43 protein-coding genes, 7 tRNA genes and 1 pseudogene (1 of these 51 cut by a window edge) are annotated in these 57,671 nt (G+C 57.3%); 29 read left to right on the forward strand and 22 right to left on the reverse strand.

The features are described 5' to 3' along the window. Positions 1-482: 482 nt before the first annotated feature. Positions 483-1,217, reverse strand: a complete 735-nt coding sequence (gene lexA / locus HBA49_RS04960; protein ID WP_005520878.1) for a transcriptional repressor LexA — start codon at positions 1,215-1,217, stop codon at positions 483-485. Between the two features lie 538 nt (positions 1,218-1,755). Here lexA and nrdR point away from each other — a divergent pair. Beyond that, the gene (gene nrdR / locus HBA49_RS04965) at positions 1,756-2,211 is read left to right on the forward strand and encodes a transcriptional regulator NrdR (protein ID WP_005520879.1); all 456 of its coding nucleotides are present in this window, start codon (positions 1,756-1,758) and stop codon (positions 2,209-2,211) included. Positions 2,212-2,238: 27 nt separating this feature from the next. Here nrdR and hrpA read toward each other — a convergent pair whose 3' ends face one another. Next, complete coding sequence (gene hrpA, locus HBA49_RS04970) at positions 2,239-6,267, reverse strand: ATP-dependent RNA helicase HrpA (RefSeq protein ID WP_005525657.1); 4,029 nt, start codon at positions 6,265-6,267, stop codon at positions 2,239-2,241. Between the two features lie 910 nt (positions 6,268-7,177). On the opposite strand from hrpA, the gene HBA49_RS04975 reads away from it, so the two are divergent. Beyond that, positions 7,178-9,340 carry a CvpA family protein gene (locus tag HBA49_RS04975; RefSeq protein ID WP_005526291.1) on the forward strand — a complete coding sequence of 721 codons (2,163 nt, stop codon included), beginning with the start codon at positions 7,178-7,180 and terminating at the stop codon, positions 9,338-9,340. Between the two features lie 161 nt (positions 9,341-9,501). Here the strand turns inward: HBA49_RS04975 and HBA49_RS04980 are convergent, their stop codons facing one another. From HBA49_RS04980 to HBA49_RS04990, 3 genes are all read right to left on the reverse strand, one after another. Then, positions 9,502-10,446: a hydrogen peroxide-inducible genes activator gene (locus tag HBA49_RS04980; protein WP_005520884.1), complete on the reverse strand. Its 945-nt coding sequence runs from the start codon at positions 10,444-10,446 to the stop codon at positions 9,502-9,504. A 324-nt stretch (positions 10,447-10,770) separates the two neighbouring features. Further along, a complete protein-coding gene (locus tag HBA49_RS04985; protein WP_040431853.1) occupies positions 10,771-13,320 on the reverse strand; it encodes a DEAD/DEAH box helicase in 2,550 nt (849 codons plus the stop codon). 78 nt (positions 13,321-13,398) lie between these two features. Continuing rightward, positions 13,399-14,361 (reverse strand): PAC2 family protein, encoded by a 963-nt coding sequence (locus HBA49_RS04990; protein WP_005525600.1) that lies wholly within the window; start codon positions 14,359-14,361, stop codon positions 13,399-13,401. Between the two features lie 324 nt (positions 14,362-14,685). Here HBA49_RS04990 and HBA49_RS04995 point away from each other — a divergent pair, with 324 nt between their 5' ends. Then, entirely contained in the window at positions 14,686-15,801 is a 1,116-nt protein-coding gene (locus tag HBA49_RS04995; protein ID WP_005526333.1) for a DUF4192 domain-containing protein, read from the forward strand. Here HBA49_RS04995 and galE read toward each other — a convergent pair. The 5 genes and pseudogenes from galE to HBA49_RS05020 all read right to left on the reverse strand — a co-directional run bounded on the left by galE (position 15,798) and on the right by HBA49_RS05020 (position 21,276). Continuing rightward, entirely contained in the window at positions 15,798-16,787 is a 990-nt protein-coding gene (gene galE / locus HBA49_RS05000) for a UDP-glucose 4-epimerase GalE (RefSeq protein WP_040432029.1), read from the reverse strand. The genes HBA49_RS04995 and galE overlap by 4 nt on opposite strands. A 120-nt stretch (positions 16,788-16,907) precedes the next feature. Continuing rightward, a complete protein-coding gene (locus HBA49_RS05005; protein ID WP_005520893.1) occupies positions 16,908-17,591 on the reverse strand; it encodes a metal-dependent transcriptional regulator in 684 nt (227 codons plus the stop codon). Between the two features lie 386 nt (positions 17,592-17,977). Beyond that, entirely contained in the window at positions 17,978-19,153 is a 1,176-nt protein-coding gene (locus tag HBA49_RS05010) for a sigma-70 family RNA polymerase sigma factor (protein WP_005520896.1), read from the reverse strand. A 98-nt stretch (positions 19,154-19,251) separates the two neighbouring features. Continuing rightward, a pseudogene (dtd, locus tag HBA49_RS05015) lies at positions 19,252-19,673 on the reverse strand (D-aminoacyl-tRNA deacylase). A 10-nt stretch (positions 19,674-19,683) separates the two neighbouring features. Further along, positions 19,684-21,276, reverse strand: a complete 1,593-nt coding sequence (locus HBA49_RS05020) for a DUF7782 domain-containing protein (protein ID WP_005526554.1) — start codon at positions 21,274-21,276, stop codon at positions 19,684-19,686. A 162-nt stretch (positions 21,277-21,438) separates the two neighbouring features. On the opposite strand from HBA49_RS05020, the gene HBA49_RS05025 reads away from it, so the two are divergent. Beyond that, on the forward strand, positions 21,439-22,722 hold the full coding sequence (locus HBA49_RS05025) for an ATP-binding protein (protein ID WP_005526592.1): 1,284 nt from the start codon (positions 21,439-21,441) through the stop codon (positions 22,720-22,722). Positions 22,723-22,742: 20 nt separating this feature from the next. Here the strand turns inward: HBA49_RS05025 and HBA49_RS05030 are convergent, their stop codons facing one another. After that, a complete protein-coding gene (locus tag HBA49_RS05030; RefSeq protein ID WP_005526400.1) occupies positions 22,743-23,420 on the reverse strand; it encodes a DUF3099 domain-containing protein in 678 nt (225 codons plus the stop codon). A gap of 64 nt (positions 23,421-23,484) precedes the next feature. Between HBA49_RS05030 and HBA49_RS05035 the strand changes: the two genes are divergently transcribed. From HBA49_RS05035 to HBA49_RS05070, 8 genes are all read left to right on the forward strand, one after another. Continuing rightward, positions 23,485-23,724, forward strand: coding sequence for a DUF3039 domain-containing protein (locus HBA49_RS05035; RefSeq protein WP_005520901.1), 240 nt, complete (start codon positions 23,485-23,487; stop codon positions 23,722-23,724). Continuing rightward, the gene (locus HBA49_RS05040; protein ID WP_005520902.1) at positions 23,721-25,430 is read left to right on the forward strand and encodes a DEAD/DEAH box helicase; all 1,710 of its coding nucleotides are present in this window, start codon (positions 23,721-23,723) and stop codon (positions 25,428-25,430) included. Before HBA49_RS05035 ends, HBA49_RS05040 begins: the two co-directional genes overlap by 4 nt. A 444-nt stretch (positions 25,431-25,874) precedes the next feature. Further along, positions 25,875-26,330: a hypothetical protein gene (locus HBA49_RS05045; RefSeq protein WP_005526003.1), complete on the forward strand. Its 456-nt coding sequence runs from the start codon at positions 25,875-25,877 to the stop codon at positions 26,328-26,330. Positions 26,331-26,432: 102 nt separating this feature from the next. After that, positions 26,433-26,906, forward strand: coding sequence for a DUF4190 domain-containing protein (locus HBA49_RS05050; RefSeq protein WP_225866098.1), 474 nt, complete (start codon positions 26,433-26,435; stop codon positions 26,904-26,906). A gap of 139 nt (positions 26,907-27,045) precedes the next feature. Further along, positions 27,046-27,420 carry a DUF4190 domain-containing protein gene (locus HBA49_RS05055; protein WP_005525707.1) on the forward strand — a complete coding sequence of 125 codons (375 nt, stop codon included), beginning with the start codon at positions 27,046-27,048 and terminating at the stop codon, positions 27,418-27,420. A 153-nt stretch (positions 27,421-27,573) separates the two neighbouring features. Beyond that, positions 27,574-28,779, forward strand: coding sequence for a DUF418 domain-containing protein (locus HBA49_RS05060; protein ID WP_005525552.1), 1,206 nt, complete (start codon positions 27,574-27,576; stop codon positions 28,777-28,779). Positions 28,780-28,859: 80 nt separating this feature from the next. Next, complete coding sequence (locus HBA49_RS05065) at positions 28,860-30,071, forward strand: DUF418 domain-containing protein (protein ID WP_005526348.1); 1,212 nt, start codon at positions 28,860-28,862, stop codon at positions 30,069-30,071. Between the two features lie 201 nt (positions 30,072-30,272). Beyond that, a complete protein-coding gene (locus HBA49_RS05070; RefSeq protein WP_005526343.1) occupies positions 30,273-30,947 on the forward strand; it encodes a DUF4190 domain-containing protein in 675 nt (224 codons plus the stop codon). A 94-nt stretch (positions 30,948-31,041) separates the two neighbouring features. Here HBA49_RS05070 and HBA49_RS05075 read toward each other — a convergent pair whose 3' ends face one another. Next, positions 31,042-32,895, reverse strand: a complete 1,854-nt coding sequence (locus HBA49_RS05075) for an RNA polymerase sigma factor (RefSeq protein WP_040431850.1) — start codon at positions 32,893-32,895, stop codon at positions 31,042-31,044. Positions 32,896-33,206: 311 nt separating this feature from the next. Continuing rightward, a complete protein-coding gene (ppgK, locus tag HBA49_RS05080; protein ID WP_005520913.1) occupies positions 33,207-33,959 on the reverse strand; it encodes a polyphosphate--glucose phosphotransferase in 753 nt (250 codons plus the stop codon). 127 nt (positions 33,960-34,086) lie between these two features. Here ppgK and HBA49_RS05085 point away from each other — a divergent pair, with 127 nt between their 5' ends. Next, on the forward strand, positions 34,087-35,085 hold the full coding sequence (locus HBA49_RS05085) for an inositol monophosphatase family protein (RefSeq protein ID WP_225866099.1): 999 nt from the start codon (positions 34,087-34,089) through the stop codon (positions 35,083-35,085). A gap of 451 nt (positions 35,086-35,536) precedes the next feature. Beyond that, the gene (locus HBA49_RS05090) at positions 35,537-35,830 is read left to right on the forward strand and encodes a DUF4193 domain-containing protein (protein WP_005520916.1); all 294 of its coding nucleotides are present in this window, start codon (positions 35,537-35,539) and stop codon (positions 35,828-35,830) included. Between the two features lie 110 nt (positions 35,831-35,940). Here the strand turns inward: HBA49_RS05090 and HBA49_RS05095 are convergent, their stop codons facing one another. Then, on the reverse strand, positions 35,941-36,489 hold the full coding sequence (locus HBA49_RS05095; RefSeq protein WP_005525850.1) for a DUF3093 domain-containing protein: 549 nt from the start codon (positions 36,487-36,489) through the stop codon (positions 35,941-35,943). Between the two features lie 160 nt (positions 36,490-36,649). On the opposite strand from HBA49_RS05095, the gene dut reads away from it, so the two are divergent. The 5 genes from dut (at position 36,650) to dxs (ending at position 42,189) form a co-directional block, all read left to right on the forward strand. Further along, on the forward strand, positions 36,650-37,123 hold the full coding sequence (gene dut, locus HBA49_RS05100) for a dUTP diphosphatase (protein ID WP_040431849.1): 474 nt from the start codon (positions 36,650-36,652) through the stop codon (positions 37,121-37,123). A 69-nt stretch (positions 37,124-37,192) separates the two neighbouring features. Continuing rightward, a complete protein-coding gene (locus tag HBA49_RS05105; protein WP_005520919.1) occupies positions 37,193-38,116 on the forward strand; it encodes a DUF3710 domain-containing protein in 924 nt (307 codons plus the stop codon). A 92-nt stretch (positions 38,117-38,208) separates the two neighbouring features. After that, complete coding sequence (locus HBA49_RS05110) at positions 38,209-38,892, forward strand: DUF3159 domain-containing protein (protein WP_370443791.1); 684 nt, start codon at positions 38,209-38,211, stop codon at positions 38,890-38,892. Next, the gene (locus HBA49_RS05115) at positions 38,882-40,114 is read left to right on the forward strand and encodes a class I SAM-dependent RNA methyltransferase (RefSeq protein ID WP_005526477.1); all 1,233 of its coding nucleotides are present in this window, start codon (positions 38,882-38,884) and stop codon (positions 40,112-40,114) included. The genes HBA49_RS05110 and HBA49_RS05115 overlap by 11 nt, the downstream gene beginning before the upstream one ends. A gap of 143 nt (positions 40,115-40,257) precedes the next feature. Continuing rightward, a complete protein-coding gene (gene dxs / locus HBA49_RS05120; RefSeq protein WP_005526096.1) occupies positions 40,258-42,189 on the forward strand; it encodes a 1-deoxy-D-xylulose-5-phosphate synthase in 1,932 nt (643 codons plus the stop codon). A 41-nt stretch (positions 42,190-42,230) separates the two neighbouring features. Here dxs and HBA49_RS05125 read toward each other — a convergent pair whose 3' ends face one another. Further along, a complete protein-coding gene (locus HBA49_RS05125; RefSeq protein WP_050773696.1) occupies positions 42,231-42,578 on the reverse strand; it encodes a hypothetical protein in 348 nt (115 codons plus the stop codon). Between the two features lie 53 nt (positions 42,579-42,631). On the opposite strand from HBA49_RS05125, the gene HBA49_RS05130 reads away from it, so the two are divergent. Further along, the gene (locus HBA49_RS05130) at positions 42,632-43,048 is read left to right on the forward strand and encodes a MarR family winged helix-turn-helix transcriptional regulator (protein ID WP_005526582.1); all 417 of its coding nucleotides are present in this window, start codon (positions 42,632-42,634) and stop codon (positions 43,046-43,048) included. On the opposite strand, the gene HBA49_RS05135 is transcribed toward HBA49_RS05130, so the two are convergent. The 4 genes from HBA49_RS05135 to HBA49_RS05150 form a co-directional block, all read right to left on the reverse strand. Further along, on the reverse strand, positions 43,025-43,435 hold the full coding sequence (locus HBA49_RS05135; RefSeq protein ID WP_040431848.1) for an MmcQ/YjbR family DNA-binding protein: 411 nt from the start codon (positions 43,433-43,435) through the stop codon (positions 43,025-43,027). The genes HBA49_RS05130 and HBA49_RS05135 overlap by 24 nt on opposite strands. Before the next feature lie 23 nt (positions 43,436-43,458). Beyond that, positions 43,459-50,898, reverse strand: a complete 7,440-nt coding sequence (locus tag HBA49_RS05140; RefSeq protein WP_005525717.1) for an exonuclease domain-containing protein — start codon at positions 50,896-50,898, stop codon at positions 43,459-43,461. A 169-nt stretch (positions 50,899-51,067) separates the two neighbouring features. Then, the gene (locus HBA49_RS05145; RefSeq protein WP_225866100.1) at positions 51,068-52,285 is read right to left on the reverse strand and encodes an HRDC domain-containing protein; all 1,218 of its coding nucleotides are present in this window, start codon (positions 52,283-52,285) and stop codon (positions 51,068-51,070) included. Next, a complete protein-coding gene (locus HBA49_RS05150) occupies positions 52,278-52,979 on the reverse strand; it encodes a DUF3000 domain-containing protein (RefSeq protein ID WP_005526216.1) in 702 nt (233 codons plus the stop codon). The genes HBA49_RS05145 and HBA49_RS05150 overlap by 8 nt, the downstream gene beginning before the upstream one ends. 155 nt (positions 52,980-53,134) lie before the next feature. Between HBA49_RS05150 and hemQ the strand changes: the two genes are divergently transcribed. After that, on the forward strand, positions 53,135-53,839 hold the full coding sequence (gene hemQ / locus HBA49_RS05155; protein WP_005520932.1) for a hydrogen peroxide-dependent heme synthase: 705 nt from the start codon (positions 53,135-53,137) through the stop codon (positions 53,837-53,839). Here the strand turns inward: hemQ and msrB are convergent. Both msrB and HBA49_RS05165 read right to left on the reverse strand, forming a co-directional pair. After that, positions 53,836-54,252, reverse strand: coding sequence for a peptide-methionine (R)-S-oxide reductase MsrB (gene msrB / locus HBA49_RS05160; RefSeq protein WP_005526346.1), 417 nt, complete (start codon positions 54,250-54,252; stop codon positions 53,836-53,838). The two genes, hemQ and msrB, sit on opposite strands and share 4 nt — an antisense overlap. A 29-nt stretch (positions 54,253-54,281) precedes the next feature. Beyond that, positions 54,282-55,556 (reverse strand): glycosyltransferase family 87 protein, encoded by a 1,275-nt coding sequence (locus tag HBA49_RS05165; protein ID WP_005526101.1) that lies wholly within the window; start codon positions 55,554-55,556, stop codon positions 54,282-54,284. Positions 55,557-55,686: 130 nt separating this feature from the next. Between HBA49_RS05165 and HBA49_RS05170 the strand changes: the two genes are divergently transcribed. Then, positions 55,687-56,256, forward strand: coding sequence for a hypothetical protein (locus HBA49_RS05170; RefSeq protein ID WP_050773695.1), 570 nt, complete (start codon positions 55,687-55,689; stop codon positions 56,254-56,256). An 18-nt stretch (positions 56,257-56,274) separates the two neighbouring features. Here HBA49_RS05170 and HBA49_RS05175 read toward each other — a convergent pair. Beyond that, positions 56,275-56,349: transfer RNA gene (locus HBA49_RS05175), tRNA-Val, on the reverse strand. A 255-nt stretch (positions 56,350-56,604) separates the two neighbouring features. Here HBA49_RS05175 and HBA49_RS05180 point away from each other — a divergent pair. The 7 genes from HBA49_RS05180 to HBA49_RS05210 form a co-directional block, all read left to right on the forward strand. Continuing rightward, a tRNA-Gly gene (locus HBA49_RS05180) sits at positions 56,605-56,677 on the forward strand. A gap of 4 nt (positions 56,678-56,681) precedes the next feature. Further along, positions 56,682-56,753: transfer RNA gene (locus HBA49_RS05185), tRNA-Val, on the forward strand. Positions 56,754-56,757: 4 nt separating this feature from the next. Continuing rightward, positions 56,758-56,830, forward strand: a tRNA-Gly gene (locus tag HBA49_RS05190). Positions 56,831-56,878: 48 nt separating this feature from the next. Then, positions 56,879-56,949: transfer RNA gene (locus tag HBA49_RS05195), tRNA-Cys, on the forward strand. 16 nt (positions 56,950-56,965) lie between these two features. Next, positions 56,966-57,037 (forward strand) — tRNA-Val (locus HBA49_RS05200). Between the two features lie 4 nt (positions 57,038-57,041). Beyond that, positions 57,042-57,114 (forward strand) — tRNA-Gly (locus tag HBA49_RS05205). Positions 57,115-57,420: 306 nt separating this feature from the next. After that, positions 57,421-57,671: the beginning of a copper resistance CopC family protein gene (locus tag HBA49_RS05210; RefSeq protein WP_005525935.1), read on the forward strand. It continues 331 nt past the right edge of the window; only the first 251 of its 582 coding nucleotides appear in the window; the start codon lies at positions 57,421-57,423; its stop codon lies beyond the right edge, outside the window.

Here is a 57,671-nt window from a genome sequence, read left to right on the forward strand (position 1 = left end):
AACAAAGACGCTATACCTGTCGAGTGTCCGTTTTAGTTAGGTGTAGCAATGGACGTATGCAGTCTATTCTTGCATGCTGAACCCCAACAAATCACAGATTTCAAAAAGCAAATTGTGGATATTTAGCCATTATTGGGGGCGTTTTTGACCAAACTCTCAATTTTCAGCTGCAAAAACCAACATTTTTGCGACATTACCAGCTTGCGCTGTGATTTCCACAACACCCCTTAAATGGGGGTGATTTTTTCAGGTTTGGCGATATAAATGTACAGGATTTGTTGTCATTCTCCACGCATACCGGGTGAATCTCACTTGAGTACTGGGTAGTACCAGATGGCGGTGAATGGCCCCTATGGCTATCTGCGTATCTGACGGAAATGCCGTGACGAAATTAGGCCCCTTATCGCCTCAACCAGGTGATAAGGGGCCATTATTATTAGGGGCAGGAGGTATGCGGTTATGTCTACGTTATATTCGGCGAGTCAGAGCTTCCGCATTACGGAAACCACCTTGCCGATAATCTCTGTTTCGGGGGAAACCGCGATCGGATCGAAACTATCATTATGTGGTAATAACCACATGCCGCTTTGGTCTTGATGGAATTCCTTCACAGTTGCCTCACCGTCAATCATGGCCGCCACAAAATCGCCTTTGTCAACAACCTTTTGTGATCGCAGCACCACCCAGTCACCGTCGAAAATACCAGCGTCCCGCATGGATTCGCCCACAACCTGTAGCATGAATAGCTCTCCATCACCCACAATTTCTTGGGGGAGTGGGTAATACAGAGAAATATTTTGTTCCGCCAAAATGGGATTACCTGCGGCAATTGACCCCACCAACGGCACATAACTAGTGTTAGCGGCTTCTACAGTTGACTGGCCGGTGACGGTGGCCGTAGGTGCCTTCCGACCTTTGCCTGCTGTAGCGGTCTTTTTTAACTCTTCGCCAGGGATCGCGCGGACGTCGACCGCCCGTGGCTTATTGGGGTCGCGGCGTAAAAATCCCTTACGCTCTAGCTCTTTTAATTGATAGGCTACTGATGAGGTAGATTGCAATCCTGCGGCGTCACCAATTTCCCGAATACTAGGCGGATAGCCCCGGAGGACTACTGCATCACGAATAACTTGCAGGATGCGACGTTGCCGGTCGCTGAGTTGTTCGGCTTCAGGTTTTGAATTCGAAACAACGCTGACCTTTTTAGGTTTACGCGCCATGTAGAGTGCTCCTTATATCAGGGGTAGAAAATTCGGTGTTCCCCTCGAAACCATGTTGCAATTTGATAAACATTTTTAGAATGTTGAGACCATTCCGTGGTGGCCGAAGCCTGTTCGAAGGTATAACAGTTTGTCCTTTACAGCATAGCGGAAAGTGTTCTAATAAAACATGCCTGTTCGAAACTTTTTGATAACATCTTAGGGTGTTTTCTTGGTTCTATATTATTCAAAAATGGCAAAAAAATTCGAACAGATTAACGACCTCGTAACATTAGGTGTTGGCAACCGCATTGGCAATAGCTCCCCAAAAAATTCATTTAGTTAGTATGAATTATCGGTTCTTCTTCGTTACGCCGAGCCCTGCGTCGTCAAGCGTGCTGTAAGCGTGACGTTATCTTGTTTAAATCAAACCGATATCAACACGGATCATGCCTGGGATAAATCGGAAGAGAACAGTGGTTTTGTCCGTTATTATCAGTGATGATTCGGTCAAAACGCCGTCTGATAACCTGCCCAAATAAGCCCTACGGAGAGCGATATGCACTGTCCCTTCTGCCAAAATAAACAATCTAAAGTCATCGACTCTCGTGTTATCGACGGTGGTACCGCCATTCGGCGGCGTCGGGAATGCAGCGCTTGCAATGGCCGATTCACCACTATAGAAAAGGCCCAATTGCTGGTTATAAAACGCAATGGGCTGACCGAACCCTTTAGCCGCGAGAAGGTTATAACCGGTGTGCGGCGTGCTTGCCAGGGGCGGAATGTTTCCGAAGACGCGCTCAAGCGACTCGCACAAGAAGTAGAAGAAGTGGTGCGGAGCCACGGAAGTTCGCAGATTCACGCGAACTTTATCGGCCGAGCCATACTTGACCCACTCCGCGAACTCGACGAAGTTGCGTACCTACGTTTTGCCTCCGTCTATAAATCCTTCGAGTCCGCCGCCGATTTCGAAGCCGAGATACGGCAGATGCGGCGGCGTGACCGAGGACTATGAGGCTAGCCGGTTTGGGCTTGTCGACGCCTACCGCAGGGCCGCAATCGCCTTGGAAATCTTCGACTCCGACACCTTCTGTGCGGTCCCTAATGTTTGCGCAAACAGACTGACCCGTAATTCCTGTAACAACCAATAAATATCCTTCACCGCAGCGGACTTGGCCCGAGCGGCCGGCATCTTTGCAAGCCGGGCAGCCAATGCGGCCTCCAATCCATGGATCACAGCCTGCCGGCGCGCGTCCCGATCCGGCTGCACCCCCATGTCATCCAGGCGCATGCGCATTGCCTTGACGTACCGGCCTAAATGCTTCAGCCGGCCAATCCCATGCACCGCCAAGGCGTTTTTCGGCACCAAAAACTCCAGCTGCGCCTGCATGTCCGTGATCGCCTCACCCGTCCAATTCGCCAACTCCTGCCGCAGCGCCACAAACTCCATCAAGGCCGGCGCTAACTCCACAATCATTTGCCGTACCAACCCCGGCACTTCTGGGCGGATTTTGGCCAGCAACTCGGCAAACTCGCCGGGATCCCGCACCGGACCCCCATGCCGCACCAAAAGGTCCCGGGTGGCTGCTACCCGAGCATCCGCCACCAGGCCACTAACACCCCCGTGTGGATAATTCTCCACCCCCACCCGCTGCCGTAGCGGCAGGCCATTCACCATTTTCTGTGCTGGGACCGGAATCTTCCGCAGCAGGAGCGTGAGCGTTGCCGTCATCATTGACGCATCCGCCTCCGCGCGCGTCCCAAACACCTTTACCGCCACCCCTTCCGGGGTTGCCATCAGGGCCGGGTATGCCGCTACCCGCTGCCCATCTACCTTCGTGAAAATCTCCGACGGGATCGCCCCCAGGGTGTCCGCCGTCCACTCAGACACGGAATCCTGCTCCACCCGGCGTCCCGCCTGCGACACCGATGATTGGATTTGTGTCGCCCGCCGGTGCTTGAGGGCCGAAAGATCTTTATCGGAATCAATGATCTTCCCCCGCCGATCCACCGCGGCAAACAGCATGCGTAAATGGGCAGGCAGGGAATCGAACCGGAACTCCTCCGGGCTGATCACATGGCCGCTCACCTCGGTCAACGCAGCTGCCAACTGCGCCCGCAATGATTCGGTTCGGCGCGAATCCAACAGCGGCACTACCCGCCGGGCATAATCCGGCGCGGGCACCACATGCCGCCGCACCTGCTTGGGCAAGGACCGAATCAGTTCGGTCACCAAATCCTCCCGCATGCCCGGGACCAACCACTCAAAACCGGTCGGCTGCAACCCCGCCAATAATGGCACCGGCACGTGCACAGTTACCCCATCGTCGGGCTCGCCTGGGACGAAGCGATATGTCAAATCAAAATGCAACGTTTCACCACCGGCGGTATACACCCAGGTGGTGGGAAAATCCGTTTCGGTCACGGAATCTGCGGCATGATGTACTAGGGCTGCCGGATCGAAATCCAGCAGGTTCGGTTGGGTGCGCTGCGTCTTCTTCCACCACTGGTCAAACCGGGTGCCGGTGGTGATGTGCTCCGGCAGTCGGGAATCATAGAAGTCAAACAGGGTGTCCTCGTCGACCACAATGTCACGCCGCCGGGCGCGCTCCTCTAACTCGGTGGCAGCTTGAAGTTTTTCCGCATTGCGGTGGAAAAACTTGTGGTGGGTGCGCCAATCCCCGGCGATCAACGCCTCCCGGATAAACATGTCCCGGGCCGCCACCGGGTCAATCGTGTGGTAGGGGACCAGCCGGTCGGCCACGACCGGCACCCCATAGAGTGTGGAGCGTTGGTATGCCATGGCGGCGGCCCGTTTGCTGGACCAATGCGGTTCGGAATACGTGCTTTTCAGCAGGTTTGCCGCAAGCCGTTCCACCCAGCGGGGGTCGATGCTGGCCACGTCGCGGGCCCACAGCCTTGAGGTCTCCACCAACTCCGCGGCCATGACGTACTGCGGGTTGGTCTTCGCCAGCGCGGAGCCGGGGAAGACCATGAATTTAGTGTTGCGGGCACCCTGGTATTCCCGGGTGTCAACATTCCGAATACCAATATGCGACAGCAACCCGGACAACAGAGACTGGTGGACCGCATCGGCCTGTTCAGCGCCTATCACCTCGTCTGCATCTGCCTGGCTGGTGGGGGATTGCACACTACCCCGTTGTCCCTGGTGGTTACCGCGGTTGCCAGGCTGGGAACTGTGCAGCTGTTTCGCCTCGGGCACGTACCGGTCGAGGGCGGCATCGTCGGTGGTCCAACCGAGCTGCCCACACACGGATTTTAATTGCCGCACCAAATCGAACCATTCCCGGATGCGCAGGTAATGGAGGAATTCCTTCCGCATTCGGTTACGGAAGGCATTGCCGCTGAGTTCTTCCCGGCTCCGAGCAATGTAGTCCCACAGTTTTAGATAACCAAGAAAATCCGAGGTTTTGTTTTTAAAACGGGCATGTAATTGATCTGCCTGCGCCTGGTATTCGAGCGGACGTTCGCGCACATCCTGGATCGACAGCGCGGCAACAATGACCTGGACTTCCCGAAGACAGCCCAGCCGTCGGGCCTCAATGATCATTCGTGCCATGCGCGGGTCTACCGGCAGCCGCGCAATATCCCGACCAATGGGAGTAAGTTTAGGCAGATTCGTGTTATTATCCGAGTCCTCTAGGGCGCCTAATTCTTTCAGTAATATTATGCCATCCCGGATGGCGCGGGTGTCGGGGGCCTGAACGAAGGGAAAGTCTTCAATATTGCCCAGTTTGAGCGCCGCCATTTGCAGGATAACACTGGCTAAATTGGTGCGCAGAATCTCTGGGTCCGTAAACTTGGGGCGGCTTAAATAATCCTCCTCGGAATAGAGTCGGATGGCGATACCATCGGCAACCCGACCGCATCGACCCGACCGTTGATTCGCGCTGGCCTGCGAAATATCTTCAATAGGGAGGCGCTGAACTTTGGTTTTTGTGGAATAGCGGGAGATTCTTGCGGTGCCGGTATCGACCACGAAATGAATGCCCGGCACGGTCAGCGACGTTTCGGCAATGTTGGTGGATAACACAATGCGCCGGTGGGCGTGGGGGCTAAAAACGCGATGCTGTTCCTGGTTGGATAGCCGACCGAAAAGCGGAACCACATCAACATTGCGCCACCGTTTCCCGGCGATGGCTTCCATGGCGTCACGAATGTCCGCCTCCCCCGGGAAAAAGCATAAAATGTCACCATCGCCATATTCCATGAGTTCTTCGATGGCGGAAAGTAACCCGTCCAGTGGGTCGATGTCGATGAGTTTACCCCCGGACTCCACCTGGAGCGGGCGGTAGAGCACTTCGACGGGGTAGGTGCGGCCCGATACCTCAATGATCGGCGCCGGGTTGCCGTCTTGATCTGCGAAATGTGCCGCAAACCGCTCCGGGTCGATTGTTGCAGAGGTGATAATAACCTTGAGGTCTGGCCGTTTAGGCAGTAATTGTTTGAGATAGCCGAGCAAAAAATCAATATTGAGGCTTCGCTCATGGGCCTCGTCAATGATAATGGTGTCGTAAGCATTAAGGTAGCGGTCATGCTGCATTTCTGCGAGCAAAATGCCATCGGTCATAAGTTTTACCGCGGTTTGCGGGCCCACCTGATCGTCAAACCGGATGGCATAGCCGACGCTTTCGCCGATGCGCTGCCCTAATTCGTCGGCAATGCGCTCCGCCACGGTCCGAGCGGCTAACCGGCGCGGCTGGGTGTGCCCAATGAGTCCCCGTCGACCCCGACCAATATCCAAACAAATTTTCGGAATCTGCGTGGTTTTGCCTGACCCGGTTTCACCAGCAATGATTACTACCTGATGGTCCCTAATAGCATCCGCGATATCGTCTTTACGTGCGGATACCGGTAACTGCTCCGGGTAGGTGATAGTTGGAATGCTACGAGCCCGCTTGTCGACGCTTTCTCGGGCGGTCATCATGTCCGCCGCAATGGCTGATAATGCTTTAGGAGAGCGGGCCTTCGCTAATCGACGCCGGAACCTGCGCTCATCAGCAATACTCAGTTGGGAAAGTTCGTCTTCTAATTGTTGTTTACTAGGCATATATATGTGTTTTCTACGGTCATGAATATAAGTTCTGTTGCTGCGGACAATGATTCTAGCAATATCACGCGGGTTTTCTCGGATCGGTGGGCAATGGTCCCCGCCCGTTATTCCCGCTCGGTATCCTCATCAAAGGTTTACCTCTTTGCAGCTGCCGCCATTATTATGGCAAGGATTACCCCCGCAGAGCTTTACTAGGCAAGCGGCAACCAGATGGCGAGCATTGATGACAGGGCGGCCACAGGTAGAGGGGGTAGCTGGCGGGGCTAATTTTCTACTGAGATTGCCAGCTGGCCGTAAGCGTGCCACACCACGGTTACCATTATCAATAGTGGTGAATGGTGTGATCAATGGATGTAGTTACTGCGTGCCAGGCGTGACATTGTACCCAATAATTGCGGTAGGAAACATGCATCTCAACCATAGTTTGCTTGGTATGTGTGTTCTAAGAATGGGGTAAAAAGGGGTACCTGAAGTGGCGTTTAAGTAAACTGAATAGAATTGTGGTGTGAAAGATCTATCGTTCAATGTTGGCGATACTTCTAGCAGCAATAAACCAGTTTTCCACGGCCGATGTGAGGTGAGTATTTGCCCCACATCACCCGCCTGCATGGTCGTAAATCCTCTATGAAGGTTAGTGGGTGTGGGTGGGATGCCTACCTTTTGCTGTCGCAACGGCATAAAATGATAACTTGGCTGATTGTCTAAAAATACAAAAAGAAATTCCTTGCTGATTACACGTTGTGTTGGGACCGTCAGCAATAAGGGCTTTCCAAAGGTATTTCAGCCCGATATGGGTGCATTCGGCCCATCTGCGCCGTTGTGAGATCACAATCAAAGTGGGGGAGGAAACTCACTCCTCACGGATTTTCCTCATACGGATGAGAGAAGTAACGAAAGGATTTACGTTGTGACAGACAACCACAACAATGATGACGGCAAGGAGCCGCGGGATAAGTCAGATCGGGAGGGGTCGGGCAAGCCCACAGATCCGCGGCAGAAGAATCCTTATTCACCACAGTCCGGCAATTATAGTGATGGGCTCACCGGTTCGGGCTCTGGAAGCAGTTCTTACGGCGGCTATGGGCAACCATCACAATCGAGCAACCCCTATTCCGGCTCTGGCAGTAACCCCTACGGCCAAAGCTCTTCCAGCTATGGGCAATCGCAGCAGGGGAGTAGCAGCCCTTATGGGAGCAATTCGAGCGGCTATGGGCAGCCTACCGGTGGTTACGGCCAGCAGGGTGGTTATGGGCAACCATCTCGAAGCAATAGCCCCTATGGGAGCCCGCATTCTTCCACCTCTGGCTCCGAGACCGGACAGTCCGGTTCCGCGTATAGCAGCTATGGTCAGTCGTCTAACTCGTCAGATCAATCCCAGGATAGTGGTAGCTATAACCGTCCTACCGGGATATATGGCCAATCGCAGCAGGGGAGTAGTAGCCCCTACGGGCAGAATTCCTCGTCAAGCTACGGGCAGCAATCACGGCAAAACGATTCCGGTAGCTATAGCCAACCGCAAGAAACCGTAAGTTACGAGCGCCCACAACAAAACGACACTGGTAATTACGAACGTCCGCAGCAAAACACTGGTAGCTATGAGCGGCCGCAGCAAAGCGATTCGGGCAGCTACAACCGTCCAACCGGTGGCTACGAGCAGCCTCGCCAACCTCAGTCGGGGAGTCCCTACGGTGGGCCGACGGGCTATGGGCAATCCCCGCAATCCGGCGGTGGATACAGTCAACAATCCGGTGGCTATGGCAGTGGTGGTCAGCAACCACCCGCCAATAATGCCGCCCCCTACGGCAGCCCCTCGGCGGCCGGCACCCCCTACGGTCAGCAATCAGGCGGCTATGGGCAGCCTGCCGGTGGTTACGGCCAGCCCGCTGGTGGTTACGGCCAATCTCCGCAACAAATGCCGGGAGGCGCCCCCTACGGTCAGCCTCAGGGGGGCGGTTACGGTGGTCAGGCTCCTACCAGTTCTGGTGGTTATGGCCAGCCGCAGGGCGGTTATGGGCAGCCCCAGGGTCCGCAGGGTCCCCAGGGCGGTGGCTATGTGCAACAAGCATCACCGAACTCCGGCGGTTATGGGCAGCCTAATTTTGGTGGTGGGTTTCAGCCCCAAGCTCCTGGCGCGAACCAGTATGGTCAGCAACCACCCCAGGGTGGTTTCGACCCGGCGGCAGGCCAGTATGCACCGCAACAGCAGAGCGGTCCGCAGTTACCTGCACCCGTGGCGGGCGTCGAGGTAGTGGGTCAGAACGCACTGTACGAAACCAACATGCTGAAACGGGAATCTGGGCTCAGCATTGGTATGACGTTTACCTATGGTTACAAGGCCATCATGAAAAACCCGGTACTCTGGTTGGCCATTGGAGCCGTGGTTGGTGTGATCATGGCTGTTGTGAATTATTTGAATCAGCGTCAGCTGCAGGCACAGATTCAGGAACAAATGCAAAACATTATGGCGGGCTCTAGCACCAGCGCCAATGTAACGGTTATGACGCCTACCATGATGATCGTGTATCTAGTCTTGGTGCTTGTGGTTATTTTGATTTCTCCTATCCTGTGTGCTGCGATTCTCACGCAGCTGGACGGGGAGAAAGTGACGATGGAAACCGTGAAAGCCCGGATGAATTATGTACAGACGCTCATCTCGGCAGCGCTAGTTGCTTTAGTGTTGATTGTTTTCTCTGGGATTTCCGGGTTGGCATCAAAGTATTTATCGTCTTTGATGGTGGCAAGTATCGTGGGTTTGTTGGTGTCATTGGCAGTGTTCTTTACATTACCATTGTTTGGTCTCGCCCCGGGGTTTGCATCTGAGTCTCGGGCGTCCGGGTTGAACTCGATTGTCGCTAATTTTACCGCAATGAAAAAGGCATATTTCCCGTTCCTCGGCTTGCTGCTGCTCTGGGGGGTTATCTTCGTTGTAGCGTCTCTTATCGTCTCCTTTGGCGGAATCATCGGTGTGATTACTAGCGCCATCCTTGTGATGTTTATTGCTCCAGTGCTCGTCAATTCCATGGGACATGCATACCGCCAGATGTCTGGTGCCCCCTACCCACAAATGTAGGAGGCAAATTCCCTTTGGTTCAGGAAGAGGATCTTCTTCCTGAACCAGTTTTTATTTCTATCGAGACAGCGCAACGGGTGGGGATCCTTCCATTCTTGAGGAAATCCCCACCCGGTTACGCTTGCGAATCAGCAGTCTTTATTTAACCCACTACTAACCCATTAGCGGGGCAGTTGGGAAATAACCTGATTAAAGGACCTGGTCACCAAATCGCCCAACAGGGAGAAATCGTCATATCGGGTTGACGAGCCACGGAACACGATACCCACCTTCCGGTAGGCGGACGCGGCATCGTGGAACCGGGCCGTCTCTACGGCAGGACGCACGCATTCGGTCTGTACCGCCGATTCTGGGATCAAGGTGGCCCCCATGTCGGCAGACACCAATTGCAGGACCGTGGTGAGGCTAGCAGCCCGGGTTTCGGCGTGATTCGGGGGCATGGGGTTGAACTCTGCCTTGCGGCACAAGTCAACGATTTGGTCCCGCAAGCAGTGGCCGTCGTCAAGCAGCAGCAGGGAGACTTCCTTTAAGTCCTTCAGCTTCAAATCTTTCCGGCCCGCAAACGGGTGATGCGCCGGCACCACCATGCGGAACCGCTCCTCGTACAGGGGGATCTCCTGCAAGCCAGCAGTGTTGGTGGGAACGGCCAGGATGGCGCAGTCGATACCGCCGTCGCGCAGCATTTGGACCAAGTGCTTGGTTTGGTCCTCGATGATGTGCAGCTCCAAATCCGGATATTTGTCCCGCACCAGTTCAATCAGTGTCGGCAGAATGTAGGGGGCGATGGTGGGGATGATGCCGATAGACAAGGGGCCAGACAAGGTGCCGGTGGCGCCATGCGCGTGGGAGAGGAAGTTTTCTGCAGCGTCGAGAGTTGCTTTCGCCAGGGGGAGAAGCTTTTCGCCAGCTGGGGTGACGATGACGCGCCGGGTGGAACGTTCAATAAGTTGAACGTTAAGACCCGTCTCCAGCGCAACAAGAGCCTGCGACAGTGAAGGCTGTGAAATGTTGAGCTTGGTGGCAGCGGTGCCGAAGTGCTTGTTTTCGGCAATTGTTACGAAGGTACGCAGTTGTGCAAGTGTTGGTCGATACTCTTTATTACTCATTTTCTTCGCCTATTTGCAAAGTTTGGTTTGATTTATGTCAATCTTAAATGCAATGGATAGCGGTATGCAATAAATTTACCCCCGCGGGTAGGTGATTCTTATGATGTGAAACCACCAAGCTGGCGTAAAGGCTGCAATGAGTGCAGTATAGTCAAACTTAAAGTAAAAACTTAAAATAAATTAAAATTATCTAAGAAATGGCCGGTTAAACGCCAGTTCGAAGGCCCAACAGGGGTGAAATTGGGGGTGAGAAACCGGAAAATCCGGGCACCCACGGTATCACATTCCCACATCATTAATTATCCAAATATCTATCACTTAACGCTAAAAATCAATTCGCAAGTCTGCGAACCTCACCTCCCCCGCGGCATCCGAAGCATCCAAATCAATTACCCCCGCGAAGCTGAACGCATTATCCCCCTCAGGGTCTTTGATGATCTGCCGCACCTCCCATGACCGGCCCGTCTTTTTCAGCAGGAAGAACTCCGGGCCCCGGGCCGCCGGCGACACATCAACATCGGCGTAGTCCTCGAAATACGCGTCCATCGCCGCCCCAAAATCCGGCGCATCATCCAAATACTCGGTCATCTGCGTCAATGTGTCCTCCTGCTCGTAGGCAAACAACTGCACCAGCCGGAACATGATATTTCGCACCATAATGCCAAAAGCCCGCTGATTGGCCGTCAGCGCCGTCGGATCCTCCACGCCAAACGCCAGCTCCCGGGCCAGCGTATCGCGGGAGATAGGGGCATCTGGGTCCGCTAATTGGGCCCATTCGTCCACCAGGGACGAGTCCACCTGCCGCACCAATTCACCCAGCCACACAATGATGTCCTCCAGGTCATCGGTGAGATACTCCTGCGGCACCGAATGCTGCAGTGTCCGCCACGCATCCGTGAGATAGTGCAACACCACCCCCTCCGCCCGCGCTAACCCATAGGTGGCGATCAAATCCGAAAATGTCATGCCGTGTTCGATCATGTCCCGCACCACCGATTTGGGGCTAATGTCGAATTCTCGTGCCCACGGGTGCCCCTTGCAGTAAATGCCGTACGCTTCTTCCAGTTCGTCGGCCAACGGCATCGGCCATGTGATTTCCTCCACAATCGCCATGCGTTCGTTATAATCCACACCCTCGGCCTTTAACGCGGCGATTTCCTCCCCCCGCGCCTGCTTCTGCTGCGCAATCAACAGGGGCGTCGGATCCTCCAACACCGACTCGAACACGCTGATCACATCCAACGTGTACGTGTCCGAATCCTTGTCCAAAAGCTCCAACGCCGCCAGCGCAAACGGCCCCAACGGCTGGTTTAACGCGAAATCCGGCTGCAACTCCGCCGTGAGCTGATACTCCCGGCCGGTCGGGTCCGGCTCGTCTAGCTTCACCACAATCCCCGCCGTCACCAGCCCCCGCAGTAGCTCTATCGCCCGCAAAATATCTTTATTCTGCTTTTCTCGGGAATCATGATTATCCCGCAACAAATGCCTCATGTGGGCAAACCCATCACCCGGCCGGCACACCACGTTTAACAACATGGAACTCGACACCCGAAACTGGCTCACCAACCCCTCCGGCTGCGCGGCCACAAGCCGCTGATAGGTCTTCTCCGACCACACTACTTCACCGTCCCGAACCGTTTTCTTCCGAAGCTTCTTCAGCTTCGCCGGATCCGTCCCTGCTCGCTGACGCAACCGCCAGTTTTCGATCTCATGTTCGGTTGCCTCGATGACAACATAACCCACCGTATCAAACCCGGCGCGGCCCGCCCGCCCGGCAATCTGGTGGAATTCCCGCGCCGCTAAAATCCGGCGCCGGCTGCCATCAAACTTCGCCAATCCGGTAAACAACACGGTACGGATCGGCACATTAATGCCCACCCCCAATGTGTCCGTGCCGCAAATAACCTTCAATAAACCAGTCTGTGACAACCGTTCCACAAGCCGCCGATACTTCGGCAACATGCCACCGTGATGCACCGCAATCCCACGCCGTAACAGCTTCGACAATGTGTGCCCGAAGGTAGTAGTGAACCGAAAATCACCGATCTCTTCGGCGATTTTCTCCTTCGTCTCCTTGTCGATGATTTTCAGGCTGGTGAGTGATTGTGCCCGCTCAACGGCCTCCCGCTGGGTGAAATGCACAACATAAACCGGTGCCTTGTCCTCCTTTAGGAGTCGCTCAATGGTTTCATGTATTGGGGTGTAAACAAATTCGAAATCAAGTGGCACTGGCCTATCGGCGTCCGCACCGACTAGCGAAGTAACCCGGCCGGTGCGCCTGGTCAAATCCTCCTGAAGCATGCTGGTGTTCCCCAACGTGGCGGACATCAATAGGAATTGCGTGTTCGGCATTTCCAGGAGCGGAACCTGCCACGCCCACCCCCGACTCGGGTCCGAATAGTAGTGGAATTCGTCCATGACAACTTGGTCGATTTCGGCACGCTCCCCACCGCGTAACGCCATGTTCGCCACAATTTCGGCAGTCGCACAAATGATCGGGGCCTGGGAGTTGACGGTGGCGTCTCCCGTCATCATGCCCACGGATTCCGGGCCGAAAATATCGCAGAGCGCAAAAAACTTTTCGCTCACCAATGCTTTAATCGGGGCGGTGTAGAAACTCCGTTGGCCGCGGGCCATGGCAATGAAATGGGCGGCGATGGCAACCATGGATTTCCCCGAACCAGTGGGTGTGGCCAAAATAACATTATCGCCGGCGAGGATGCCTAATGCGGCCTCTTCCTGCGCCGGATACAGGGTGATCCCCTTGTCTTTCGCCCAGGCGAGGAACGAATCAAAAATGGATTCGTCGATGAGGGATTCGGGCACTTCTTCCAAGTCGGGCAGCATTTGGGCAAGTGTTAGATTCACACCCATTAACCCTAATCGAATTTACCAAGCAACGACGCCACCCCGCAGCCGATGGTTGGCCCTGGGGTGGCGTCGAAAAGCTGCCTAGTTATCGTCCTCATCGTCGGCGGAATCATCCGGGGTGTCCAAGGCGGCGAGGAACCGCTCAAACTCTTCCCCTAGCTCGTCACCGCTTGGCATGGGTTCGGCACTATGGCCTGGCAGTGCCATGTGCGGGTGATCCTCATGGTATTGCTCCAGGTTCTCATCGTATTGCTGCTCCAATAAGTCCACCACCTGCTGAATCTCGGCGGTGCCCTGAATCTGCTCCGCGATCTGTGCCGCCATCCGCCGGGAATCCTCCTCCAATGCCCCCAGCGGAATGGCGAGTCCGGCAGCCTGCGACACCGCCTCCAGCAGCTTCAACGTTGCCTGCGGGTAGGGGGAAGCAGCCAAATAATGCGGCACATGTGCCGTATAGCCCGCCACATTACGGCCCTGCTTATTGAGCAAATACTCCAACTGCAACGATGCCGAACCCGGAATACTGAACCTGGTGTCCATCTTAAAATAGGGCTCCAATAGTTCTAACGAGTTGCCGTGTGCGCTAATAACCATCGGCCGGGTATGGGGCACCGTCATGGGTGCGGAATACAAACAAATGGTTTGCGTCACTCCAAGCCGTTCAATAAGATCAGCAACCGCCTGGCTAAACGCTTCCCACCGCAAATCCGGCTCCGGCCCGGTAAGCAGCAGAAACGGTTTATCGTTCGCGTCGAGGACCACCTGAATACCCAGGTTAATCTCCTCCACATCGGCCACCGAATTATGATCAATAGTGGTCATGGGCCGGCGTGACCGGTAGTCAATAAACTCATCATTATTAAACGACGCCACCGGCCGATGATCGAGAGCAGCAAGCAAATACGCGGAGCTTTGATCCACCGCATGTCCCGCATCGGCATAGCCTTGTAGCGCCACCACCATCGTGGGGCCTTCCTTGCCTGGCTGCGATACCGCTGGCACCGGAAACTCCAATTCGTACATCTTCCGGTTATTGTCTTCCATTGGTTCTCCTTTAAAAGTTCTTAACTATACCTTAACTTAAACAATGATCGGGGTTGTATTATTCCGTTCAGCTTTTCGACGCGTTCCGTCGGCGCTCAACACCACAACAATAATTGGTGTGCAATCGAATCTTTGGGCTATATCAACTATTTTTCCCACCCTTAACCCTTAATTATGTAATCCCACCAACCCTAAAATCAAGGAAAGCCCATAATTTATTGCCCTGTGCATAACTCGCCCCAGGTGGCGCCACCATCCCCACCAAAATTTTGCACCCAAGCGCAAAATTAGCCCTAGCCGAAACCCACATGCTGGGATAAAACCATGAACTCGCTCCCCGCCCAAACGCTCGCTAACATTCCCGGAGTTTTAGGCTACTACCCCCACCAATCCATCATCTTTGTCACCTTCCGCCACCACCGCGACGATACTCACAGCCGGTGGGCGCTAGGCCCAACCCTCCGCATCGACATTGACAGTCTCGACGCACTCCCCGAGGTCGGCGAAGTCCTCACCGCGGAACACGCTGATGTGGTCCTCGCCTTCGTCATCGGCCGATTTCCCACCCAAGACGGCACCACCCTCGACGAAATAACCACCACCCTGGCCCAAGCCGCCGACACACACATCGTGCCCATCGACGCCTGCTGGCACGCCACCACCATCACCAATAACGGGACCTACCAGCTCCGATTCGAACAAACCCCCTCCCTCACCGACCGCGGACTCCCCACCGCCGGCTGGTGTCACGGTCGCATCGCCGACATCCCCACAGCCCAAGCCACCCAACAACTCCTCGCCGACGGTGACCTTCCCGAACTCACCCGCGACGACTGCTTCACCGCCTTCGACAAAGCCGCCACCGACCCAACCATATGGCGTGACCGGGCCAGCAACGTCGCCAACCTGGCCGCCCAGTTAGCCGTCGACGCCCAATGCTGCCCCAGCCAATTCCAAGCCTGGTTCACCACCCTGGAAACGGAACTCATCCGACTCGAACAACCCCTCCCCACCCCACCAGGGCCAGGGGCTGACATCATCGACACCTGCGCCGCCATGCTCAGCATCACCCGGATCCGTGATGCCGCCATCAACCTCCTCCTTGACCACGACCATGCCGCCCGCACCCTAGCGCTCGAAGTCGCCCGACACTTCGATGCCCCCATCCGCACCGAAGCCCTCTGTGTTTTCGCCCTGTGTGCCCTTATCCGACACAACACCCCCAAGGCACTCCACGCCCTCATGGTGGCCCGCGCGGAACAACCCAGCCACACGCTCACCCGCTACCTATTGCTCGCCTACCAGCACGAACTCACCGAAAACCTGATCGAAAAGGTCCGAGACGGCAGCACCGCGGCAGCCGCCTACTATGGGCTGAGCATTCCCCGCCAGACCGCAACCACCGGCCCAAATGCCGACAACACCATCACCGCAACCTAGGGCTTCCGGTGGGCGCTGTGGGCATGATCCCCCAACGCTGCGGTAAATGCCCACGCATCGGCGATAATCGTGTCCAAATCGGTGCGGGACGGCCGCCACCCCAACTCGGCCTTCGCCCGCGCCGACGAGGCAATCAACACGGCCGGGTCGCCGGCGCGCCGGTCAGCCATGGTGACGGGGATGGGGTGGCCGGTGACCTCCCGGCATTTGTCGATAACTTCCTTCACCGAGTAGCCATCGCCCGAGCCCAGGTTGAAAATCCGGTGCGTGCCGGGCGTATTTGATTCCAGGGCGAGCACGTGGGCGTCGGCCAGGTCTTTGATGTGAATATAGTCACGGATACACGTGCCATCCTTGGTGGGGTAGTCGTCACCAAAGATGAAGATCTCGTCCCGATGCCCCAACGCCACCTGCAACACCAGGGGAATGAGGTGGGTTTCCACCTCACGGTTTTCGCCCACCGAACCGTAGGCGCCGGCCACATTGAAATAGCGCAGGCTGGTGGCACCCAACCCGTGGGCGTGTGCGTAGGAGGTGATGGCATAGTCGATCGCAAGCTTGCTGGCCCCATAGGGGTTGGTGGGGGCGGTGGGCATATCCTCAGTGATAGGTACCCGGTCGGGCTCCCCATAGGTGGCTGCGGTGGAGGAGAACACCAGGTTCGTCACGCCATGGTTGCGCATGGCGTCGAGAAGCGTGAGCGTGGTGACGAAGTTATGGTGCCAATAGTCTTCGGGCCGTTCCATGGATTCCCCCACCAGGGAACGGGCGGCAAAATGCACCACACCATCAAAATTGCCCCCCGCAAGCACATCGCCTGCGACGTCCCGAATGTCGCCCTCGATCAGGGTAGCGTTGGCGGGCACCGCATCCCGGTTGCCGGTAGAAAAGTTATCCACGATCGTGATGTCGTGGCCTTGTTCCAACAGCACTGTGGCGCACACACTGCCCACATAGCCGGCACCACCTGTGACAAGCAGCTTCATAATAGTCTTGGCCTTTCTGGGATGGTTGGTAAGCAACATACCCTCAATAGCCTAGTCGAGGCGGCAGTAGCTAGTTTGGCGCGGCTGGGCGTCGGTAGGGGAGCGGTGGCCTAGGGTCCGCTAGATTTCCTGGACCCGCACCGCGTGCGCTAGATCATCCACCAGGTCAACAACTTTATCGCCATTTATTAACCGGATCTGCCCGTTAATGTGTTCGAAATCCACCTCGGCGCCCACGGTCATACCCGCGTCCAACATCTCCTTGAACTGTTCCGAATCCACCTGCAAAATCTCGTTGATTTGTGTGATCCGCACCCGGCGGGGAATATCGCTTTCCTCGGTGTCAATGGTGCGGAGTCCCGGGTCTACGAAGTCGGCCTGATCCACGCCCAATGCTTGCAATCCGGGGATCGGGTTCCCAAAGGGGGAACGGTCATAGGTGTCGAGCACCTCTACGAGGCGGCGTTCCACTTCGTCGCTCATCACATGCTCCCACCGGCAGGCCTCGTCGTGAACCTTGCGGATATCCAGGCCAATAATATCGGTGAGGAGCCGCTCCGCTAACCGGTGTTTCCGCATGACAGCAATGGCTAGGCTCCGGCCCTCAGGGGTCATGCGAAGACTCCGGTCCCCGGTGACCACGACGAGACCATCGCGCTCCATCCGGCCGACGGTTTGGCTCACGGTGGGGCCGGACTGTTCTAACCGCTCCGCGATGCGGGCCCTAATCGGAGTTATGCCTTCTTCCTCCAATTCATAAATGGTGCGCAGATACATTTCGGTGGTATCAACCAGGTCCTTCACAGTTGCTTATACCTTTCTGTCCATGTGTATGTGTCAGTGATATACTTTTCGACCCAAACCATTGTTCCCGCCGGTTTCTTAAGAAAATCCGAGAACATTTAGGTTCAAGTCGATACTCAACCAAAATATTCCAGGCAGCTTCGCATGCCTATAGAATGCCGCCCATCTGGCCCGCCGGAATACCTTGAAAGATATGTTTTCACTGTTTGGCGTGTATTGCCTAACCATCCACCGCAAGTATAGCCTAACTGCAAAACCCATCGGCGCGTCAGATGACAAACGGCTGACCATGGGTAGTGGTTTTTAAAGATTCCATGAAAAATCACCCGGCCCCACCAATGGGGGCCAGGTGTATAGGTTGCGGCTATCGTCGAATTACGCGAATCCTACATGGCGTATTCGCGGAGCTTTTCCGCGCGCTGGCCATCCCGCAGCTTACGCATGACCTCCCGTTCGATCTGGCGCACCCGCTCCCGGGACAGGCCAAACTGCCGGCCGATTTGGTCCAAGGTGCGGGGCACACCGTCGTCAAGCCCATAGCGCATGCGGATAACATCCTGCTCCCGATCCTCCAGGGTGCCAATAACATCCCGAATGTCGGAGTGCCGCAACGATGCCACCACCGCGGACTCGGCATCCGCAGCCTCGGAATCCTCAATGAAATCACCCAGGGGAGCCTCCTCATCGGCGCCCACCGGCATGTCCAAGCTCACCGGGTCACGCGATTGACGCAGCAACAACTCAATCTTGGACTCGTCAATGCCGGATTCCTCGGCCAGCTCCTCATTGGTGGCTTCTCGGCCCAACTGCTGGTACATTTCCCGCTTGATCCGCGACAGCTTATTCACCTGCTCCACCAAATGAACCGGCAATCGAATCGTGCGCGACTGATCTGCCATTCCGCGCGTAATGGCCTGCCGAATCCACCATGTGGCATAGGTAGAGAACTTGAACCCCTTGGCGTAGTCGAATTTTTCCATTGCCCGAATCAGACCCAAATTTCCCTCCTGAATCAGGTCCAAAAGTGGCATGCCCCTGCCCGTGTACCGCTTCGCCAGTGATACCACCAACCGCAGGTTCGCCTCCAGCAGATGTGACCGAGCCTTCCGGCCCTCCTTGACAAGCACCTTCAAATCCCGTTTCTTCGCCCGGGTCAAGGGCTCATCCGAATCCGTCAGTAGATACTCTGCATAAAGCCCCACCTCGATGGTTTGCGCCAAATGTACCTCATCCTCGGCCGTCAAGAGGGCGGTTTTCCCGATCCCATTCAAATACACGCGAACCAGATCGGCCGAAGGGTTGTCGTTGTTTTGGCCACGACGTGAACCACGATCTACCGCAAGATCAAAAGCGGACTCTTCATCAGTGGGGTCCAGAATGTCATCCGCCCCCGGATCATCATCTACGAGGTCTGTGGGCTCATCCCCCATAACAACATCAAGATCTTCTTCATTGTCGAATTCTTTAAGGGCAGAGCTAGTCATGGCTATGGCCTCCTTATATTCCGCGACGCTTCTACTTAAGTTAACGACGTGAATTCCCAAAAAGTTCCTGGCGGACAAAAACTATCGTAAAAATCGGGTATTCCTACAGCTCAAAGGTAACAAAAAAATAACACAGCAAACCTGCTTTATAACGACTTTGCGACGTTCGCAAGCGGTTAACATTCCACCAATAACGTCACCGGCCCCTCGTTCACAGAAGCCACACTCATCATCGCCCCAAACCGGCCCTCCTCAACCACAATCCCACGCTCCCGCAGCCCGGCCGCAATCTTCTCCATGACGATCTTGGCCACCTCCCCCGGGCCGCGTCCGACCACGACGGCCGCCGCCCCTTCGCCGTTCGCCCCAAAAGCGTGAATTGGCTCACCAACAACACCGGTGCCCCCATCTCCGACACGCTCCGCTCCTCGGGAAGAATCCGTAACTCCGCAATCTTCCGCACCATCGTCTGCCACGCATCCGGGGCATCATCCCGACCAATCCCCACCAGGGCCAACACCCCGTTGGTGATCGACCCCACCACCTCGTCGTCAACCGTGACACTCGCCTCAGACACCCGAGTCAATACTGCCTTCATGACCATCACCTCACCTTGAGTCGTCGATAAGCTGCGCAGGCAACACCAACCCATGCCGAACCAAATCCACCATGGGCGAAATCACCGCCTCACATAATTCTGCCCCATCCACCCCATGCGCCACCGCATACAGCTCCACCGTCTCGCCCAAAGTCAACCCCTGCGGATGCAACCCACCCACAATTGCTGCCAATGGGCCATCCACCTCGTGCGACCACCGGGGCCCATCCATGCGCACCAACCGCAGCGCTGCCGGCGCAAACCCCACGCCAGCATCTGCATCCGCCACGCTCACCTCCTCCTTCGCCACCGACGGCCGCACCACAAACCGGCTCGCCAACATGTCCGCCGCAGCCACCTGCGACAACCACTCGGCCCGAGCGAAATACTCGGCCACCTCCGAACCCAGGTCCGCATCGGTGTTATGCGTCAACTCCTCGACGAGCACGTCAGTGGGCGCATCCGCCGCGATCTTTTGGAGCGCAATAAACCCAAACCCGATCGCCGTCACCTGGGAATCCGCGAAATGCGTTAACCAGCGTTGCGTCTTACTCCGGCCCTCCGGGGACCGCGGATCAATCGACTCGTCCCGCAACCACGTCCCCACATACAGCGCCGGGTCCACCATGTCCCGCTGCAACACCCATGCCCGCACCCCATGGTCCGGCAGCCACTCGGCGATCCGCGACCGCCAGTCCTCACCACGAACATGCGCCCACGCCCCCAAGAGCTGCGCAACGCCGCCCTCGGTCAAGTGCTCCGGCGCCGTGGCCACCACCAATTGGGTTGCCCCATCCAAATCCAGCCCCGAATCCCGATATACGTGGCCAATGTCCGGCGGACCCACCACGAATGGCGGATTCGCAACAATCCGATCAAATGTTCGACCTGCCACCGGTTCGAACCATGACCCTTCCAACAGCTCCGCCTGTGGCAGCGCTCCCGCCGCCGCCAAAGTGGCCTCTGCCATGTCCAATGCCCGCGGATGCACATCCGTCAACGTCACCTGCGACGCGCAACCCAACTGGGCTAGCGCCTGCACCCCGGAACCCGCACCCAGGTCCAACGCCGAATCCACTGGGGTCCGGCAGGTCATCCGCAGCAGCGACAAACTCGCCGCCCCCACGCCCACCACATGATCTCGCCCCGGTGCGTAATGCGGCACCAACCCGGCGGCCACATCCGAAAACACCAGCCGTGATTCCCCCGCAATCACATGTGGCTGTACATCCAATATCGCGGTCAGGAACCGTAAATCCGCCCCCGCAACCTCCGCGTTGTCGGCATCCTGCTGCGGGGAGCCGATCACCTGCCGCCGCCCCAACACCCCGGCCGTAATCAGGTCCGCAACCAGATCCGCCCCCAAAACCTGCTCCACCACCGGGCGGGGTAGCTCCTCGTGCAGCAAGAACACGGTGATCGCTACGGCTAACGGTTCGGACAATCTGGGTCGCAATGCCACCGCCACCGCTTCGGGTTCGCCCCGCCGTAATGCCGCCATGGTTGCGTTGCCTAAATACTCCTCGACCCCGGCGGAATCGAAACCGAGACCACGGAAAACTTCCTGGAGACGTGGGGCAACCACACCCAATGGTGAACGCATAATAATACTCCTTGACGATGGGAAACCTGGCCGAGACGCCATAAGCTCAAGTACTACATAGTACTGTGTCCAACCCGGTAGGTAGCATGTGGGCGACTGCTGATTGTGGTGGTGATTGCGTTCGCGTGAACCCCCCACCACGCCAACCGTGAAGGATGAAACATGGTGTTTACCCCCTTGCACCGGGAACTCGAACTGTTGGCCATGACGCCCCTCGACCAGTATCTCCTCAGGGAAGCAATTCGGGTTGGGGCGCGCGAACAAGGCGACCTCATGTTTTACGAAACACCGCACGCTATCGCCGCCGCCCTGGCCCGTGACCTGTGCGCCCTCGCCAACCGGGGCGGCGGATGGATTTTCTACGGCATTCGCGCCCCCGATGGGGTTGTTGAAAACCTCGCACCCTGCCAGCCGATCGCCGACATTGACCACACGGTCACTCAGGTGGCCCGCGACCTTGTCACCCCGCCGCTTGTCGACGTTGCTGTGCACCACATCCCTGTCGCCCCGACTGGCATCGTCTACGCCATCGAGGTGCCTTACGACGACCAGGCGCCCTACCACCTGGCCGATGGCACAGCTCCCATCCGCCGCGGCACCACACTCGAATACCTCACCGATGCGGAGCAGCATCAGCTTCGCCTTGAGGTCCGAAACTTTTCCGCCAGGCGTGCTCACATCATTCCCGCCCTCATCGACGAATACCAGCGCCTTGGCCCTATCTATGGTGGCACCACCTTTGTGTTTGTGGCCGTCCCCACCCACCGGCTGCTGCCCGAAATCACCACCCAGAAAATCGAGCGGACCTTCTATGATTTTTACACCACCGACTACCTGGAGAAGGGCTATGACCAAAACCTCATTGTCTTCCATTTCGGTGACGATCCCATCCACGTCGACAACGCCACCCTGCGGTATCAGGATGAAACCGAGACTGGTTCTTGGGCCTCTAGCCGGTGCGAAATCACCACGACCGGCATTATCCGCTTCGCGATTCAACTAGGCGGGGAGGAGTCTCCCGACGACGCGGATGTTGCATACCTTGGCCCGTATCATCAGCCCGAGGTTTTTTCAGCGGTGGGTCCCGCACACGTCTCCCATGTTGAGCTGGAGCTGACGCTGCTCGAAACCTTCGCCAGCGTGCTTTCCCTCCAGGAGCGGTGTTTTAACAGCGACTACGATCTTTGGGTTGGGCTGGCCCGCCGCCGCGAGGACGAGCCCGTGGCCATTCGGCGCATGACCATTCACGAATCCGGCAACCGGTACCTGGGTGAGTTTCTCCCCGTCGACCACGACAGTTTCATTACCCACCCACAGTTGGTGTCGGCCCGGCTCCCGCTGGATTCCAGCGTGAACGAGAAACGGGTGATCCTCAATCGCATGTGTTTGGGGCTATTAAGCCAAAGCGGCATCACCAGCATGCGGTTGATCCGGGAAGCGGAATAGTCTGTGGGCGGTTGCCGTCGTCAAGCAGAATCGGAGCCGGCCGGTAGCTGCCTGGGCGGCACCTTAGTTCCCCGACTCATCTGCGCCCGTTGCTGGCTTTGGGCCGCTGCTTGCTCCCGTAACGCCGCCGGCTTATATACCGCCGGGGCCCGGGCGTCACGCGGCTCGCCAATACCGTTTGCTAGCACCACCGCGATCCACGGCAGTGGCACCGAAATGATAAATAGCAGGGCGGACAGCCACACGTTATGCATCGACATGTAGGTCACCATCGCCAGGAGTAAAAACGGCAACCGCGACCCCTGAATCCACATGTACTGTTTTTCGCGCTTCTTACGGTTCTGGGTGGGGGAGTAGGAGGCGGTGGTGACCAACGGAACATTGCTGCGCCGCAAGCGATGTAGCTTACGCCTTAAACCCACTTTCCGCCGGGGTGCTTGTTGACGCGATGCGGTACTCGTGGTATCGGTCTGTTCGACCATGTCAATGTATTCGAACTGTTTCTCGGCGTCCTCCGGGGGTTCTTTGCCGGAATACCGCTGTTGAAACGGGGAAAAATCCCGATCAGAGTGATAGGAAAATTTCGAAGAAGAATCGGCATGATCCTCGTCGCGTCGGAAAGAATGATCGTGGGGCGAGTCACCCCGATTGGTGGGGGAATGAGTGGTAAAGAGGGAATCCCGATTGCCGTGTGCCATATTTAACAATTTAACAAATGAATCCGGCTTAGCATGATGAGCGAACGTCGGGCAATATAGAGGGGTGACTACAAGTACCAAAACCATCGAACGGCCAGACATTCGGGAGGACATCAGCACTGATGATGACACCCCGAAGTTCTTCCACTACGTCAAAAAAGACCAAATCGTTGAATCAGCTGTTTCCGGAAAAATGGTTGTCGCGCTCTGTGGGGAAACCTTTCCGGTGACCAAACAAGCCAAACCCGGCTCACCAGTGTGCCCCGACTGTGAGCGAGTGTATCGGAGCCTGCGCAAGAAGTGAGCAGCGATCTTCGGGTATGGCAGCAGCAGGCGCTGACGAAATATCTGGACACCAAGCCGCACGACTTCCTGGCCGTCGCCACCCCCGGCGCCGGTAAAACCACCTTTGCCCTAAAGGTAGCGACGGAGCTGAAAACTCGGCGTACCGTGGATCGCATTATCGTTGTGGTCCCCACGGAGCATCTGAAGGTGCAATGGTCGGAGGCCGCCGCCCGGGTGGGGTTGAGCCTGGATCCGGCGTTTAAAAACACCGATGCCATCAACCCACAATACGACGGGGTGGTGGTGACCTATGCGCAGGTGGCGATGCACCCGTATAAGCATTATGCGATCACTACGGCCAAACGCTCCCTGGTGATTCTCGACGAGATTCACCACGGTGGCGATGCGAAAAGCTGGGGTGATGGCATCAGGGAGGCCTACCAGGATGCGACGCGCCGCCTGGCGCTCACGGGTACGCCGTTTCGGTCGGACGATTCCACCATTCCATTTGTGCGGTATGCCGAGGATGGTGAGGGGCATTTAGTGTCGCAGGCGGACCACACCTACGGGTATTCGGACGCGCTTGCGGATGGTGTGGTGCGGCCGGTGGTGTTTCTCGCCTACTCGGGTGAGGCCCGGTGGCGTACCAGTGCGGGTGAGGAGTTCGCCGCCCGCCTGGGGGAGCCGCTGAACGCCGAGCAGACCGCCAGGGCATGGAAGACCGCCCTGGACCCGCAAGGCGATTGGATTCCGGCGGTGTTGCGGGCCGCGCACACCCGGCTGCACCAGTTGCGGAAAACCATTCCCGATGCCGGGGGCCTGGTGATTGCCACGGATAAAACCACCGCGCGTGCTTACGCCAAGATCCTAGCGAAGCTCGCCACCACCCCGGTGTCGGTGGTGTTGTCGGATGAGGCCGGTGCCTCGGAGCGGATCGAAAAATTCGCGGGCAGCACCGACGAGTGGATGGTTGCGGTGCGCATGGTGTCCGAGGGCGTGGATGTGCCCCGGCTGGCGGTGGGCGTGTATGCCACGTCGGCGTCGACCCCACTGTTTTTCGCCCAGGCCATCGGCCGGTTTGTTCGCTCTAGACGCCCCGGGGAAACCGCCAGCGTATTTCTGCCCTCGGTGCCGGTTCTCCTGGACTTAGCGGCAAAACTGGAGGTGTCGCGGGACCATGTGTTGGGTAAACCCCACCGGGAAACGGGCGGTTGGGATGACGAGCTGCTTGCCGAGGCGAATAAGCGGGAGACCGAGGCGGACCAACTCAAAACCTACGAGTCCCTAGGCGCCGAGGCCGAACTGGACACGTTGATCTACGACGGTTCCTCCTATGGGACCGCCACCGTGGCCGGTTCGAGCGAGGAGGCCGACTACCTGGGGTTGCCGGGCTTGCTGGATGCGGAACAGATGCGTCAACTGTTGCGGAAACGCCAGGAGGAGCAGCTGAACGTGCGGGAGCGTGAGGCGAAAGAGGCGGCGAAGCGGGAGCAGGAGGCTCGCAGCTCCCAGGGCCGTAAGGATGCGGAGGAGCGGCTGGCCAGCCAGGAAATCCCCCAGCTGCGTAAGGAGCTCAATGCCCTGGTGGCGATCACCGCGTCCCGGACCGGCCGGCCGCACGGGTCGATCCACACCGAGGCGCGCCAAAAGTGCGGTGGCCCGCCGACCGCAATGTGTTCCGCGGAGCAGCTGCGGGAGCGCATTAATTACTTGCGACGCTGGTAGCGTCCGCGGGTTGGCCGGGGCGGTGGCGGCATCGTGGTCGGGGGATCGTGGCACCGCTACCGTCAACCGCTGATGTCACGTCAGCACAGGGTTGTTGTAATGCTGATGAAGCGGGAGGCAAGAAGAACCCATGGGGAACCCACATAATATATTAAGAAAAATTAATCTTAGTGCCCATGGGGTTCTTAGGGATACTGAAAATGGGGGTAGTGCGGTAAAAGTGGGGTGAGGCCGGTGGGATTTGACCTGCCGTTATGGGTGTTTGCCCAGTTCAGGGCCGACTTGCGGGTTTTCCGGTCTGGGTTTAACGGCAAGGTTCATGGCCTGCACGTATTAAAATATCGTCACATATTAGTAATTTTTTGCTAAGTGAACGAAGGGTGTCCGATGCCTGCGGTAGGGTGGTGAGGTGTCAAAAACGACAATCTAAAGGAGTAGTAGGTTATGACGACCCAGAACCCCAATCCGAATGATCCTAGCGATCCTCAGGGTGGCAATGGTGAACTCCCTAACTATGACACCGGAGCTGCGTTTGCTATGACACCGGAACCAGGTGATGGTCTGATCCGGGATAAGAAAAACTATCTGGAAATCACGGCCCTAGTCTTTGGCGTTCTCGCTATTATTTCGATGATTTTCGACCCGCGGTCCGGCATTATCCTGACGCTGGTTTGCATCATTGTCGCCATCATAGCGCTGATACAACGGAAGAAATATGCCCCAGAAAATCGTCGCACCTGGTTTTCCATTGTAGGTTTGGCATGTGCCGTGACGAGTCTGGCGATCCTCGTCTTCTATCTGGTGAATATCTACCTCCTTTTAGAAAAGCACCCGGAATGCCAGCAAGGGACCAGCAGCGAGAAAGCCAAATGCATTCAGAAAGTTGTGAAGCGACCTTGATGCCGCCCATGAATTTTCATGCCGGTAGCATGTCCGAGGCCTGAGATATGGTGGGTGCGACCGCATGACTTTCAGCACGAACACACAAGAATGGAGTAAAGAATGACGTTACCTAATTTCCCATCATCCGGCGATTCCGGCGACGCAGGCCAGCCCGGTGGGTTGCCGAACTATGATGCGATGCCGTCTGGTCCTGTGGTGCCATCTGGCCCAATGATGGGTATGGATGATGCCTCCTTGGCCGGGTTAAAGAAGAACACCATGGCGGTTGTTGCCCTGGTGCTGGCCATCATTGGGCTGCTACTGTGCTGGGTGCCGCTGTTTGGTACCGCCTTGCTGCTCGGCGCGCTGACTATTGCCATTATCGCCCTGGTGAAGGCGAAGAACTATCCCCAGCTGACGGCCCGTAGGGGGATGAGCATTACCGCGCTTATCATCGCGGTGCTGGCGCTCATTCTGAACCTGGTGATTAGTTTCCTGCTGTATTACGTCTACTCGGTCGCCCCCGAATGCGCCGATATCTCCGATTCCCTGGCGCGTCGGCAGTGTCTTGAGCAAAAGCTCAAAGCGAACTAGCTCGTAGATCACGGCAGCTGTATGACATATTGCCGGTAGAACCAGGGGTAATCTTCGGTAGGGTGGTAGGGGTAACAAGTATCACGAAATGGAGTGAAAATTGTCTATCCCTAATTACTCATCGTATAGTGACCCAAATATGCCAGGCGCGTTTCCCAATGACGGCATGATGCCGCCCTCGGGTAAAAACACCATGGCCGTGGTGGCGTTGGTGTTGGCGATCATCGGGTTGGTTACCTGCTGGGTGGCAATCCTAGGTTTCTTGCTGTCGATTATTGGTGTTATCCTGTCGATCATTGCGTTGGTGAAAGTGAAAAACTATCCGCCGGTAACCGCCGGGAAAGGAATGAGCATTGCCGCGCTGGTCATCTCGGTTATAGGCGTGTTGGTTGGCCTCTTCGTTACCATCAGCATGGTTTATGTGGCTTCGGTGGCATCAGAGTGCTTTACCATTGCTGACCCAACGGCGAAGGCGCAATGCGTGCAAGAAAAGCTGGAAGCCGTCACTAAATAATTGAACCCTCCTATAATCGCTTGTCGACGTGCTCCGCGTCGGCGTTGCTTACTACTCCTTGGCCCGCACCGGTAAGCCAAGGGGTTTTGCCATTTTTTATGGGGGTGGGCTGCCTGGGGGCGTCGACAAGCACACAACACGAAACTAAGAATCATGACATCACCATTACCAACCCACCGCATTCTTGCCCCGGATCTTGCCCGCGGCGCCGCTCTGCTGGGCATCGCCGTCGCCAACGGCATTACCGCGTGGAGCGTAACCGGGTTGCCTGCCGCCGCAAATGAGCTGGAAACTTACGCCGGGATTATCGTGAATGATTCCCTATGGGACAAAATCATGGTGGTCATAGGCACGTTATTTGTGCATGTGAGAGGGCTGCCTATGTTCGCCACCCTCTTAGGCTATGGCATTGGCATGATCCTCGTGCGGGAACAACACAGAGGTGCCACCCCCCGGAATGCGCGCATCATTCTGGCCCGCAGGTACGGGGCACTGACGATCATCGGTGCCCTGCACACGGTGTTTCTGTTTTACGGCGATATCATGCTCACCTATTCGCTCATCGCCCTGGTTGTGGTGCTCATATGTACGTTCCCTGACCGGATATTGATGAGTCTTGTTGGCGTTTCCGCAGTTATTGGGGCCGCGCTCATAGCCCCGTGGGGGTACAGCCCTTTCGACGCCGTGGCCCCCACAACCCCCGTCAACCAGGATGGGGGATCCGGTTATCTTATTGACCAGCTCTATGTGGGGTTCGGCATTCTATTGCGGATGCCCGGACAATTCTTCATCGACCTGGTGACCTTGGGGCCGCTCATCCTTCTCGGCTTTATCGCAGGCAGAAGGGGTGTGCTGGAACATCCCGATCGGTACGTCATAGCCATGCGGATTGTTGCCAGCATCACGGTGCTGGTTATTGTGGGGGTCGGAATCCCATGGGGGCTATCCGCCCTAGGAGTGTTGCCGGCGGAACCATTCTGGCATGGGATCAATCGGGTGGCCGGCCTGTGGAGTGGGCCCGGGTTTGTGGTGTGGATTTTCTGGGGCGCTCGATGGTTGCAGCAACACCACCTGTCGAATAGGCTACCGATCCGCATGCTTGCCGCCTTGGGGCGCATGTCGATGACAGGTTACGTGCTGCAATCAGTATTATTTACCATCATCATGGTGCCGTGGGGTTTCGCAATCGGTGCCGGCCGCGGGGCCGCCACCGTTACCCTCATTGCCACCGGGATTTGGGGGATAACAGTGATCTTCGCCTACCTGTGGTCACGCACCGGCAGGCGAGGACCACTAGAGATTCTGCACCGCACCCTCGGATATGGGAGGCTACCCAACGCCAAAACACAGATAATGTGATATGTCATGGGATGTGACGAAAAGACATCATATGCTTGAGTTTGACCACTGTTTTCTCGTAATGAAATCGGGTTTATGTCATGAAATCATCATCATCCGTTCGTATTCTTACCCCGGATCTTGCTCGTGGCGCGGCCCTTCTAGGGATTGCTATCGCTAACGGTATTACCGCGTGGAGCTTAAGGAGCGGCGATGCCCCACAGGGATACCACAGGACGCTCTCCGGGATCATCGTCAATAATTCGCTGTGGGACAAGCTCACCATCATCTTGGCAGACATGTTTGTGCACACCAGGGGCCTGCCCATGTTCGCCACCCTGTTAGGCTACGGGGTGGGCATGATCCTGGTTCGGGAACAACGCAAGGGCGCCACCAAGAAACAATGCCGCGCAATCCTGCTGCGCCGCTATGGGGCGTTGATCCTTTTTGGTCTCCTGCACATGGTCTTTCTCTTCTACGGGGACATCATGTTCAATTATGGCCTCATCATATTGGTGTTGGTTATCCCCATGCGCAACGCCAAGAATAAAACCCTGCTCATCACCGCCGGGGTGTTATTCGTCTTAGCCATGGTGATGAATAGTGCCCTGTGGTCCTACCTGGACATGAACGCAGTACTATTGCACGGCTATGGTCACGGCTATGTGCAGGACCAATTGGTCCGGGGCGCATCCTTGGCCTTTATGTATAATTTTCTCCAGTTCCCGTATATCCTCCCCCTGGTAGGATCGGTGATCCTCATTGGATTCGTCGCCGGCCGCAATGGGGTGCTAGAGCATCCTGAACAGTTCCGCACCCCCATGCGGATTGCCGCCGCCATCACCGTGATTATTGTGATCGCGGTTGGTTTGCCGGTAGGGTTGGCCAGCCTTGGGATTCTTGGGCATGAAAAGTTCTTCTATATCCTCAACTCGCTTGTGGGCATGGCCTCGGGGCCGGGAACCGTGGTGTGGATTTCGTGGATTGCCGGTTGGGTGGAACGTCGCAAGTTCACTGATACGCTGCCCATCCGCATGCTCACCGCCTTGGGGCGCATGTCCATGACTGGTTACGTGCTGCAATCGGTCATATTCATCTTCATCATGACCCCCTGGTTCCTGGGCATCGGTTCCGGGCAGTCCGTGGCCATAGTGGCGGTGACCGCGACCGGTATTTGGCTGGTCACTCTTGTCTTCGCCTACCTGTGGTCACTCACAGGTAACCGCGGACCATTAGAGATTGCCCACCGGAGCATTGGATACAAAAAGAATCGGGTGTATGGTGAAACCCCGCAACTAGCACCAGCTTCGTAACCACCAGTGTCCACGCCCCAATGATGCTCTCCCCATGAATGTGGGGGAGTGGTTGGGGCGGCATCCCTAGGATTCCGCAAGCTGATAGGCGCTAAAAACATGCGGGTGTGGGTAATATGTGAAGATTTGCTGGGTGGATATCTTCTGCCATGTCTGGTGGATATGCCAAAATATAAGTGACCAATAGGAGAAACATAACTAATGACGTATCCCGACAATCCGCAACAACCACATAGTAATCCTTACGACAAAGCTTACCCAGTATCCCCCTTCGAATCCGAACCGCAACAGGCGCAACAACAGCAACCTCCACAGCAGGTGCAGCAACCGCAGCCACAACAACAGCCTCAACAGTGGCAGCAGAACCAGCAGCAAGCCCCCTGGCAGGGGCCGCCCATGCCACCGCAAGGGGCGTCGCAAAGCGGCAGCATAGGTGCGCAACCTGCGCAACCAAATCCCATGGCTTACGGGCCAAACATGCAGCCGCCGCAGCAGGTCCCGTATACCGCCAACCCCTATGCGCCCGCGCCGGTGGCGGTGGATCCGCAGAACAAGAACTACCTGGGGCTGGTTGCCATGATTATGGGGGTGCTATGTGTTCCCTCGCTGATATTCATAGGGTGGTGGCCGCCCACTATTGCAATAGTGACCCTGGCGGTTTCCATTGTGGCATTCGTGCGCCGCAAAAACTATGTGGAGCAAAACCGTATGACCGGCTTCGCCATTACCGGCCTGGTGCTTTCCAGCGTGTGCATCGCCATTATCGCTGTCGGATTTTTAATCTATGCGGTGGTAGAAGCAACCGATAGTAACACCTATGATAATTATGATAATTACCGCAGCTACCTCCCCGACAACAGCCTCGAAGACGCCTAGCACAAAGGCGAATGAGCAATAGCATAAAATCACCCCCACCAGTTGGAAACCGCAACCGGTGGGGGTGAAAATTTTCCCGCTAATAGTCTGGCGGCTAGTCGAGGTAATCCCGCAGTACCTGCGACCGCGACGGGTGCCGCAGCTTCGACATGGTCTTCGACTCGATCTGCCGAATCCGCTCCCGAGTCACCCCATACACCTGACCGATCTCGTCCAGGGTGCGGGGCATGCCATCCGTCAACCCGAATCGCAGCTTCACCACGCCGGCCTCCCGCTCGGATAAGGTGTGCAACACGTCCTGCAACTGGTCCTGCAGCAGGGTGAACGACACCGCATCCACCGCAATCACAGCCTCGGAATCCTCAATGAAGTCGCCCAGCTGGGAATCTCCCTCGTCACCAATGGTCTGGTCCAGCGAAATTGGCTCCCTGGCGTATTGCTGGATTTCCAATACCTTATCCTCGGTGATGTCCATTTCCTTTGACAGCTCATACGGTGTGGGCTCCCGGCCTAAATCCTGCAACAGTTCCCGCTGAATCCGGCCGAGCTTATTAATAACCTCCACCATGTGCACCGGGATACGGATCGTCCGCGCCTGATCCGCCATGGCGCGCGTGATGGCCTGGCGGATCCACCACGTCGCATAGGTGGAAAACTTATAACCCTTGGTGTAGTCGAACTTCTCTACCGCACGAATCAACCCCAGGTTGCCCTCCTGAATCAAATCCAGAAACGCCATGCCGCGACCCGTGTACCGCTTCGCCAACGACACCACCAGTCGTAGGTTGGCCTCCAACAGGTGATTCTTCGCCTTCCGGCCATCTCGGGCGATGGCCCGCAAATCCCGCTTCACCGCGGGCGTCAGCTTTGCCTCCTTATCGCCATTGCTGTAGGCCTTCTCCATCTGCTTCATGCGGTAGTCCGCATACAGGCCCGCCTCGATGCGTTTCGCCAGCGACACCTCCTGCTCCGCATTGAGCAACGCAACCTTGCCGATCTGCTTGAGGTAGGCGCGCACCGAATCCGCCGACGCGGTAAGCTCCGCATCCTTCCGGGCCTGCCGCAGCGCAGCCGACTCGTCCTCATCCCACACCGAGGAACTATCTTCATCTTCCTCGTCCACGGGTGGCATGGCGTCGTCATCGTCGCTGAGGTGCGGATCTATGACCGCATCCTGATCATCCTCATAGCCGTCCACATCGGAATTGCTCAACCCATTGGTCAAATCAAAGTCGGAATCCGGCTCCAGCAATGAATCCTCATCCTCAATGAGGTCATCATCCATCTTGATCGACTTCGGCGCCACGGCTTGCTTCTTCGCGGCGGTCACCGCAGCCTTGCGGGTAGTTTTCTTCGCAGCGGTTTTCTTGGCCGCGGTCTTTTTCGCGGCAGTCTTTTTTGCCGTGGTCTTCTTGGCCGCGGTTTTCCGCGTGGTTTTCTTCGTCGCCTTCTTGGTAGTTTTCTTCGCGGTCTTCTTTGTGACCTTTTTCGCAGTTTTCTTGGCTGGTGCCGTCGGCGTATCGGCAGTAGCTGCGACATCAGCCACCGCCGTCACCTCGGTAGCATCAGTTGCAGCCGCCTTTTTGGGGGCAGCTTTCCGAGTGGTCTTTTTTGCCGTGGTTTTTTTCGCTACACTTTTCTTCGCCGCGGTTTTCTTGGTGGTGGTCTTCTTCGCCGCTGACCGACGCGCAGCAGGAGCAGTCGTGGTGGACTCTCCCGCACTAACACCAGCAGCTGGTGCCTCCGGCGTGGCCGGGGTAGCGGTACGCGGTGCTGCCTTGCGGGCAGTTGCCTTTCGGGCGGTTTTCTTTGCAACCTTCTTGGTTGCCGGTTGTGGAGTGCCGCTTGAAGCCGCCCCCTCGGTGGAGCTGCCGCCAATGCGTGCGGTTGCGGAAGTATCTGAATTCTCAGTGGCTGCCACGTACGCCCTTTCGCCTGGAAAAATCATTGACTGTGGATGAAACTAGAACTACTAGATGGGTTGTGTACACCTCAGCAGCCACAAAAAGATTCCCAACCAATTGGTAAAAATTTTGATTGAAAACTACAAAAGGCGCTGAAACCGTGCTTCCCTGTCATGGACAACATGCCATTATAAAACAAGTGCACAAAAAATGCTGACTTGATTAGTTCTCCACCCACCACCCAAGTGGCACTTTTGCTTTACGACGGGCCGAAAGGTGGATTACATCACAAACTTACTGATGGGCCGGGGTGGCCCATCAGGGTAGCGCCTTCGGTGAGGAAGATTTCCCAATGCTATGGGTGCAAACCGGCTTCCACCGCCATTGCGGCGCCCACAATGCCCGCCCGATTCCGAAGCTGGGCCGGCACCACCGGAGTCTCAATCGTCAACAGTGGCACCCACTTATCCGCCTTCCGGGAAATCCCGCCCCCCACCACAAACACTGTTGGGTTAAACAGCCGCTCATACTCGTGCATCACCTTATCCACCCGGGCGGCCCACTTCTTGTAGCTCAACTCCTCCACATCCTTGATGCGGGATGACGCAATATTCTCCGCGTCCTGGCCGTCAACGATCATATGGCCCAATTCTGTGTTCGGGAACACCACACCATCTATCAGCAGTGCCGAACCAATGCCTGTACCAAACGTCAACATCATGACCGCACCCGACTTCGCCAACGGATCCCCGAAATGGGCCTCCGCCACCCCGGCCGCATCCGCATCATTGAGCACATGCACATCCGTTCCCGGCAGATGCTTGGCGAACAACTCATGCGAATCAATCCCCACCCAACTGGGATCAATATTTGCCGCCGACAACACCACCTTATTCTTAATCACGCTCGGCAATGTGATACCCACCGCATCCGGCCATTCGGCAATCTTTACAATTTCGGCGCAGGTGGCAGCAACCGCATCAGGGGTTGCTGGCTGAGGGGTGAATATTTTGATGCGTTCACCAATAAATTCACCAGTGTCAAGATCAACTCGGGCGCCCTTGATACCAGAGCCGCCAACATCAATACCAAATCCAATCCGGGTCATAAGGGCTAGTTTACTGAAAACCGGCAGCGCATAATACAAAATTCCTATGACTCAACCGAAGAAATGCTTGATAAGTGATATTTATCACGTTCGCAATGGCGTGGGGTCCATCGGCATAATGGGTTCTATGCCCTTAACCGACATGAATTATCACGATCTCCGGGTTTCCGCAATCACCCAGGCCGCCCACCATTGGGGCGGGCGTCGACAAGCGGAAATGTTCGACTACCAGTACGATACCAGCTTCCTCACCGAAGGGTTCGCAGAGCACTCTGAGGAACAACGCTACGCCGAACTTGCCCGCACCGCCGTCACCATCGCCGCCGCCGCGGCCAAGGTCATCGCCGAACGCCGTGCCGCCATCGAAAACCTCCAGGCCGTCACCACCACCAAATCCTCCGATGTCGACCCCGTGACCATTGTCGACACCGCGGCCGAAGAAGTCATCCGCACCATGCTCACCGAGCTCCGTCCCGGCGACGGCATGATCGGGGAGGAGGGCACCGCCACCACCGCCACCACCGGCGTCACCTGGATCGTCGACCCCATCGACGGCACCGTCAACTTCTTGTATAACCAACCCCAATACGCGGTCTCGCTCGCCGCCGAAATCGACCACACCCCCGTCGCCGGTGTTGTCCTCAATGTTGCCACCGGACAACTCTGGGTTGCCAGTAAAAATGGGGGCGCCATCACCCTGGGGCCGCACACCCCGCCGCGGCTGATTACCACATCCACCGAAACCAGCCTGACCCTCAGCCTGGTGGCCACCGGATTCTCATACTCCGCCGCCCGGCGCAAAAAACAAGTCGAAATCCTGGGGGAACTTATCGGCACCATTCGGGACATTCGCCGCCGGGGAAGCGCCGCCCTCGACCTGTGCGCCGTTGCCGACGGTCAGGTAGAAGCCTATTACGAACACGCCACGAACGTATGGGACTACGCCGCGGGGGCGCTGGTCGCGTTGGAGGCCGGGGCCGTGGTGGAAACCCCCCGATATGGCAGCCCTCACCATCATGAGACCGACAAGAATCTGGTGTGGGCGTGCGCGCCGGGGATTGCCCGCCAGTTTGCGACCGTCATGCGAAAAATTCCCACGGCGCTTCCCGACAATCAATACGGTTAACCGGGGATAATACGCATTTTCCACCCCGTGTGAATTTACTATCATAATCGCAGCTAGTTGCCGGTTTTGCGGAAGCGTCATGAGCGGCGCTGGGTGGGGAAATATGACAACATGGCATGTTGTGCCTTAAGATGCGCCACGAAGCCAGTAAAAACGGGAGTGATACCGGTTTTGTACTGTGGGATTGAATGACTCATAGGTCGTCGGCGACGGATAATGATCCGACGATGGTATGGGGTGGGGGTAGTCACCACTCCTACATCACATACCATTGTGAGCGACACTGAGCACATTTAGCCGCATCAGTGATAAAAAGCGTGTAAAACTATCGGCAACCTGACCAATAACGGTAGTGGCACCGCACGACGTGTTGCGCGACGGTGCTACCAGCTGGGTCGCAAGGCTTAATTTATCGTATCCATTATTAATCTGAATAGGAAGCAAAAGTCTTATGGCAACCGACTATGATGCACCACGTCGTCGCGCTGAGGACGAGATCGAAACTGATTCCCTCGAAGGTCTCAAGGCGGCAGAAAACGTCACCAACGACATGGACGACGACGGAGAAATCGTTGAACCCTTCGACCTGCCCAGCGTTGATGTTGCTGGCGAAGAACTCAACGTCACAGTGATTCCCCGCAGGGAGAACGAATTTACCTGCTCGGTGTGCTTCCTCGTGCAGAATAATAGCCGCATCGACCACACCGAGCCCGATGGCTCCATCGTATGTAAGGACTGCGCCTAACTCGCGTTCACCGCTCACGCCTTCACCACCTGCCCCCGCAGTTGCGCAAACCTGATGCGGCGCGAGGGAACCTTGAGGAACCCTACATGAGGATAAGGTGATGAAGGCGGTTATGCGTTACGGGTGGTGACCGCAGCCTGGTCGGCGTCGGACTGTTGCTCTGGCAAAAACGCGGCCAATAACTGTTCTGGGTGCTTAGATGCCACCAACCAATACGGTGTGGGATCCTCCGGGTCGTCGAGCACCAGCATTACCATCTCCGGCACCCACCCATGCGACACCACGAACGCCGCCGGATCCAATTGCCGGCCCATAGCATTCCGTTTAGCTGTTGCCGGCACCGCCAACGACCGCGACACCACCGTGTGCGGCAGATTCGCCTGCCCCGTCACTAACCAGCGGGTACCATCGGGGTCTTCCTCGACCACAACACTCGTGGACGACAACCACACCAACACCCACACCGCAAGCACGCTGAGCACAACCGCGGGAATATAAAGCCATAACGCCGCCCGATTCAAAGCAAACTGGGCAGAGATGAGCGCAACAATAAATGCGGCGATTAACCACCAATACCAGGGCACCCATTGACGCTCTGAATACAAAACCTTAGGTTCTGCGGTGTTCGGCTGTGCTTGCTTGTTACTCACAGTAGCCAAGTGTACTTCAACACCCCAGGTCTTTAATCCACTTTGAAACCCATATATCTGCATGCTTGACGATGCCCAACCATAGGTGGCGACACTAGTAGTCGAGGGTGGGGGCGGGGGAGTAAGAGCGATTTCTTGACTACACTCGATTCACAACTGTATAACCACCATGTCAAGGAGTAACCTCGCCGTGAATAATAACGTCATCAATCACATTCGTATCAAACGAATAGATAAAGAACTCCCCATCCCGGTACGGGTCCATACCGGTGACGCTGGCGTGGACCTATACTCCACCGAAACCTGCGTTATTCACCCGGGCGAACGCGCCCTTATAGGTACCGGCATAGCCATTGCTCTACCTCTTGGTACAGTGGGGCTTATCCACCCCCGGTCGGGCCGAGCACTCCGGGAAGGATTAGGCATGGTCAATGCCCCAGGCACCATTGATGCCGGTTACCGGGGCGAATTAAAAGTCTGCCTTATCAACCTCGATCCCCGCACCCCAATCCAGATCAATCGGGGAGAACGCATCGCACAACTAGTAGTCCAAAAAGTGGAACTCTTCGACTTTGCCGAAGTAGACGAATTAGACGATACGCTTCGCGGCGACCAGGGCTACGGGTCCACGGGAATTGACTAACCAACCATGACATTTCTTGACTAATATTCACCACGCATATGGTCAGGGGAAAACGAAAGGGTGAGAAACATGCCACTGTGGCCGTTCTCTAAGAAAAAAGCCGAGGATAACAACTACGACTACGACGATAGCTACGATGATGACTTTGAAGAAGACATAGTAGACGAAGACCTCAACACCACCAGCAATACCAGCCGGGGCGGCAGCACTCGGCACAGTCACCACGCTACCGCAGGCCGCAGCTACAACAATAGTGGTGATGCGCCGGCGGAGCCAACTGATTCTGCCCCGGATACTGCCCCTGCTACCTCAACCTCTGGTGCCATCCTGGGGGACGAATACGACGAAACCCCGGACCCTGTCCACGACGCTATTGACGGCGACTCCGGCCCCTTCGATGGCGACTCGGTGAACATCGATGACTTCGACTTCTCCGATTTTTCCACCGGAATACTCAACCTGGGATCCATGCTCATCCCCCTACCGTTCAAATCCGAAGTGCAGGTAGAGATGGGCGCCGACGGCCCGAAAATGCTGCACATTTTGACCGAACACGGCCGGTGCACCCCAGTGGCGTTCGCCGCCCCCGCCCGGGCCGGCCAATGGCGAGAAACCGTGAAAGAAATCACCCAAGGCATGCGCAACGATGGCCTGGATGTGGTAGTCGAATACGGGCCCTGGGGCCGCGAAGTCGTCGGCTCCGCCCCCGGTGGCGGCGGCATTGTTCGCATCATCGGGGTGGATGGCCCCCGCTGGATGCTACGCATGACCCTCGCCGCCCCGATCGACCACGCGGACGAAATGGCAACACTCGGCCGGGAAATCACCGCCCGAACCTTTGTCATGCGCGGCAAAGACCCCATCCTGGCCGGCTCATCCCTGCCGGTTGCGCTCCCCGGCCCGCTCGCCGCCCAAGTGCAAAAAGAAATGGAACGCCGCCAAAAAGCCGCCCAGGAAGCAGCCCAGGCGGCCGACAATGATACGAAGGAATAACATAGTTGACCAGCGAAAAGCTTATCGACGGCGACCCTAATGACCCCGGCGACGATATCCCCGACGGGCCACCGCCTACCCTACTGGAACAAATGGGCGGACTCAGCGGGCTGGTGTCCTCCACCCTCCCCATCCTGGTGTTTGTGCCAGTCAACAACAAATGGGGACTCAACCCCGCTCTCATCGCCGCCCTGAGCATGGCCACCCTCATCCTCGTGTGGCGACTCATCCGCAAGGAAAACCTGCAACCCGCGATTTCCGGGTTCATGGGGGTTGGGATTGGCGCCGCTATCGCCTGGTACACCGGCTCCGCCAAAGGATACTTCGCCTACGGCATCTGGATGTCGCTCCTCCTCGCCATCGTGTTCTTCATTTCCATCCTGGTGCGGTGGCCCATGGTCGGCATCATTTGGAAAGGCATCAACGGCGACGGCATGACCTGGCAAAAAGTTCCAGGCGCCCGCTGGGCCTACACCTGGGCCACCCTAGGGTGGGCGGTGGTCTTCCTCGCCCGATTCCTCGTGAAACAACTCTTCTACCAGGCCGATAACGTTACCGGGCTTGGGGTCGTCAGCATCCTCATGGGCTGGCCGCTCACCGGCCTGGTCACCATCTTCACCGTATGGATGGTGCGCTGCGCCCGCACCGCCATGATCGACGCTGGCTACGAAACCGACGACGACTCAGATGAAACAGACACCACCGATGCCGCCCCCGATCCGGCGTCGACAAGCTCGAAGCCGACACTTCGGAAGGAACCCACACGTGACCACTAACCTCACGCACGGCGACCACATCACCACCACCATCACCAGACCCGCCCACGGCGGCGTGGGCATCGGCGACCTTGACGGGCGCGTCGTTTTCGTCCGCGGCACCTACCCCGGCGACGTGGTGGAAGCCCGCATCACCCAGGTGAAAAAGAACTACGCCAAGGCCACACTCGTCGACATAGTGACCCCCTCACCACTGCGGGTTCCCAACCGGTGTCCCGCCGCCGCCCACGGCGCCGGCTGCTGCGACTTCGCCGACTTGAAACCCGAAGCCGAACTAGAACTCAAAACCACCATCCTCACCGGGCAGCTCACCAAGCTTGGCAAATTGGCTGCTTTGCCGTCGATCACCGCCCAAGAGCTGCTCCCCACCACCGGGTGGCGCAGCCGCATCCGCCTCGGCGTCGACCGGGCAGGGCGTGCCGGGTTCCGCAAAGCCCACTCCCATGACCTGGTCACCGACCACCGCTGCATTCAGCCCATGCCTGGTCTGCTCGGCGACGGCCCCGACAGTATCGTGGGGGCAGACTCGAATCATCGTTTCACCCCCGGTGCGGAAGTTATTGCGGTCCTCGATGACGACGGCACCCGGCACGTGGTGGAAGTCCGCAAACCCGCCCGGGGGCGCCGCAGCGAAATCATCACCAAGGTCATTTCCGGCACCGGCGACGTTGTACAGAAAGTGGGGGAGTACACATTCACCCTGCCCCCCACCGCCTTTTGGCAAGCCCACCACCAGGCATTATCCACCTACTCGGACCTGATTACCCAGTGGGTGACCGGCGGCCAATACGGCGTGGAACCAGTCGGCTGGGATCTCTACGGTGGCGTGGGCGCCCTCGTGCCCGCCCTGCACCACGCCCTAGGAAATAATTCGCACATCCATTCGGTGGAATCCGCCCGGATTATGGCCACCAGCGGCCAAGTCACCTTCGGGGATGACGTGCACTTCCACATCGGACTAGTCGGCAACCTGGTAGACACCCTGCCCCAACCCGACGTTGTCGTGCTCGACCCGCCACGTGTCGGCGCCGGCGCCGACGTGGTAACCCGCATTGCCGCACGAAAACCCCAGCGTGTCATACATATTGGCTGCGACCCAGCCACCTTCGCCACCGACATTCGGGCCTGGTCCCAAGCCGGCTACCACCTCAGCGACATCGTTGTCGTCAACGCATTTCCCGGAACCCACCATTTCGAGACCCTAGGATTGCTACAACCTTGATTTTCTTAAAAGTTGTGGCCCAACAGGGTAGGATAATCTCAGCATCTGGATCGGTGCGGAAATGAAAAACACGCCACCTAAAACAGATGTTCGTTTCGTTGTTGTCATCGTCCGTTGCAGTGAAAGGGCGCATTTTTAGGCTGATGAATATCCTTCCCACAATTTCCACCCCAGCCGATGTGAAGCGCCTGGACTACCCCGAACTTACCCAATTAGCGCAAGAAATCCGGGACTTTCTCGTGGCCAAAGTATCTGCCACCGGCGGCCACCTAGGCCCCAATCTGGGGGTGGTTGAATTGACCATTGCGATTCACCGCATCTTCAATTCCCCCCACGACCCCATCATCTTCGATACCAGCCACCAATCCTATGTGCACAAAATCCTCACCGGCCGGGCCAACCAATTCGACACCCTCCGGCAAAAAGACGGATTAAGTGGCTACACCAACCGGGCCGAAAGCGAACACGACTGGACAGAATCATCCCACGCCTCCGCGGCGCTCAGCTACGCTGATGGCCTGGCCAAAGCCTTCCAACTCACCGGCCAATCCGACCGCACTATCATCGCCGTCGTCGGCGACGGGGCCCTCACCGGCGGCATGTGCTGGGAAGCGCTCAATAACATTGCTGCCTGTCACGACCGTAAAGTCGTCATCATTATCAACGACAATGGCCGCAGCTACTCGCCCACCATTGGTGGCCTGGCCGAAAACCTCGCTAACCTCCGCATTCACAACCGCTATGACCAGGTCATGGAGCAAGGCAAAGCCACCCTGAAATCCCTCGGCTGGGTGGGGGAGCGCACATTCGAAGCGCTCCACGCCTTTAAAGAAGGCGTGAAATCCAGCGTCATCCCCACCGAAATGTTCTCCGACCTGGGGCTCAAATATGTGGGCCCAGTCAACGGACACCACCAAAAAGCCCTCGACGCCGCCATGGCATACGCCCGCGACCACGACGGCCCCCTGCTCGTCCACGTGGTGACGGAAAAAGGCCGCGGCTACGCACCTGCCGAAAACGACGTGGCGGAGCTCATGCACTCCACTGGGCAAATCAACCCCGAAACCGGTCTGCCACTCCAGGTGAAAAAACCCGACTGGACCGGCGTGTTCAGCGAAGAACTCCTTGCCGTGGCCCGCAGCAGAGACGACATCGTAGCCATCACCGCAGCCATGCCCGGACCCACCGGGCTCACCCCATTCCAGGAAGAATTCCCGCGCCGATTCTTCGATGTGGGTATCGCCGAACAGCACGCCATCGCCTCCGCCGCCGGCCTGGCCCTGGGCGGCATGCACCCGGTTGTTGCCGTGTACGCCACATTCCTCAACCGGGCGTTCGATCAGCTCCTCATGGATGTGGGCCTGCTCAACCTACCGGTGACGGTGATATTGGATCGCGCCGGGGTGACTGGTTCGGATGGCGCCAGCCACAATGGGGTGTGGGATTATGCGATCACCGGCATGGTGCCGGGCATTCACGTGGCGGCGCCGCGGGACGGCGACCAGCTCAAAGCGCTATTTCATGAGGCCATCGCCATGGACACCCCCACGGTGGTGCGGTTCCCGAAGGGCACCCTGCCGCCGGTGATCCCGGCGGTGGAAACCCTCGACGATGGGGTGGACATCATTCGCTACACGGACGCCAGCGCGGACGAGGACAACGTGCCGGTGGTGCTGATCGTCGCCATAGGCGCATTTATCGGTCAGGCGTTAGCCGTTGCGGACGCCCTGAGCGAGGCCGGGGTGGCGGTGACCGTGGTCGATCCCCGGTGGGTGGTGCCGGTGGCCCCGACCCTGGTGACCCTGGCGGATGCCCACGATCTCGTCATCACCATTGAGGACGGGATTATTACTGGTGGCATCGGCTCCATGATCGCCACGGCTATGTCCGATGCGGGGGTGTTCACCCCGATCCGGCACCTGGCGTTTCCGCAGATCTTCCCCCACCACGCGACCCGCGACGAGCTCCTGGCCGAGGTGGGCCTGGATGATGCCGGTTGCGTGCAATCGGCGGTGGCCTGGGTGGATGAGCTGTTCCCACCCGCGGCCAGTGACGAAGACCAGCTAGAGCAGTAACACGGAGCTTGTCGACGCCGCCAAGGTGGGTGTGTGGGTGGTCAGAGCACCGTCATGAGGGCTACACCGTGGCAGAGAGCAGCGATAAGGCCGCCTGCGATCATTCCGGGGATGCGGTAAATTCCGCCGATAGCGGCGTCGAAAAGCTGGGTGACAAGGGCGACACCCACGAGGGGAACCACCACGGCCGGATTTGCGCTCAACCAGCCAAGAATGCCCACCATAATATTGAGCGGGATGGAACGGCTGGCGTACATGGCCGGATAATACCGATGTGTGGTGGCATTGCTGCATAACACAGTGGGGTTCATGAGGGCGAGGCCGGCAAACCCCACGGCACCCCCGGCGGCAATGCTATTGATGAGGGCGGCCCACCAAATCAAGATCATTCACTCCTATAATCGTTCAATTTTGAATTAATTCTGATGTTAGCATCAACCCTATGAACAACCAACCACTCATCACCACAGCCAGCTTCAAACTTGGTGTCTTCGGCACCCACATCACCCAAGAATTCAGCACTAGAATCGAAAAACTCGGCCTCAGCCACAAACAAGTAGGACTTCTCGCCATAGTGGACGCCGGACTCGCCAACTCCCAACGCGACATCGCCACCCAACTCGGCATAGCCCCCAGCCTCGTCGTTGCCCTCGCCGACCAACTCGTCGAACGCGGCGCAATCACCCGCGCCCGCAGCACCACCGACCGCCGCATCCAAATCGTGCAACTCACCCCCGCCGGCTCGCAACTATTGCACGAATGCACTACCATCGCGCACCAACTCGACCAAGAAATCCGCAAGGGCCTCAGCCCCCAAGCCCAAGTAGCCCTCGACCTACTGCTCCCCGAAATCCCCTGACCCCAACATCCGTACCAGCCGCTTCGACGCCGTGGCGCGAAACGACTCCTCAATCAGCTCCCCCACCTCCACCCAATCCGTGTCATCCGTCAACCGCAACCCCACCCAACCACGCGGACCAATATAGCCAGGCACAAACGAATCCGGCATCGCCAACACCGCCTGCCGCTCCTCCCTCGGCAATAACAACGACACCGACGGCGGATGCTGCCACACCCCCGCAGCATCCTTCACCGCCATCCCATACCACGCAAAAACCTTCCGGGTATAAAATGCCGGAAACCCCACCGACACCTTTTCCTGCGCGCCAGGCAGCTGCAACGCCAACTCGCGCACCCGCACAAGCAGAGGATCCGAATGAGAAAAACGCAAAGGTATCGTGGCCATGAAGACCAACCTACCAAACTCACCTACTCTATTCGCATCAAATCGGCTACAAGCTGGTTGAAGCGGTGCTCCGTAATGATCGGAATATGATACTGCCGAGCCTTCTTCGCCTTACCACTCATCGAATCGGGATCAGCCGCCACCAACACCACCGTGGCCTTCGTCACCCCACCAACAATCAACCCGGCCGCCACCGCAGCATCCTCACCAGCACGTGTGCCCGTAAACGCCACCCGATCACCCGGCTGCAACGTCAACGTCGACACCTGGGTGGCATCATCACCAGTCGAACCAGTGTTCAAAATTTCCTCCACCACTTCGCGGGAAATCCCCAACGTGTCCGCAGCCAGCCACAACCCATCACGCTCCTGCTGCGTCACCACACCATCACTCATCACCACCCGCACCAACTGGCGAATATACTGCATGTGCACCCGATCGGCATCAGCCTGACTCATACCCAAATTCCGGGCATGCGCCGTCAACTCCCGCCGCTCATGCACCGACAACTCAAAATCCAGCATGGCGAAATCCAGTAACTCCAAATAACTATCAGTATCCACATTCCCGGACGACGGCATCTCATCAATAGCGGCACTCAACCAGTCATCATTCATATACGAATTCCCGCGCTCCATCGTCTCCGTACCCAACGGATACACCTCCCGAGACGGCTGCATAGCATCACCCGTGACAGACACCGACTGGGCGGAATTCGGCAATTCATCCAACAAGAACCGGGTCAACAACCGACCCGTGGCCCGAGCATCCGACAACGCACTATGCGCCTGCTCATTCGTAATACCCATGAACGCCAAACACGAGTCCAACGACCGCGAAGATATCGGCAACGAATTCTGCGCCAACCGCAACGTATCAATATGCCCATCCGCTAACCCGGCCATCTTCAACCCGACCCGATCAAACTCCGACTTCAACATCCGGACATCAAAAATCGCATTATGGGCCACAAAAATCTTCCCCTCCAATAACGCCGCCACGTCATCGGCAACCTGGTCAAACGTCGGCGCCACCGCAACATCCTTCGCGGTAATCCCATGTATTGCCCCATTGGAAATATCCCGCATCGGATTAATCAGTGTCGACCACTCGTAAAGATTCTCGCCATCGTCATCCAACACCACGATCGCCAATTCAACAATCCGATCCGCGGTGGAAAACCCGGTGGTCTCCACATCCACCACCGCATACGTACCCGGATGATACTGCGAAGTAATCTGGCCCACCTTACTGTTTCGCACGTCCAAGGCAACCGGCAGCTGTGTCGGCGTAGTAGAAGACACACTGATCGGTTGCGGCTTATTCTGCGTCTTCAGCAGTTTAAGCGCCTCCGTAAAGTGCGCAGTGACCGAACTGCTCTTTTGCTTCAAACCAAACACCGTCATTGTGGCCCGAATCACCCTATCCAGTTCGGGTTCCGAGGGATCGGCAGGAATTTCCTCGATGAAATCCAACTGAGCCATGGCGTTCCGCACCTCCCACAGGGAAATCTGGTTCGCTGTGCGTTTCCCCTGCGAAGCACGCACCCCCCGCCATTCGTGCGGTACCACTCCCCGGGGCCACACAAACTCGGTATTACTCCGGCCCTCCTTATGGCGCAGATCCTTGGGAATAAGACCCAAAATCCGGCCATTAATATGCTTTGACCCACGCGACCGATTAAAGCCCTTAATGATAAGAACCCGGAGATCATTAAGGCTAATGGGGCCCGCCGCATTCACCGCATCCTCGATGATGCTGCCTAATTCGGCGCGCCGGGCGGAGCTTAATCGTTTCTCCAATTCGTCTCGTTCGCCCAGCTTGGGTAGCTTCACCGGTGAATAGCCCGTGATCTTGGAAATTCCCTTGTTCCCGGCCTGGGCAGTCGCCCCAGCTGCGGTCGCTGGCGGGGTGGTGGGGGCTTCCAACTCCAGCGGCTCCACCGCCAACTCGGGCTTGGCTTCCTCGTTGAGCTGTTCCGTTGCGGCTTCCCGTTGCTGGTCCAGCCGGTTCTTAATCTCCTCCAGCTGGTGCTGGAATCGAGCGTCGCGGGCTGCGAGTTCTTTCTGTGCTGCTGCCAGCTCGTTTTCCAGCTTGTCAACCACCCCATCCGGGTTGATTGCCCACTCCGGGAGCCACACCCGGGTCACCGAAGCCCACTGCATGATCGGTTTCAATAATTCCGGCACCAGATCCCGGTCGCTCACCGTGGGCAGGTGATACCACTTCGGCCCATCCAGGAGCACCCCCACGTGCCACCGGTCATCGTCCTGCGGGCGGATCACCAGGTCCAAGGTGAAGCTAGACATGCCATAGTCGGTTTCGACCACCCAGCCGCGATCCCGCAGCCGCTGCGCCACATCGTCTCGAACATGGTTTTGATTGATGGTTTTCTGGGTGACCTGCGGCAGTGCTAACTGTTCCCCATGGGTGTCATCACTGGCTGGTGCCCCGGCCGTGGTGAGGGTGGTGGTGAGACTATCGACGGCGGTGGCGGCAAGCATATAGCCGCGCAAATCCGCCATACCCTGCGACTTTGTCCGGGAAAGATCAATGTCTACGGCGTCGAAGCTGGCGAACATCACCACTGATCGGCGGGCCCGGGTGATCGCCACATTCAGGCGTTTCTCGCCACCGGTTCGGGTGATCGGCCCGAAGTTGAGTGGCAGCGGACCGCCCGAAGGCTGTTTCGAAAACGCCACGGAGAACAGGATCGTGTCCCGCTCGTCGCCCTGCACATTTTCCAGGTTTTTCACGAAGAGCGCGTCGGTTTCCTGGTGGAGTTTTTGGTGGATGAGCGGATCATCGCTGGCCTCCAATAGGTCCAGGATGAGGTTGCGCTGCTGGGTGTTGAAGGTGACCACGCCCAGGGATTCCTGCGCCGTGATGGGGTTATTGAGGCGTTCGCTGATTTCGGCGACGATGGCGTGCGCCTCCACCTCGTTGGTGCGGTGCAGGCGTCCCGGCTGCCGGTTGAATTGGCCGTCGACTCGTTTCAGGCTCACGCCGGCGGCAACATGGCCGCCGGGGGAGGGGAGGCTGGCGAGTTTCCCCTCGTAGTAGCGTTCGTTGGAAAACGCGATCAACGACTCGTCCTGGGAACGGTAATGCCAGGTCAACCACAGTTGTGGCAGGCCGGATTCGACAGCCTCCGTGAGGATTGATTCCAGGTCTTCCACGTCCGCCATGTCGTCGTCCCCAACAAGTTCATTGTCGTTGGGGGAGTCCAGGATGGTTTTGCCGATACGGGTGGGGGGCATTTGTTTGCTGTCGCCCACGATGACGGCGCTGGTGCCGCGGCCCAGGGCCCCCATGGCCTGATCCACCGTGACCTGGGATGCCTCGTCGAAGATCACCACGTCGAAATGCACCGACCCGGGGGCCACAAAGGTGGCCAGGGAGGCCGGGTTGACCATGAAGCAGGGCGCCACCGTGGTGATTTCGCGCGGGAACTCCTCCAGCAAGGACCGGAAGGAGCGGGCGCTGCGCTTGGCGTCCAGCAAGCGGCGGAGCTTGGCCACACTGCCGGTGATCCGCCCCGGCTTGTAGGGGCGGCGTTGTAGCAGCCGGGCCGGCAGCGCGAGGCGGGCCTCGTCGTGAATGCGCTGCATGGCTGACTGGAGTTTGGTGAGCTGGTCGGCCTTAATGTCCGGTCGGAAACCATCGAGTTGGAACGTTTCGATGCGTTCCTTGATGCTGGCCTCGGCAACGCCCCGCAGCAGGGCGGTGTTGACGTCACTGAGACCGATCTTGTGGCGAAGCAGCTGCTCCACCAGGTCGTCGAAGCCCGCGTCCTTGAGCACCTGCGCGTAGGCGTTGAATCGGGCGATGGTGCGTAGCGCGGTGAACCCACCGGCTTTGAGGGAGGCCTGCCACCGGGGGTATTCCAGCAACAGCACGTCTAAGTGATTGCTGTTGTAGAGGTACATGAAGGATTTTTCCTGCTCGGGGGTGGTGCCGAGGCAGTCCAGCCAGGCGGTCCAGGCGTCGCCGATGACCGAAATGTAGTGGGGGAGTTCTTTGAGCTCGGCCTCGTCGGCGTCGATAAGCTCGGGCCAGCGTTGCGCCGCAGCCAATTGGAATTGGATCTGCTGCTTGCGCATGTTGAGCTGGTTGACCAGCTCCGGCATGAACGGGCTGAGCGTGGAAAGCCCGTCAGTCCATTCGGATTCTTTGAGTTTTGCTTTGAGCTCTTCGGCGCTGGTGCGGAGCAGGGGGATGCTGCGTAGCACCGGGATGAGCTGTTCTGGGGCGTGCTCGCCGGTGACGTCGATGACTGCGTTATGCGGGTCGGGGGAGGCAGCTTTCACGGCGGCGGCGAACCCTGCCAGTCGCTTCTTCCGACCCAAAAATCCCTTGTTGACGGCGTTCGCTTCCGCCAGCAGCGCATCAATATCGCCGTTGCTTAAGAAAGCAGGGGAGAAGATTTCCAGGAGGCCTTCGGCCTGGTTGAGGAGCTGTTGGGCCTCCATTTCTACCGCCGCAATGTGCGGTTCGGCCTTGGCGGCGGATTCCCGCAGCGTGGGCGGAATATGGTCGCGCTTGGGGATGGATCCGATGGCGGTGACGGCCTCTTCGACTTCTAGAATTGGCAGGTCAATGACCGAGGAGATGATGTCGCGGTGCTTACGCAGAATGGTGTAGGCCTCGGTAACCTGCTCCCAAGCGTCGGTGAAGGCTTCGTCGGTGGTGAGGCTGGCGGAGGGGCCAAGCAGCTGCCAGAGCGCTACGTGTTTAGCATCCAAACCTTGGGCGTAGGCGGCGGCGTTATAGACCACGTCTTCGATGTATTCGAGGCTGTCGGTGGGGTTTTTCACGAACGAAACCGGCACTGGTGCGGCGATCACGTCGTTGAGGTTGCTGAGCAGGCTGGTGGCGGACCAGAGGGAATGGTCCAGGGCGTTTTTCGCGTGGATTGCCTCGGGGTATTCCAGGAATGGTTGCAGCCGGGCCTTGAGGTTGGCCTGGAGCGCAGCGAAGCTTTGCAGGTCGTATTCGATTTCGGCGTCGATGGTGGATTTGAGCTGGTGGCGGATGCTGGTGGGGTTTTGGTCCTCACCATGCAGGTCGAGCACGAAGGGGCCGAGGCCCACCGAATTGAGCCGGGTTTTTACCACGTCGAGGGCCGCTTGTTTCTCCGCCACGAACAACACGGTTTTGCCCAGGTCGAGGCAGTGGGCGATCATGTTGGTAATGGTTTGAGACTTGCCGGTGCCGGGTGGGCCTTCCAACACAAAGCTGCGGCCCTGGCCGGCGGCCACGATGGCTTTCAGCTGTGCCCCGTCGGCGGGGATGGGCAGCGCCAGGGTTTCCTCGGAAACGTCGATGTCTCGAATGTCGGAGTTGTCCAAGGGCGCGGGTTCGATGAAGCTTTCCCCGGATTGCAGGGCAATGTGGCGGAAGATGGGGGAGGAGAGGAATTCCGCCCAGTGCGAGTGGATATCTTTCCACATGCCATAGGTGGAGAATTTAGCGATAATAATGTTTGCGGTTTCGGTGACCGTGAACGGCAGGTTGGCGGCCAGAAGCTGCCGGGAAATCTCCGCAACGGTGTAGCTGATGTCCAGCCCGGATTCGTCGAATCGTGGCGTAGAGAGCGCCGGAATGTCCAGGTTGTGGGCCTGTTTTAACCATTCCACCAGGCAGTAATTGGGGCTGGCCTCGTGGGTGGAGTCCACTTTGATGTGCACATGATCGTTGCCGCGCGTGGCCAGTAGGGTGATGGGGATGAGGAAGAGAGGGGCCTCCACCACGCGGTCGTTGCGCTCATACACCAGCCCGCCGAGGGTGAGGTAAAGGTTTGCCGACCCGGTTTCCTCCTTGAGGGTGCGCACGGTGCGCCGCAGATTATTGAAGTAGCTCTTGTATTGCTGCTGGGTAATGTCCGCATACACCCGGGACATGTCGGTGAGCGCGGTGAGCAGGTAGTCGGCGGATAATTCCTTGACGGATTGAATGCCCTGGAGGCGGCGATTTTCGGTCACGTCATTGTGGGCAAACACGGTGAGCGGCTGGCCCTGGTGAATGATGTCATCGAGTTCCGACAGCATGCCGGGCCGGAGCTGTAGCGGCAAAACTTCCCGGCTGGCGCGCATGTTGAGCAGCCGGTTACGGAGCGACAGGTCGAGCAGTTCCCGCTGCCAGGCGGCGATCCGGGCCGGTACGTTTTGCGGTCGTGCTTGTCGACGCCCGGGTCCGGCGGGAATGCTGCCGGTTGGTGGATTATGCGATTCCATGTTGGCGAGAGTACGAGGAAGAGTGCTTGTCATGCCGCCGGCAATGCGGATGGCACTCACATTCATGTTGTCCGATTGTAGGTCGGTGGGGAGGGCGAACTCGTCTGATAATGATGATGGCACTTTCCGCATGGTGCCGGTGGCCGGGTATGCCGGGAATTCACCGGTGCCGGCGGTGGGGTTCGGCAGGGGACGCATCCCATCCAGTCGGGCATCGTGCACACTGACTAGCCCCAAACCGGGGTGCTGTTGGAGGGTATTTTTGGCCTCCATAACCGCATCGTGGAAGGTTGCGTTCGGGGTGGTCATTAACACCGTTTCAATGGGAACCAATTCGCCCGATTGAATATAGTTTCGAATGGTTACCGAGTTATAGATGACGGGGTGTGCGAGGGGCTTCTTGCTGGCTAATAGCCCTGCTAGGGCATGCCCATGGATGATAACGATCACCGGATGCAGGCCAACCTGTTCCAGTAGGGCTGCGTACGTTATTGCCAGGTCAATGCAGGTGCCATTGCGGTTGTGAAGCACCTGGGTGCTGGTTCGAACTCGTTGGCCGGTATGTTCGAATGATGCGGGTGGCTCAGAATATATTAAGTTCCGGTCTTGGAGGGCCTGAAATGCCGCGGCGGCGATCTCTAGGGCACGTTCGCTGCCGGCCTGGTAGCCATTGAGGGCGGTAGAGCCTGTTGCCGCACCTAGAATCTCTGCTGTGTCTCGTTTGAGGGGTTCGATAACCTCAGAATTGGGCTGCACAAAAGCTGCTAAGGATTGGTAGTAGGCGGGGGCATTAAACCATTCGTTTGGCGCTAAAATCCGCAGTTTGGCGGTTTTTGTGCGGGTTTGTCCGCCCACCGTCACGCTGATGGTGAGATCGCCGAAGGTGGATTCGTCGTGGTATTGCAGTAGCGTGGGGTTGATGCGGGTCTGCGCGGAAACGTCATTGACGAGGGTTTTTGACGTGAGTTTCTCTAGCCGCGGTATGGGTGCGGTCAGCGGGGTGAAGAGGTCATGCCCGTTATATTTAGCAGAAATGTTAATGGTATTTTTATCTTTGAGGACGGCCAGGAGCGCCGGCGTGGAGGCGTCGATAGTAACCTCCACATAATGGACCAGGGGAATCTTATTATGTGCTAACGCAAAATTCGTGGCATGGAGGTAATACACCTGAATAACAAAACCCGGGAAATCAAAGGATACGTGTTCATACAGTGATTCATGATGCATGTGAGTAAGCTCCAAGCTAAACCGAAGATAAACATTCAGCATTATCTTAAAGGAAGATAGGAGCTTTAAAAGAGTCGCCCAGCGGTAGCTGAATTTCTGCCTCAGGTTAAGCAGGCAAAAAGTATGAAGCCGGGCGAGCTTCAGAACCCCTCATTATGAGGTAGCGGGACTACGGCAATAGGATAGAAGTAAAAATCGGCAGGCATAATTTTTGCTGCCACGGCCGAACCTGTAACCTTCGCAATAATTCCAGCAATTCCGTGGCGTCCGTCACCTCTTTGAGTTCCTGGCTGCGCCACACGATTTCGTTCGTATCGGATGACTGGATCATATTTTCCACCGGAATACCCACCTGGGCAGCAACGTGCGCCAACTCTTCCCGCACCATCGTTAACGTCGGGAACGACTCCGGGTAATACCGTGACCACGTGTATCGAGATGGTGGCTTGTCGCGGTAGGTTGGTATCGGAAACGGCTCCGGCCACCGCTCCCGCGAGGTGCGCAACGCTTTATCCACCTGGTTTGCCCAATAGCGAGCTTTGCGACGCAGTCTCGGCGGGTAGCCCGTGGTTTTCATGACCTTCGGCACGGTTGTCGGCAACTCCGTGGCTAACGCCACCAATGTTTTGTCCGGCAGCAGCCGCGAAACCGCCGTGTCCGAGGCCTGGGCCAACTTTTCCCGCACCTGCCATAACCAGCGCGCCACCTGAAGCTGCTTGCTGGTTCGTAATCTGCGTACCCCCTTGAGGTCCTCCCAGGATTTCGGGGTGGGGGAGTAGCCCCTATAGACCCGGGTTAAATAGTCGCATTCCTCCGCCACCCATTCGTCTTTCGGAGATTGTTGTGTGAGCTCGCTGCGCATGGCGTCGGCAAGCGGCAATAAATATTCCACATCTAATGCCGCATAGTCTAACCACTCGGACGGTATCGGCCGCCGGGACCAATCCTCCCCGCCGTGATTCTTCCGCAACCGCACCCCAAGGTAATGCTCCACCATTGCCGCCAAATTCACCCGGTGAAACCCTAAAAACCGGCCGGCTAACTCGGTGTCGAAAAGCTGCGCTGGTCGCAGCCGTAACTGTTCCAGGTATGGCAAATCCGACGTCGCGGCATGCACCACCCAGCCGGTGTCGGTCAAAACTCTACCCATGAAATCCGTGGTGGCCTGGGGGTCGGATTCCACATCTATGAGCATCGTGCCCGCACCGGCCCGCCGAATCTGAAGCAAACACACCCGGTTGTGATACCGAAACCCGGATACCCGCTCGGTGTCAACTGCGCACCAACCCGTGCCCTGCGCCAACCGGTCGGCAGCCTGCCTGATCGCCGCGGCGCCGGCAATAAGCTGTGGTGTGCCCTCCGGCGGTGCGGTCACGAATTCAGACATTAACGCCATTATTCAGCGCGGTCACGCCCTCCGGCGGTAACCCAGCCACATGCGCAAGTACTTTCGAAAACGCCACCACGTGGGGTGCCAACTCTACCGATGCCGCCGTCCACGAGGCCCGCATCTTAATCTGATAAGCGCTTGGTGGGCCGGTAATCTCCCCGAACCTAACCGACGCAGTAGACGTCACCGTACCCCCCAGATTCGAATACTCGGCGCCGCCTTCGCTCAAACCTTCGGTCAACCAATCCCAGGCAACCTCCGGCAATAACGGATCTCCAGCCAGTGAATGATCCATATCCGCCTGAATATAAGCTACTAACCGTAATGGGCCTTCCCACACATCATCCGCACCCGGATCGTGCAATAAAATAAGTCGACCGAAGGCGTCACCTTCGGCGTCGGTACTCATCGGCTTGATGCTTTCCGGTCGGGTAACCTCCAAACCAATGGCATGGCTAAACGGCGCTAACCGTTGCGGTGGTCGAATAATTCCTAACGTAATCTCTGGTCGTAACACAGCTTCATGCATAGACGCCATTGCGCGGGAAAAATCCACTGGGGTATCGGTGTCCGTAACCGGAGATTTCTTGGGAGATGTAGGGGTGTTAGTCACACCCGCCAAATTAGCGAAAGATTTCGCCAAAAGCACAGCGCCACGCCGTTGCAGCAGGCCCAGGCGAACCCCGACCATGGAACTGTTATAGGCCTGTTACCTGCTTGTTATCGGTTAGTTACCAAACTTGCTATTTGTCAACCACACACAAGGGGTAAACTCGCAACGGATGCCCCACCAAACGGTGGAAGCAAAACATAAACCAAAGATTATGGGAAGGAACCCACCCCCACATGGTCAACAAAATCGACTACGAAAAACTCAACAACGTTCAGTGCTACTGCCAGTGGGCCACCTTCAAAGCCATCCCCGGCGCGCTCGGCACCGACCGGGCTCAAGCCATTACCCAAGCCCAAGAATTCTTCGCCGCACTCGAAGCCGAAGGCAACGTTACCGTCCGCGGCATCTACGATATTACCGGTGGCCGCGCCGAAGCCGACTTCATGTTCTGGTGGCATGCCGAAGAATTTTCCGACATCAAAGACGCCTACAACCGTTTCCGCCGCGACCTTATCCTCGGCCAATCCTCCGAAGTGTTCTGGCTTGGCAACGGCCTTCACCGGCCCAGCGAATTCAATAAGAGTCACCTTCCCAGCTTCATCATGGGTGAAGAACCCGGCGACTGGATTGCCGTCTACCCCTTCGTCCGGTCCTACGACTGGTACGTCATGGACCCGGCCGAACGCCGTCGCATCCTCGCCGAACACGGCCGTACCGCCCGCCCCTTCCCCGACGTCCGGGCCAACACCGTCGAGGCCTTCGCGTTGGGCGACTACGAATGGATGCTCGCCTTCGAAGCCAAGGAACTCCAACGCATCGTCGACCTTATGCACCAAATGCGCTACACTGATGCGCGGTTGCACGTGCGTAAGGAAATCCCCTTCTTTACCGGCCACCGGGTCACCGACGTTGCCGACCTCATCAAGGTCCTGCCCTAATCCTCGGTTACCTGCTGCGGCACCAGCCGCAGGCTGATCGAATTAATGCAATACCGCAAGTCGGTGGGGGTGTCATAGCCCTCACCGGCAAACACATGCCCTAAATGTGATCCGCAGTTCGCGCACACCACCTCGGTGCGCACCATCCCATGCGACCGATCCTCCCGCTCAATCACCCGGTCGCCGGCCAGCGGCGAGAAAAATGACGGCCAACCACAGTGGGAGTCAAACTTCTCTGTCGACCGGAATAATTCCGTCCCGCACGCCCGACATGAATACACCCCCTGCGTTTTCGTGTCCACATATTCCCCCACATGCGGCGCTTCCGTACCCGCCTGCCGTAACACCCGATACTCCTCGGAACTGAGGCGTTCCCGCCACTGTGCATCGGTGAAAAGTTGAAAATCCGTCATATCAAGCGGTAACAACCATTCGGGGCGGATTATTCCCCGCCGGGCGGGCGTCGAAAAGCCTGAAATCCAAACATGGCTGTGGCCACCACCACGCACAACCAGCCCACGGTGGGTAAAAACGTGTCCAACCACTGGCCATACACCGGCCATCGGGCGAACTCCCACTCCAACGGCGATAAACATAGCACCATGCCTATCGCACCCGCGGCCGAATGCATCGGGGATCGCCGCAGCACCACCGTCGCCACCAGCGGAAACAGCATCATCGAGTAATACATTTGCCCCAGCGATGACAACAGAAACGCCCCAGACAGTAACAGCCCCGACGTTGCGCACGCCCACAGCAACGGGTCGCTGTGCCGCAACCGCAGCAAAAACCACACGCCCGCAACAACCACCGCGGCCAACACCAGGAACAACACCGTCCCCACCCAGCCCGGCAGCCCAAAATACGTCACCAACCCGGGCAGCGAACTATTCGCATAATCCCGCACCTGCTTGAGATACGGCATTGTTCGGGACACGTACTCGCCGGCACCCGGCACCACCAACCACGCCACCGCATTAAGAGCGGCCGGCAACCCCACACCCGCCAGCATTGTCCGCCACTGAAACTTCACCAACGGCAAAACCAGCAGTGGCAAAAACACCGGCTTAATCACGATCGCCAACCCAAGAATCACCCCCGCCCACCACTGGCGGCCCCCCAGCAGCGCCCACAAAAACCCCACCAACGCCAATAATAAAACCCCATTAATATTGGCGAAAATCAGCGTGTTCTGCACCGCCTCCGTCACGAACGCCACCGCAACAACCAGCGGAAACCCCCAGCCGCGCAGCCGAAACCCAAACATGCGCATTAAAATCGCCATCGCCGCAATGATCGCCGCAGCATTGCCGCAAATAAACACCATCCGGGCCACCGCCACATGCTCCACCAACGCCAGGGGGGACAAAATCATGGTCGCGCCCGGGTTATAGAGATAGTGCGGGTCCACGAACGAATAATTTTCGCTATACACCGGGATGCCGTCCCAAAACCGCCGCAGCGCCAAAAACACCGTGGTGTAGTCGTCGGTGATGTGGCCATTCGCGGCCAGCACGCACACCCGATGTGCAACGATGAGCGCCGCAATGGGCCATAAAATAAGCCGAAATATAGCATCATGCCGAGATGGTGGCACATGTGATGCGACCGGCCATTCACTGGGGGAGGAGGCAGGCTGGGCGGGTTTTTGGGTGGGCTCGGCCCAGGCTGCCCAGGCGGATTGAACAGCGGCGAGGCGGGGGAATCGTGAGGCCATGGGTGTATATCTCACATTCTATTGGGAGAATTTAATTAGTTATACCGTAGCGCAGGCCGGAAACAGGTGACGGCCATGGGTGACAAATCACCCAATAAACCCAAAAATTTTGGGGGTAAAATCCTTAAGTATGCGGACGATGCGGCCCCGGCATATCGGGGGATTATTGGTGCTTTTCCTTCTCGGCATGACTGCGATGCGGCTTGCCGCCAGTTATGTGTCGCTGGTGTCCGGCGGCGCAGAAATTCTCGACCTTAATTTCGGCAACGAAGCCACCTACATCCACAACACCCTCTTTGCGCTGGGCGGTTCCGGCAGAGATGCCTACCTGCACGTCTATTTGCTTATCGACGCCTGCTACGCGGTCATATATGCGGTGTTTTATGCCTGCACTATGGCGTTTTTCCTCCGGCGGATCGCGCCGGAACGATGGGAATGGAAACGTGTTCGCTGGGTGATACTGCTCCCCATGGTGGCGGCCGCCTGCGATTGGTGGGAAAACATATCCTTTGCCCGCATGATCCTCCAATTCCCCACCCCCGCGAGCCAGCTGCTGGTCACCAGCGCCACAATAGCAACAATGACGAAATTCATCCTCGTGTACCTATCGCTGCTGCTGGTGCTGGGGTTAGCTGCGGGCTGGATAGTCCTGCGGCTTCGGGCAAGGCGCCGCCAACAACTCAAAACCCCGACCGGTTAGGGTATCGATCGGGGTGGGTGGTGGTCCTAGCTGGGATCGAACCAGCGACCTTTCCGGTGTGAACGGAACGCTCTTCCACTGAGCCATAGGACCAAAATACGGAACAAACATGCAGTGCTTGTCACCGCAACTAACCTAGCATGAGTTATCGCCAGTCACCTAATGGGGTGGTAGAACAGCACTTTTACCTTGGGTTGATTGGTGAGGCGGCGCGCCGGGTTGCAGGTGGTGGGCAGTTGCTGGGAAGACAGTGGGGCAGCTGTAGGTGATTCGGTTGCTTACATGCAGATTTGTGTTTGTGGGGTGGGAGCGGCTAATGTTTTTTCTCGCACCACGAAAGTGGCGTGTGCGGATGTAGCGCAGTTGGTAGCGCATCACCTTGCCAAGGTGAGGGTCGCGAGTTCGAGTCTCGTCATCCGCTCTCGGCGCGTTTAGCTCAGCGGGAGAGCGCTTCCCTGACACGGAAGAGGTCACTGGTTCAATCCCAGTATCGCGCACTGTGCGGATGTAGCGCAGTTGGTAGCGCATCACCTTGCCAAGGTGAGGGTCGCGAGTTCGAGTCTCGTCATCCGCTCTGGTATTACATTTGGTACCTTAAATGTAAGCGGGTTTCCCGTTTTAAGGTGGAATGGCCGAGTGGTGAGGCAACGGTCTGCAAAACCGTGTACACGGGTTCAATTCCCGTTTCCACCTCTAGTAAAAAAATATTGCGCGTTTAGCTCAGCGGGAGAGCGCTTCCCTGACACGGAAGAGGTCACTGGTTCAATCCCAGTATCGCGCACTGTGCGGATGTAGCGCAGTTGGTAGCGCATCACCTTGCCAAGGTGAGGGTCGCGAGTTCGAGTCTCGTCATCCGCTCTATATGCCAGTGTTATTCTTCATTGAATGATGCTGGCATTTTTTGATAGGTAGATGTTTGACTACTAGCACAGATTCACCACATTATGGGAAATTGTGACTGTTCTCAAACACTTTGTGGTGTAATTGTTATAATGCGGTTTTACCTGCATAAATACCGGGTTTTTGTGGGGTTTTTGCCATGAAGATCTCCCTTTTTCTTCCCGGTAACGACTATTGTGTCAGGGATTCACGTTAAGCTTAGATGCGCGAAGTTGGTTGAATACTGTACTTCGCATTGATGAGTGGAAAGGACAAACCAAAGGGATGGGCACAAGTGTCGCGTCGACAAACATAAAACGTCGACTAGCAGCAGTTTTGCTAGGATGCTTTTGTGCTATTACCACCACGGTTGCGCATGCCCATGATGCGGTAGTTGGGGGGTCGCCCGCTGATGGCGAAGTGCTAGCCAGCGCGCCGACAACCGTCACTCTAGAGTTTTCCGGTGAGCCCAAACAGGGGTTCAACACCATGGCCATAAGCAATAGCAAAGGTGATGTGCTAGTAACCGGTGAGCC

It is taken from the genome of Corynebacterium matruchotii, assembly GCF_011612265.2.
Taxonomy (GTDB): Bacteria; Actinomycetota; Actinomycetes; order Mycobacteriales; family Mycobacteriaceae; genus Corynebacterium; species Corynebacterium matruchotii.

Excerpts from the sequence above, each read along its gene's own strand:
- HBA49_RS04990 (WP_005525600.1), bottom strand. The coding sequence starts at position 14,361 with ATGGAAGACAATAACCGGAAGATGTACGAATTGGAGTTTCCGGTGCCA.
- HBA49_RS05150 (WP_005526216.1), bottom strand. The coding sequence starts at position 52,979 with ATGGTCGGGGTTCGCCTGGGCCTGCTGCAACGGCGTGGCGCTGTGCTT.
- dut (WP_040431849.1), top strand. The coding sequence starts at position 36,650 with ATGTCAAGGAGTAACCTCGCCGTGAATAATAACGTCATCAATCACATT.
- HBA49_RS05070 (WP_005526343.1), top strand. The coding sequence starts at position 30,273 with ATGACGTATCCCGACAATCCGCAACAACCACATAGTAATCCTTACGAC.
- HBA49_RS05030 (WP_005526400.1), bottom strand. The coding sequence starts at position 23,420 with ATGGCACACGGCAATCGGGATTCCCTCTTTACCACTCATTCCCCCACC.
- HBA49_RS04985 (WP_040431853.1), bottom strand. The coding sequence starts at position 13,320 with ATGGGTGTGAATCTAACACTTGCCCAAATGCTGCCCGACTTGGAAGAA.
- HBA49_RS05045 (WP_005526003.1), top strand. The coding sequence starts at position 25,875 with ATGACGACCCAGAACCCCAATCCGAATGATCCTAGCGATCCTCAGGGT.
- msrB (WP_005526346.1), bottom strand. The coding sequence starts at position 54,252 with ATGACGGATTTTCAACTTTTCACCGATGCACAGTGGCGGGAACGCCTC.
- HBA49_RS05130 (WP_005526582.1), top strand. The coding sequence starts at position 42,632 with ATGAACAACCAACCACTCATCACCACAGCCAGCTTCAAACTTGGTGTC.
- HBA49_RS05165 (WP_005526101.1), bottom strand. The coding sequence starts at position 55,556 with ATGGCCTCACGATTCCCCCGCCTCGCCGCTGTTCAATCCGCCTGGGCA.
- HBA49_RS05050 (WP_225866098.1), top strand. The coding sequence starts at position 26,433 with ATGACGTTACCTAATTTCCCATCATCCGGCGATTCCGGCGACGCAGGC.
- nrdR (WP_005520879.1), top strand. The coding sequence starts at position 1,756 with ATGCACTGTCCCTTCTGCCAAAATAAACAATCTAAAGTCATCGACTCT.
- hrpA (WP_005525657.1), bottom strand. The coding sequence starts at position 6,267 with ATGCCTAGTAAACAACAATTAGAAGACGAACTTTCCCAACTGAGTATT.
- HBA49_RS05060 (WP_005525552.1), top strand. The coding sequence starts at position 27,574 with ATGACATCACCATTACCAACCCACCGCATTCTTGCCCCGGATCTTGCC.
- HBA49_RS05145 (WP_225866100.1), bottom strand. The coding sequence starts at position 52,285 with ATGTCTGAATTCGTGACCGCACCGCCGGAGGGCACACCACAGCTTATT.
- HBA49_RS04995 (WP_005526333.1), top strand. The coding sequence starts at position 14,686 with ATGAACTCGCTCCCCGCCCAAACGCTCGCTAACATTCCCGGAGTTTTA.
- dxs (WP_005526096.1), top strand. The coding sequence starts at position 40,258 with ATGAATATCCTTCCCACAATTTCCACCCCAGCCGATGTGAAGCGCCTG.
- HBA49_RS05065 (WP_005526348.1), top strand. The coding sequence starts at position 28,860 with ATGAAATCATCATCATCCGTTCGTATTCTTACCCCGGATCTTGCTCGT.
- HBA49_RS05075 (WP_040431850.1), bottom strand. The coding sequence starts at position 32,895 with ATGATTTTTCCAGGCGAAAGGGCGTACGTGGCAGCCACTGAGAATTCA.
- HBA49_RS05055 (WP_005525707.1), top strand. The coding sequence starts at position 27,046 with ATGCCAGGCGCGTTTCCCAATGACGGCATGATGCCGCCCTCGGGTAAA.
- HBA49_RS05085 (WP_225866099.1), top strand. The coding sequence starts at position 34,087 with ATGCCCTTAACCGACATGAATTATCACGATCTCCGGGTTTCCGCAATC.
- hemQ (WP_005520932.1), top strand. The coding sequence starts at position 53,135 with ATGGTCAACAAAATCGACTACGAAAAACTCAACAACGTTCAGTGCTAC.
- HBA49_RS05110 (WP_370443791.1), top strand. The coding sequence starts at position 38,209 with ATGGGCGGACTCAGCGGGCTGGTGTCCTCCACCCTCCCCATCCTGGTG.
- HBA49_RS05105 (WP_005520919.1), top strand. The coding sequence starts at position 37,193 with ATGCCACTGTGGCCGTTCTCTAAGAAAAAAGCCGAGGATAACAACTAC.
- HBA49_RS05170 (WP_050773695.1), top strand. The coding sequence starts at position 55,687 with ATGCGGACGATGCGGCCCCGGCATATCGGGGGATTATTGGTGCTTTTC.
- HBA49_RS05125 (WP_050773696.1), bottom strand. The coding sequence starts at position 42,578 with ATGATCTTGATTTGGTGGGCCGCCCTCATCAATAGCATTGCCGCCGGG.
- galE (WP_040432029.1), bottom strand. The coding sequence starts at position 16,787 with ATGAAGCTGCTTGTCACAGGTGGTGCCGGCTATGTGGGCAGTGTGTGC.
- HBA49_RS05020 (WP_005526554.1), bottom strand. The coding sequence starts at position 21,276 with ATGCGTTCACCATTGGGTGTGGTTGCCCCACGTCTCCAGGAAGTTTTC.
- ppgK (WP_005520913.1), bottom strand. The coding sequence starts at position 33,959 with ATGACCCGGATTGGATTTGGTATTGATGTTGGCGGCTCTGGTATCAAG.
- HBA49_RS05090 (WP_005520916.1), top strand. The coding sequence starts at position 35,537 with ATGGCAACCGACTATGATGCACCACGTCGTCGCGCTGAGGACGAGATC.
- HBA49_RS04980 (WP_005520884.1), bottom strand. The coding sequence starts at position 10,446 with ATGAGTAATAAAGAGTATCGACCAACACTTGCACAACTGCGTACCTTC.
- lexA (WP_005520878.1), bottom strand. The coding sequence starts at position 1,217 with ATGGCGCGTAAACCTAAAAAGGTCAGCGTTGTTTCGAATTCAAAACCT.
- HBA49_RS05135 (WP_040431848.1), bottom strand. The coding sequence starts at position 43,435 with ATGGCCACGATACCTTTGCGTTTTTCTCATTCGGATCCTCTGCTTGTG.
- HBA49_RS05140 (WP_005525717.1), bottom strand. The coding sequence starts at position 50,898 with ATGCATCATGAATCACTGTATGAACACGTATCCTTTGATTTCCCGGGT.
- HBA49_RS05025 (WP_005526592.1), top strand. The coding sequence starts at position 21,439 with ATGGTGTTTACCCCCTTGCACCGGGAACTCGAACTGTTGGCCATGACG.